Here is a 43,625-nt window from a genome sequence, read left to right as displayed (position 1 = left end):
GTGCGGTGCAGTCCTAGACAGCTCCACCACACCGGAGGTCTTCGCCATGATCAAGCCCGCCAAGTGTCAACAACGCTCGTGATCAATACACCTAGCCTCGCGCTTTCAGCAGAGTGCGACGTCTGTTCGTGATCAAAAAGCAGGAGCGCTCCTCCGACCTGGGAGAGCCGGACGTCGTCCCGGACGATGCGCCGGCCTCGATCGAGGCGACCCGGGCACAGTGCCGCCGCCATGGACCGGCGGTTGTCCCGCGAAGGTCAAGTACAGCCGGGGGCACTTGACGGGTTGCCGTGTGTCTGGTGGTGTTCTTTCTCCGCTCGCCTGGCGGGGCGGACGAGGACTCACCACGCGCGGGGGACGCATGAGTGATCGCGAGTTGTGGGCGAGTATGGGCCTCCTGGCCACATTCCTGGGCTTTGTCGTGTCGATCTTCGTCGGCCCACCCGCCTGGTTCCTGGGCATCCTGTTCGCCGTACTGACCGTGAGCGTACTGATCATCCGGACCGAGCAGAAGAAGCGCGGCCACCGCTGAAGCCGCACTGCCTGTTCAACCTGCTCACCGAACTTAGACCGTGTCCTACGTGGTCCAGTTGCGGATAGGGGCTGGGGCGGCGGACAGGAGCTGGTCGATTGCTTCTATGTAGCGGCTGTAGCGGCCGGGCGCGTGGCTGAGGGTGATGCCGAGGGTCCGCAGTCCGCTCTGGGCTCGGCGGTCGTAGATGGCCATGCGGTCTGGTGCGGCTGCGGTGAGGAAGGCGGAGGCGAGGGCGTCACCGCATGCTCGGCTCCGCGGCGTCGTTTCCTGATTGCCGGGGGGCGGTCCGCACAGCAGAGGTGCTACCTGCTGCTCCGGGGGTGGTTGCTGCTGCCGGCGGTGGCAGCCGGGGGTGGTGCGCGCCAGCGGTGGCGTGAGGGACCTGCCCGGGGTGGTCTTCGGCGACGTCCCTGAACCGCGCTCGCTCGTAGCCTGCGTCGACTGGCGCTGTCTCGAGAATGCGCTGGCAGACGGGGGCGGGCGGTGTGGGAGAACCGACCTACGGAGGATCGGGGCCGGGCATGGCTGTGAGGGCTGCACGCTTGGCTTGAGGAGCCGCTGGCGGATGAGCGTGCCTGGGGGGGCCATGCCGGCCCAGCCGTCGCCCGCGCCTACCTGCTGGCCGGAGAGCTGGCCGCCGCCGGATGGGACCCCGACGCCGGGTTCGCCCGCTACGAGGCAAGGATGCGCTCCTTCGTCGAGGCCAACCAGGAGATCGGCCGGTTGAACGCCCGCAGCCGCGACGTCCCCGGGCCAGACGCCGAGCCGCGCCCCGATTTCACCGGCGAACGGTTCACGGAGCTGGTAGGGCGCGCGATCAACGGCGTCGAGCTGCCCGACTACGCGGGGGTGCCGGACTCCGCAGCCCCGGCCGGATCGCCGATCACCTCGTCGGCCAAGCTGTAGGTTTCACATAACGCGTCTATTGGCGGTGGCGCGGCGGCCTACCGGATCGCCGACGCGCTCGGCACCCCGAACGCGATCGGCGAGAAGGCGAACGTGACGGCCTTCGTGGTGCGCCGGTTCGTCGACCGCGGCCTACTGGTCGACCTGAGCGCGAACCCCGAGGGGACGCTGCATCACCCCGACCAGGTCGCGGAGGTCTGCCGTCGCGAGCGATTCGGCCAGCTGGGACCTCGAACAGATGGTTCCCGGCGAATCTGTCCAACGGCTCACCACCGAGAACACCACCCTCAAGCGCCGCGTCCAGTAACTGTCCCAGGAACACCGAGCCCTGCAGGAACGGCTTGAAGGCGCCCGCTCCAACCTCCGTTTCGCCGACAAGCGCATCGCCGACCTCGAAGCACACGTCCTGGAGCTGCAGCGGTCACACTGAGTACCCGCACAGTGCATGCTCAGTGGCGAGTCGTGGCGTGTGCTCCCCGGACGGCGCACCGTGCCCCGGGAGCGGCTGTCAAGCGGCAGTGTGGGTGAACTCGGTCAGCGCGGTCCGTAGGTTGTCCAGGTACACCAGAAAGAACGAGGTTGTGTCCTCCTCGGATACGTAGTCCTCGATGCAGAACCGGCGCACGTCGTGTGCCTGGGTGACGATCTGGTCGGCCAGATCAGCCAGATCAGGGCGCAGTGCTCGGGTCCGCTCGGCTTCGGCCCGCAGGTGGAACAGGGCGTTGTCCACGTGGATCAAGGCCTGCTCCTCCCAGTCGTAGCCCGGACCCCGTTCCCCGTTGAAATCGGCAGAGGCATGGACTGTCCAGACCGAATCCGCCCGGGACATGAAGTCACGGGCGGCGTTGGAGAGGCGGACCACCGGATCCGTCTCTCCGGCATGGACGATGACATCCCGCCCGGCCGCGAGGTGCCCGCCGTACACCTGGGTGACGACGGCTTTCCGGCGGCGCCAGGGCCAGCGGATCACTGGTACCGGTCCAGGCTGAAGCCGATGATGTCCCGTCCGGCCGCGATGCCGTCGGGGCCCGATCGGACGTCCACGTCCGCGTCCACGTCGGCAACGCCGTTCGACGGCGAAGATTGCGCCGCCCCGGGGGCGACGACATCCCCGACGGCGGAAGCCCGGCCGCCGTAAATCTGGATACGTCGACGCTGGGGGGTGCTGGCGGTGAGGGAGGCAACGGACCAGACGAGTGCGGCCGCGCTCAGGAAAGCGCCGACAAGAGAGGCCACCCAGCTGGCCGTCTCTAGGTCCGCGAGGGCGACAGCGAGTCCCAGAGCAACCACGCCGACGGCAGAAAGCCCGGCCGTCGCCCACAAGGCAGGGCGGATGATCGGGGGTGCGGGCCCAGTGGCAGGGCTCAGGACGTTGGGGTCCATCGGGTTCCTCCCGTGAGTCGTTGCGCCCGCTCGGGCACAGCAGTCACTCTGAGGGAGGGGCACACCCTCGCGCAAACCTAGTTTTTGCAGGTCAGAACCCTTGGAGGGCCGTCCGGCGAACGCACTTATGTGCAAGGCATCACACTCTGTCGACTTTGCGGCCTGGGGGGCAGTGCTCCGGGAGCGAATGGACCCCGCCTGGCCTTCTCTTCTGCCCTGGTCCCGTTCTAACACCGTCCCTGACACGCCCGGACGCATCTTCCCACTTCACGGCGACGCGATCAGAGCAGCGATCGGTAAACGCGAGTTCGACTGGATGGTGCGGCTCGGTTGGGTCCGCTCGCCGCAGTCGATCGAGGTCCGCTTCGGCACCAGCCGGGCCGGGACCGTCGACGTCGCGCTCTATACCACGGCATCCGTCGACGCGGTCATCCCCGCCCACCCCGAGGTCGACTGGGAGCTGGTACGCGCGGTGGAGAAGGGCCGGCGCTCCCCTCTCGCCGCGCTGGGGAAGCAGACCGCCCCGGCCTGACCCGGGCCACCCATCGTCGATGCCGCCTCTCCCCCGTATCCGGCGGGGAGGGGCGGCGTCGCCGTGTGGTGTCAGCCGCGGCGGCGGAACAGCCCGCGGAGCTTGCCCGGCTCCCGGTCGTGCTCCGGCTCCGGTTCTGATGGCGTGGCGGCCTGGAGTCGGGCTGCTTGGGCGGCGGCTTCCTTGCGGGCGACGTCGTCGGCGTGGCAGTCGCCGCACACCGACAGGTCCCCGGCCTTCCAGGCAGTTCTCGCGGTGGTCTCCTCCCAGCGCTCGTCGGTGAACTTCCGCCCGCACCGCCTGCACACCGGCCGCCGTGCCTCCCGCTCAGCGGCACGGCGCCGTTCGTCTGCCGCTTCGGTGCGGGCGTACTGGCAGCGGTAGAGGGCATCGCCGTCGGGGTTGTCGAGCGCGTCGGTCAGGGTCTGTTCGTCCTTGCACCCCAGGCTCCGCCACACCGCCGCGTCCGCGCCGTGCTCCGTCAGCTGCTCCAGAGTGGTGACGACGACCGGCACGGCCTGGCTGTAGTCCTCCGCCGTGATCGCCTCGCGGTAGTAGGTCTCGTACCGGCGCGGCGCCCAGAAGCGGCGGCCGGGTCGTGTGGTGCGCGCGCCGCGCGGTGGCGGTGCACACCACCACCGCGCGGCGCGCGCACCACCGCACCGCGCTGTCCATCGCGGTGCGCGCCATCGGTGCCGGCGCACCGCACCAGGCACGCCACGGGCGGCGGGCTCCTATATCACGCACCCCCTTGACCGCGGTCTGATCGGCGGCCGGAGGGCGCTGTGGCAAGGAGAAATGGGCCGGGTAGCAGAGGTGGACAAGGGGGCGCACGTGCGGGTAGCAGACCTGGGCAAGGGGTCACGCGCGAACCCGGCCCCACCTGGAGGAGGGGTGCTGGTGCGCGCGCCAATGCAGTGCGCGCACCGGGTGCGGTGGACATCGCGGTGCGCACCTCGGTGGCGTCCATCGTCATCCGGTGCGCACCGGAGTGGAGTCCACTCGGTGGAGCCCATCGGGTGGACTCCACCGAGTGGAACCCATCGGATGGGCTCCACTCGGTGGACGGTGTCCGGCTCGTCACCACAGCCAGGCGTTGGAGTGCCGCACTCGGGACAGGGCACGCGCGTCGCGGCGCGCGGCCGCGTTGCCGATCCGGTTCTGCCGGGAGCGGGGCCGGCGCGACTGCGCGGCGGCGAGGCGGCGCTTCCCGGCTTCCTGGAGTCGCTTCCGCTGCTTGCGCAGTTCCGCCTTCTTCGTCGCCTTCGACTTCGGCTTCCGGGGCCGCTTCCAGATCGGCTGCCACCCCAGGGGGTCGTCGGGCTCGGGCTCCTGGTCCTCGTTGAGCGCGGCGGCCATCTTCGCGCGGTCGGCGCGGGCGCGGGCGAGGGCTTCGTCGGGGTTGGGGCGTTCTTCCGGGGTGCTCACGCAACTCCTCCTGTGGTTCGGCCCGGCGTGTGCTGGGTGCCGGGCTGCTGGGTGTGCGGCGGCGGGGACGTCGCCGGGGCGGGCTGCGGGCGGGGGCCGTGGGCGACTTCGCGCGCCCCCCGACTGTCCTGGAGCGTGGCGGCCACCTGCGCAGCGGCGGCTTCCAAGGTCTGGCGCGTCTGTTCCGCCGTGTCAACGCCGGTCTCCTGCTTCAGGAGGCGGCAGTCCTTCGGGCCGGTACGGAACGGCCGGGGGTGCGGCCTCGAGGCGGCGGGCACCGCGACGGCGTACGGGCGGGGGCGGGAGCCCAGTCGCTCCGCACGGCGCACCGCATGGACCCGGGCGGCCAGGGCACCGGCGGCGAGGCGGGCCCGCTCGTACGGCGGGGCGGTCCGCTTGCGGGCCAGCGGGCGCAGCACGGCCTGGTCCTCGGTGTCGCGCGGGTACAGGGCGCGCAGGTCGGCGGTCATCATCCGTCGGCTGGCCGGGCGGGCGTAGTCGTCGACGACCGTCTGCACGATCTGGTTGTCCAGGCCCGGCTGGTGTGGCCGGCCGCGCAGGACGTAGGAGAGGTAGCGGCGGGCTTCGGCGAGCAGGTGGTGGCGCGCGAAGGCGCCGCGCATCACGTACACCACGGCGACGACGTCGACGGCCGCCAGCGCGATGTCGACCACCGGCCGCACCCGCGCCCACACCGCCACGGCCGCCGCCCGCGCCCGCTCGGCGAGCCGGTCGACGACGTCGGCGCCGCAGGCCCGGATCGCTAAGGTGCGCCATCGCTTGCGCAGCTCGGTCAGCGACAGCAGCTCCGTGCGCTTGGGCGGGCGGGTCTGGTCGGCGGCCTGGCAGGCCAGCGCGTAGGAGGCCCGCTCCCCCGGCGCGTGCCCCTGCCGTTCCTCGTACCTGACGGTCAGCACGGGCAGCGCGTCCTCGATCTGCTGGCGGCGGGTCGACTGCCAGCCGAGGAGCCGCCGGTCGATGCCCGCGATCTCCATGACCGGCCGGCGGCCGGGCGTCACCTCGCGCGGCTCCCACGCCCACCCGAGCCGGGCGGACACCTCCTCCATGAAGTACAGGATGTAGAGGGTGTCGGCCGAGACGATGTGGGCCATCAGCGAGTCCGCCGACAGGTTGCCCCACTTCCCGTCGTGCGGCCGCCGGGCCCGGACCGACACCACCGCGTGCGCGTGGAGCAGCGGCCTCGATTCCGTGGCCCTGGACTCGTAGTGCCTAAAGAGTCCCTGACAGAAGCTGTTGATCATGTGCCTTTCGGCTCGGGTGATCGTTGGTCTGGTCGTGGGGAAACGACAGTCGCGGCCGTGGATCGTCTCGGACGAACTGTGGTCGCTCATCGAGCCGTTGCTGCCCGTGCCGGGTCCGAAGCCGGTCGAGGGCAGACCGCGGATTCCGGACCGGCAGGCGTTGTGCGGGTTCCTGTTCGTGCTACACACCGGCATCCAGTGGGAGTACCTGCCGCAGGAGCTGGGATTCGGTTCGGGGATGACCTGCTGGCGGCGGCTGGCCGCGTGGAATGAGGCCGGCGTGTGGAACGAACTGCATCTGGTGCTGCTGAGGAAGCTGCGCGTCGCGAAGAAGCTGGACTGGTCGTAGCCGGCGTCGAAGACGATGAGGATGTCGCGGTCGCCGACGTGCCAGCGGCCCCTCTCGATCAGGTCCGTGACGACCCGGCGGAGTTGGGTGGCGGTGGCCTCGTCGGTGTCGTCCTCGGGTCCGAGGCGGACGGCGTCCAAGAAGCTGGCACCAGGACGTGGCGGCCCGATTCGAGGGTGGCGACGAAGGAGTAGGGCCAGCCGGGGATGAACCGGTCCGAGGACCGTCCGCTGCGGCCGTAGACGGGGCAGAACAAGCGGTCCGCGCTGGTCGGCGCGTCGGGGCGGAGCCAGTTGCTGATGTCGACCGCGAGGACCAGGCGCCCGTCGGCGGCCTGCGACATCGGGAGACCGGCCGGTACCTGCCGCAGCCGGGGCACGTCCACGTTCCCGTGGTTCAACGCCTCGTACATCGCGCCGTGCCCACGCCGGTGTTCGGCCGTCAACGTCAGATCCACCGGCGTGGTCACCGGCCCGTCCGCGCACAGCACCGCGCGTCGGTCAGCTCGAGTAGCGTGTCCCCGCGCACGGTCAGACGGTCGAAGAAGTCGTTCCGGAAGTGTGATGCCACCGCGAACACTGCGCGCCGGACATCGTGATGCAGCAGACTCATTCCCCCACGGCCTTCGTACCGGTCAAGTGCCTCTTTGATCGAAGCGCATGATCAGACGGAGGCCGTTTCCACGTCCCTAAAGGCTGTCCCGTAACCGTTAGCTGGCGCAGGCATTGAGCCGCTCCCTGTGCTGGCCGCCGTGGGTGCCGAGGGTGTTGTCAGTGGGCGAGGGCACACTGCCTGCACGAGCGACTCTTCATCCATCGCAGCTGATGCGTCCCACGCCTCCCCTGTCTGGGTGGAGTCGATGGGCGGCCCTTTGATCGTCGTCCCCGTCTCCGCCCTGGGTGCATGGCGCGGCTGCACTGAGAGCGGGGTCTTGGCGGGGGACGCCACCGCTCCAGACGACTACGACCGGGCCTGTGCGGAGGACGATTTGGCCGGTGTGATCACCGTTGGCGACAACGGTGCGCAGGCACTGGTGCTGGCGGACGAGCCGGCCACTAGCTGCTACCTGCCCGAGCGCCGAGCGTTCCTGCGGTGGCTTGCCGCCGACTGCGAGGCCGGGCTGAGGACCGCGGCCAGCGCTGTTCTCGCCGACCCGGCCACAGCGTGGGAGGAGTGCGGCACCTGGGTGTCGGACGGTCCGGCGGTGCTCATGGACTCCGCCGAAGCGGGTTCCGAACTGGGCATCGGGTATTCCCAGCGGCGGAATGTCCGACCAGGCATCGGTCCCGTTGCCCGCCGGCTGCTGGAAGGTCCGCGCCACCCACACCAAGGTGGACGAGGAGAACTGGGTCGGCCTGGTTCAGCTCCTGCCCACCGAATCCTGAACAGGCAGTGCCTCGGTCGGGTCCGGTTCAGGCGCGCCGCGTAAGGTTGTGCAGATGGGCGATGCCGAGCATCGCGTGGTGGACGCCTTCGCCTTTCAGCCGACAGTCGCGAAGGATCTTCCAAGTCTTCATCCGCGCGAAGGCGTGCACGACGCGAGCACGGACTCGGCGGTGCGAGGCGTTGTGCTGCTGCTTCCATGCCGCAAGCTCCTCGCCTGGAGCACGTCGGTGCGGGATGACCAGCCCGGTGCCGCGGTAGCCGCCGTCAGCGGTGGTGGTGACCCGGCCGACCATGGCCTTTGCACCCGATTCTTCCCAAGCCTTGCAGTCGTTGCGGTTACCGGGCACTGGCCGGCCCACGGCGACAACCAAGCTGCTTTCCGCGTCCAGCACGATCTGGTGATTGGTGGAGTAACGGTAGTTCTTGGACTGTTGGGCGATGGTGCGGTCGCGGGTGGGTACCAAAGTGCCGTCCACGATCAGAACGGTGCCCCTGCGAAACCGTTGGCGAGCCTTGAGCGCGAGCAGCGGACCGGGGCAGCGGACGATCCGAGCGGCTGCAGACCTCGACACCCCGAACAGCGGGGCTAACTGCCGCAGCGTGAGGTTTGTGCGCCAGTACGCGACCACCAGCAGCACCCGGTCCTGGCCGCCCAGGACGGGACACACCCGCCTCCTCCCGACGCAGCACGTTGACCAACGCACCGAAGGACCGAGGGGACAGCCCCGTGAACGGAGCTATCCAAGACGGATCAGACGCTGTGATCACACCAGCCACACCAAGATCGTCTCACTCGTGACCAGCGGTTACGGGACAGCCTTCAGGACGGCTCGCGCCCGGGGTCCGTTTTAGAGATAAGCCAGCCCGCCTCCGCTGTCGAGGAAAGTGGTGAGTTCCTGCGTGGCAGAGTCGCCTTCTCGTACTGCGGAGTGCTCGGCCAGCGCTTCTGCCGCCGTGGAGTACGAACTGCTGCGGCAGAAGAGCACGTGGCCGCCGGCCGGGTGCCTGTTGAGGGGGATCAGCGGCATCAAATCCATCTCGATGGCCGTCGACACGTACAGTGCCACCAGTTTCCTGCGCAGAGATTCCATTTCGACGGTGTTCTCGAAGTCGAAGGAAAGCGAGAAATGTCCTTCGAGTAGCTGGGCTGCCCCCGTCCACCGTTCCGAGGGGCAGTCGGCGGCTCCGATTCCCAGGGCGTAACCCGAGTTCCGGCGCGGGAGCGGCTCGATCTCGCTGTGGTCATCGGCCTTGAAGCGCGGGTGGCGCAGATAGGTGGATTCCACGAACGGCAGCATCGAGAACTTTGCCAGTCCCGCACGCCTCCCGAATCTCCTGAGGTACACCCGGGAGTCTTCCGACGGTGCGGGCTGCTCCTCCGCCAAGATTTTGGTCGACCAAGTGAACAGCTGATGGCCTGTGAATGCCGCAAGCGTCTCCTGCAGGCATGTCAGTTCGTCGATGGGGTCGCACATGATCCAGAACGCGGAAACCCCGGGCAGACTGCCCTCGAGTGCGGAGATGCGAGAGTCGATTCCCGGACAATCCCATGCGGGCTGACCGAAGATGGTTTTTTGCACCGCATTCTGCGAGTGATTATTCAGCACCTCTGGGCCTTCCTTGCAGACCATATCCGGAATCCATGCTCCCATAGTAGACATGTTCGCCATTGGGACCGTGGTAGTGAGGTAGCGCCCACTCGTCCTTGTCCTTGAAGAAGTGCCCATTGGCGTGATGGTGGATTTCCACGATGTTCCCCTTGGAGTCGATAGCGTTGATCGTTTCCCAAGGTTCACCGTTGGGACCTGTCAGATTCGGGTTCTTACCCCACTGCGGAGTTCGTTCGATGAGAGAGGGGTCGGTCACGCCGTGCCGCCGCAGTGCTTCGTTCAACGCCTCCTCCTGAGTGGGGTAGACGACGTCCCCGCGGGCGGCGTTGAGAGGGACGTGGTTCTCCTCCCCGCCGATGGGACACGGTCCAAGGCCCAGTGGGTCGCCCCACAGGTGTGGGTTGTGGATGTAGGCGACGGGATTGGGTGCGGGGGTGAGCCCGAGTGGGTCGGGGCTGAGGTAGCGGGCGGTGTCCGGGTCGTAGTGGCGGAAGCAGTTGTAGTGGAGTTCGCTCTCGGGGTCGTAGTACTGCCCGGGAAAGCGCAGAGGCGTGTAGGTGGTGCTGCTGGTGGCCCACGCCGTCGTACCCCACAGAGTGCTGCGGGTGCGCCAGGCGATCTCTCCGTGTTCGTCAACGAGCTCGCTGGGTGTGCCGATCAGGTCGGTGATGATGGCGAAGAAGCGGGAGTCGATCTCGCCTTGGGGAGCGTCGGGCGAGATGATGCGTTCCGTCTGACTCAGGGGGCACAGGCCCTGATGGTCCCAGGTGAGGGTGACCGGGTTGGGCAGGTCAGGGGAGCGCGTCGTCTGTTCGCAGAGCGTTGTGCCGTCCCACGTGAAGTCGACGCGTTCGATCACCGTTTCGCCGTCTTCCGCCAGGCGCAGTTTTGCCGTGCGGCGGCCCAGCGGATCGTAGGTGTAGCGCCAGCGAGTTCCATCCGGGGTCGTCACCGAGATGAGGCGGTCCTCGGCGTCCCATGCGTAGCACCAGGTGTCCGGCTTGCGTGAGAGTCGCGTCTTCTGCCGGAGGGTGATGCGCCCGAGTGCGTCGTGTTCGTAGCGAATGTTTCCGGCGCGGGTAATGCGGGTGCCCGTGTACTGGCGGGTTCCGGTCGCGTCCTGGCCCGGGTGGCCGGCCGGCCAGCTTGCCTGTGTCTGGTTGCCCGCCTCGTCGTACGCGTACCGTTCCGTCCAGCCCTCTGCGTGTACTGCCGTTACGCGACCTGTCGCGTCCAGATCGAAGCGGCGGGATCCGGAGAGCTGGTCGTCGATGCCGACGAGGTTGCCGTCGGCGCGGTAGGTGTACGCCCGGTGTTGCAACCTGCGGTCTGTGGCGCTGGTCACCGACTGGGTCGTCAGGCGGCCCAGTGCGTCGAAGGTGTGCTCCAGTGCGATCGTTCCGCCGATGCTGCGGTTCAGTTCTCGTCCCGCCGCGTCGTAGGTGAAGTCGACGCGCCGCCCGGAAGCCACCATGTCGGCACGGCGCCCCGCGGCGTCGTACGACCAGGTGGTGGTGGCACCCGTGGGAGTCGTACGGCCTGTGACGCGGCCCAGCACATCGTGGGTGTACGTCAGTGTGCGGCCGTTGACCGTTTCCGAGTGCAGGCGGCCGTACTGGTCACGGAGGCGGCTGAGGGTGGATCCTTCGGGGCCGGTGGCCTGGGCCAGTTGGTCGGTCAGGTCGTAGGCGTATTCGGTGACCTGTCCCGCCGCATCCTTGCGGGTCAGCTGCCCCAGCTCGTTGCGTCCGAAGGTCACCACTTCGCCCAGAGCATTGACGCGCGAGACGAGGCGGCCCGCAGGATCGTAGGCGTAGGTCAGTCTGCGGTCGTCGAAATCCGTCTCCGCCACCGTGCGCCCGGCAGCGTCGTACTCGTAACTCCACTCAAGTCCGTGTGGGTTGGTGACCTTCGTCAGACGCAACTCTGTGTCGTAGCCGAATTCATAGCGAACACCGTTCGGGGCCGTGCGGGCCGCCAGCAGGTCGAAGTGGGTGTACTCGAAGCGGGAGACGCCGCCGATCGGGTCGGTGTAGCTGGTGCAGTTGCCCTCGCCGTCGTACGCCCATGTCTCGGTGGTGCCGTCAGGCGCCGTACGGCGGGTTAGGCGGCCCTCGACCGACCACTCCAGCATTGTTGGCACGCCGGTGGGGTCCGTAACGGCGACCGGTCGGCCGTAGGCGTCCCGTTCGTAGCGGATGGTCCCGCCCAGGGGATCCGTGATCTGCGAGGGGAGGCCGGCCCGGTCACAAACGACACGGGTGGTGTGGCCAAGCGGGTCCGTCACGGACGTCAGGTTGCCGGCCTCGTCGTACGTGAAGCGGATGACGCGGCCCGCCGGGTCCGTCACCGAGGTGCGGTTGCCGCGCGCATCGTAGGTCTGGCGGATCACAGTGCCGTCAGGGTTCACCACCTTCACCGGTTCACCGAGGCCGTTGTACTCCGCTCGCGCTTCGCGCCCGTCCCGGCGAACGAGCCTGGTCAGGTTGCCCGCCTCGTCGTACTCGAACGCCGTCGTGTGGCCCAGCGGATCCGTCTCGGACAGCAGGCGGTTGTAGCGGTCGCGTACGTAACGGGTGGTGGCACCGAGGGCGTCAGTCTCGGCGATCACCTGGCAGCGGCGGTTGATCAGGTATCGGGTGGCGTGGCCGTGCGAGTCGGTGATGGTCGTGGCGTGCTCGCCGGTGTCCGGGTCGACCGGTCCGTAGGTGAAGGTAGAGCGCAGGTGGCCGGCGGCGCCGGCCTGGTGGGTGCAGCGGTCCTCGTCGTCGTAGACGTACGTGAAGTGGCTGTCGTTGGTGTCGGTCCAGGAGGTGATGCGGCCCTGGTCGTCGTAGCCGAAGCGGGTCGGACGGCCAGAGGAGTTGGTCGTCTCGGTGAGGTCGCCGTCGGTGTAGCCGTAGCGGACCAGTTCCTGGTCGCCGCCGTCCGCAGCCGCACCGGCCAGGTGCAGGGCGGTGACCCGGCCCTGCGACGTCGAGACGTGCAGACGGTAGCCGCCGCTGTGGATCACCGAACGAGGTGTGCCGTCGGTGTCGTACTCGAAAGTGATCCAGTTGCCGTTGCGGTCGTCGAGCTGTTCCAGCAACGCCAGCGTGTCGGTGCGGTCGGCGAAGTGCCGTACCCGACCCGATTCTGGGTCGGTGACGGTGTACCCGTCGTCCACCCTGTCCAGCGGCCAGCGCGGACCGTGGCTGGGCAGCGTCGGTACGCCCGGTGCCGGGTGCGGGTAGGCGAGGGTCAGGCCGTCCTCGCCGACGAGAACCACGCCCTCGGCGTCGATCTCCAGGCGCTGGTCGAGCGTGGAGGACCAGGCCGGTCCGAACCAGCCGCCCAGGCGGTACGAGGACTCGAACTGCCGCTTGAGCAGTAGCGGCAGCTGGGCGGGGAGCGAGACGTCGGTCACCGGCAGCACCATACGGCCGGTCGCGACGTCGACGGGGTCCTTCTCGCAGACCTTCTCCAGCGGCCGGCGCGAGACATCCTCCGCGCCCTCTTCCACGGCGTTCCGGGCGGTCTTGCGCACTCCCTGTTCCGCGACTCCCTCCGCTCCTTCCTTCAGTGCGAGTCGCAGTCCGCCGCGGGCGAGTCCCGCGCCCTTGGTGCCGACCAGCTCGGGGATGAGGCGGCCGACGAACTCCGAGGGGTCCTTCTTGAAGCCGTCGACGGCCGCCTGGACGACCCGCTCGGGGTGGGAGGCGGTGGAGACCAGGCCGGCCAGCGTCATGTTGACGTTCTGCACATAGGCGGCCGGGTGGGTCAGGTTGTACGGGTCGGTCGGATTGAGGCCGCGGACGAAGTTGAGCAGTCCGGCCGTGCCCTTCAGCGCGCCGCCGACCACGTGGGTGAGTTCGGTGTTGACGGCCTGGTAGCCGTCCGTGAGGTCGTTACCCAGGCGCTGAAGCGGCGGCGGCTCGGCGGGTGCGTGCGCGAGCGCCGCCTTCACCTTGCCCTGCGCCTGGGAGGCGGCGGTGTTGCGCTGCTTGCGGGCCTCGGCGAGCTTGTGGACGGCGGCCTTGACGTCGGCCTTGCCCGCCTCCATGTCCTGCTTCGGCTCCGGTCCCGGGTCGTCGCCCGCACGGGCCTTGGCGTCGTAGGCCTGGGCCTTGGTCCGGTAGTCCTCGGCCGCGGCCTTGGCCGCCTTCACGCCCTTCTTGTAGAGCTCGACGGCCTCCTTGGCCTGGGCTTGCGCCCACTTGACGGTGTCCGCGTACGCCTCCAGCGCCCCGGCGGCCGTGTCACAGGCCTCGGCGGCCTGCGCCCATTTGGTGGGGTGCACGCCGAACTTCTCCCGGAACGCGTCGCCGCCCTGGCCCTGCCAGCCGGAGGAGTCGACCTTCTTCAGCCCCGTGCTCACCTTGTCGAAGGCGCCGTGGAAGTCCCGCAGGTGCTTGGCACTCTCACGGATCTTGTCCGGGTGGCCGTGGACGAGTTCGTTCGGCTCCTCGGTCTGGCCGAGCTGCTGCTCGCCCGGGGTGGCGCCCAGGTCGGAGGCGACCTCGTCGCCCCAGTCCTCCACGCTGTCGGCCCAGTCGTGCGCACCGACGTAGTCCAGCGTGCCGCCCAGTTTGTCCGTGCCGTAGTCGACAGCCTCGCCGAGTTTCTTCTTGCCCTCGTCATAGAGGTGTTCGCCGTAGCCGAGGGCGTTGTTGAGGCCGTCGCCTACGTCTCCCAAAACGCCCATCAGCCTTCACTCCCCTGCTGCTCGGCGGCCTTGGCGCGGGCCTCGGGCGAGGGTCCGAAGGTGTCGTCGAGGTACTGGTCGTACTCCTGGTCCGAGACACCGAACGCGCTGTGCAGGTTCTCGGGGTTGACGCCCATGGGGCCGAGGGTGTGCGAGGTCATCACGTCCCGGCCCGCGTCCTTCCACGCCTGCCCGCTGTTGGCCATCGCCTGGTCGAAGGACTCCTTGCTGTAGTCCACGTTCCCGCCGGACGTGGCGATGTCGCCCCAGCCCATCTTCTCCACGTCCTCCTCCGAAGCGTACGGATTGCCGATGGCCGAGTTGGCGACCACCTTGAAGGAGCCCTCGACGTAGTGCTCCGTCTCGTAGTACGTGCCCGCCGACAGACCCGTCTTCAGGGCGAACCCGTTGCCCTCGTTGATCAGCGACCGCACGCCCCACTCCCAGCGCTCGCAGAACGACTTGAAGTCGCCCGTCAGCCCCTCGTGGCCCAGCTCCAGACCGGACAGCGCGATGTCGGAGAAACCGCGCCCGGCCCCGGCCCCGCCCACCATGCCCAACTCCTTCAGCTCGCCCAGCGCCTCGGTCAGACCCTTCGCGACCAGCGCCAGCCCGTCCGCCTTCAGGTCCTTCCCACCGTCGCTCATGCCTCGTCCCCCGTCTCGAAGTCCAGCGCCGCCTCGTCGGGCACGATGCCCCGCACCGGCGGGAACACCATCCCGTCCGGCCCGTCCGCGCAGTCAAGAGCCACCCCGCAGGGCACCCCGGCCGCGGGCACCGCCACATCCAGCAGCCGCGCGCCGAGCACCGTCTGGTACGTCCACTCCCGCGCGAAGGCGCCCCGCTCCCGGGCGTAACGGGCGAGCGCCTGCTCGTCCGAGAACGCGAGGATGAACCGCACCCCGTTCCAGTCGGCAGTCAGCAGACCGCGTTCGTCGTCCGGTCCGGGGCCGTCACCAAGCGGCACGAGGACGGGGGCACGACGGAACTCGCCGAGCAGCGCCGCGAAATCCCGCTTGCGCGCCGCTGCTTCGGGGTCGTCGTGTGCAGCGGTGTGCACTCGCTCTCGAGCGATTGGCTGTTCTCCCAGCTGCGCACCCTGATCTCGCTGCTCATGCGAAGACGCCATCGGCTCGGCAGTGGCCGGCGCGTCCGTCATATCCGCGTAGTCCGCAAGTCGCGACCGTGGAACCCTCTGCGGCCCATCGACCGCACCCCCGTGCTCAGACATGCAGCACATCATCACAACTGCACACCACACCCCGCAAACGCCTGGCGGAAACAAGCGTCGCTTTGGTGCCAGCCGTGCAAGCAGGTGACCAGGCCAAGCACCGGTCGGCCAAGTAAGGCGCCAAGCGCCCTCGCCCCTCAGGCTCCTGCTCCTGCTCCTGCTCCGCGGAAGCGCCATGTCCAGATCGGAAGCCCGGTTCGAAACTGGGGCGCGGAAGCGCCGTCGCGCTGCGAAACTGTCCTGATGATCACCGTCCCTGCGGCTGTGCTGGATTCGTTGTGCGGGCTCGCGTTCGGCGACGCCTTACGACGCCCGCCCGGGTGCGGGTCAAGGGCGGCCGACGCGGGGGGGGGATGATCCGGTCCGGAAAGCCGTACTCGGAGGCGTCCCGGGCGAACGCCCTGTCAGCGGCCTCGTCCTTCTTCACCTACCTGGCGAAGGTCAGTGAGGACGCGGTGAAGAATCCCTTCGCCGCGGTGCAGCGCCCGTACATCGATCTGGACTACTCGCCCCCGGCTACACCAAGCAGGAGTGGGTCAGGCTGCTGGTTACCGGCCGGGACGGCCACCGGGTCGCCGCGTACCGCAAGCGCGCCTACGCCTTGCTGCTCATGCTCTACACCTGCTGCCTGCGCATCGACTCGCTGCTCAAGCTCGGATCGAGGATCTCGGTTATGACACGGGCCACCGGGTCCTGCTATTGGAGAAGATGAAGGTGGCGGGCGGAAGAAGAAGCCGATGCCGCCGGTGGCATGGGAAGCGCTGCAGGACTCCCTCGCTGGCCGCACCGAAGGTTGGCTGTTCTGCACGGCCAGCGGCGGCACGAACCCGCGGTGTGGCGGCTGTGTGCCTCGCTGACCAAGCGTGCCGGGCTGCCTGTGCGCGGTCCGCACGGTACAAAGGGCGACGCCGTCACCCACGCCCTGGCCAGGAAGGGCGCCCGCCCGGGCAAGGCTCAGCGCTGGGCCGACCACAAGGACTCCCGCACCACCCAGCGCTATAACCCACGTATGGAACTCCTGGACGACAGGCCCTGATACAGCCTCGCCGCCGACCTCGCTGGCGTACTGCAGCACGACGGCGCCTGAAGCGGCCGTCCGTGGTACTCGCCCTGCTGAAGAACGGGCATTCGCCCGCCGCACCACAATCTGGGCGTCCTCCCGTGGAGCGCCCGGGGGCACGTGTTCACCCGCGGCGTGCGCTTCTTCTGTGAGCTTCAGCACGCCGGTGTGGGGAACTGGCACGGCGTACCGGACGTACCGTCACGCACTCTGTCGTTCGCGTCCTTGAGGTAAATCGATGTCACTGTGGGTCCCGCTTCCTATGATCCAAGGCCCAGCACGTGCCGCGTAGCCCAAGCGGCTGAGCGCCAGAGTACGGAGAGGGACCGACAGCCGAGTGTTCGCCTACTCCGGGCCAGGATCGCGCAGCGGGTTACGGTGCCCGCAGTCCCAGCACTTCGCAGTCTCCGGAAGGTGCTCGAATCGCGTGCCGGAGACGCCGAAGGAGCCGTCGATACGGAAGCCGCCGCATCCCTGGCACGGCGTGGCCTGGAAAGGCTTGTCGCAACGGAAGCAGTCACCTTCCGCGCTGTTTTCGTCAAGTCGGGTAACTCGGGTGTCGGCACTGCCACATCGCACGCAGAACGCTTCTTGGGTCTTCATGGTCCTGGTGTACATCAGATCCGCGGCAACGTTCCCCCCGCTCTGATCCGGCGGCGTCGCTGACGGTCGCCGGCCGCGTGACGCGGAGGCAGTAGGGTCGTTGAGTCGGGTGACTCCATACAGCGGGCCCTGGGGATGCCTTCACTCCCCGGGGCCCGTGGTGTGTCCGGACGCGGGTCAGATCTCCCCAGCCGCCGTGGTGGTGAGCCAGTCGGCGGCTTGGGCGTCGGTCATCAGCGGCACCTGAGCGGGGTGGGCGTCGCCGTCCTGGACAACGTGAACGCGGCCCGGGAGCGGGCTGCTCTTGGAGGCGGGGTCGACTATCGAGGCGAGCCGCTGCCACATGCCGGCGCTGACCTGGGCGAGGATGACGGTGGAGAACTGCTCGCAGGCGCCGGGGATGAGGCGACCGCCGACGGTGGCGGGTCCGGCGTAGATGACGTGGATGCGGGCCGCGCGCCCCTCGTACGGAACGGCCTCGAGGGCGGCGATGGCCGGGGATCGCTACGGGTCGTCCTCCTGTCGGAACGTCTCCCAGTAGCGGGCGAGGTGCCGCAGCATGTCGTCGGCCCGGTCGATCACGACCATCAGCCGCGGCACACCGTCGAGATCGTCGAGGTCGGTGCGGCGCTCCAGCTCGGAGCCGAGGCCGACCAGGGGGTCATGGATGCCGGCGACGTTGTCGCGGTGCGTGACCGTCGGCAGGTCCTTTGATGGGCGCGGACTCCGGGAACTTGGCCACCAGCTCGAGGACTTTGGGCCCCTTGAAGAGGGCCTTCGCCGGGGGCTTGCGGGTCTTCTGGGTGATGCGGTCGGCGACGACGCCGCGGGAGAAGTCCCGGGTGCTTGGGCAGGTCGATCCGTATCTCCGCGTCGTCGTCGGAGAGGTCCTTCGGGATGAGGAGGTGGCGGCGCGGATCGTCTGCTCGGCCGGCCCGAGCGGCCGGTGGAGGGCTTCGTGCAGCGGGACGACCCACTCACGCCTCAGCTCCCGGCGCTCACGGGTCAGCACCATGTACGCCGCGGTGCCCACGGTCAGCACGCAGGCCCCGCCGATCCCGCCGCTGCGGGGCTCGGGGTCCGGCTGTCTGCCGTGGGGCCGTGACCACGTCTTTCTGGTCGGTGTCCTTGCCGTCGTTGTTCTTGTATGGCTTTGTTCACCTTCAGTGACAGCGTTTGTGGACCAGTTTGAGCGGCGGTTAGCGATCTCTGGGGCGATAGGTCTTCACGAGTTTTGACGGCGCTTCGTGTCAGTGATCTTGGCCTGCGGTCCGTGCGGAGCAGTCGTGTCCGTCGCCGGGCAGGCCCATGACGTTCAGCACAGGTTCCTCGCCCTCGGGGATCTCGAAGGTGAAGTTCGCTCCTGACGCGATCGCCGTGAGCGAGCACTGGTTGCCGAAGGTCAGCGGAGCATACGGCTCCCAGGAACAGCTGGCCCTGTCCAACGCGGAAACGACGTCCGCGTGCTTGAGCCCCGCCAGGAAGGTGCCCGTCCCCCCGACAACCGACGGAGGGAGTTCGACGACGTCACGCCAGGTCTGGACGCAGATAAGGGAAACCTTGCGGCAGCGGCAGACACTCAGCTCAAGGTCTCCGTAGGCGAAGAGCCGCGGCCACTTTCTGTTCCGGCTCATTGTTCCGATGTCCCACGGCTCGCCGAGTGCTGCGGTCACATCGTTCCAGTCGGCCCCGCTGAACACCGGGCCCAGCCGACCTGTCTTCGCCACGCTGGTCAGGACATCGAGAATCTCCACAGGCGGAGCCTGACAGGTGCCCTGACCAGCAGTCCAGCGATTCAGGGAGTCAGCCCGCTGCGGGTTGTTCGGTTCGTGCCCGGGTGCTGGCGAGGCGGTAGGAGTCGGTACCGGTCTCGATGATGGTGCCGTTGAAGGTGAGCCGGTCGACGATGGCCGCGCAGAGGCGAGGGTCGATGAAGGTCTTCGTCCAGCCACCGAACGACTCGTTCGAGGCGATCGCAACGCTGTTCTTCTCTTCGCCGTTCGGTCAGGACCTGGAAGAGGAGTTCGGCGCCTTGGCGGTCGAGTTCCGTGTAGCCGGGTTCGTCGATGCAGAGCTGGTCGGCGCGGCCGTAGCGGGCGATGGTCTTGTTCAGCTGCTTCTCGTCGGCTGCCTCGACCAGCTCGTTGACCAGCCTGCTCCTGCCCACCACCGGCGAGGTGGGCTGGGACCACACCACCACCGCCCAGATGGAGCCCTGGGCGGCGTGGAAGCACGTCGCCCTGGCCCCGCAGCGGTACACCTACCTGCCGCTGCCCCTGCGGGACAACATCACCTTCGGGCAGGGCGACAGCAGTGACGCCGCCGTCCTGATGGCCTGTGAGGCGTCCGGAGCCGCCGACATGCTGCCCGTTCTCCGGTCCGGCCTCGACACCCTGTTGACCTCCGAGTGGTTCGGTGGCCAGCAGCTGTCCGGCGGGCAGTGGCAGCGTGCGTGGTGCTCACTCGGGCCTTCCATCGCGACGCGGCTCTGCTGGTGATGGACGAGCCCACGGCCGCCCTGGACGCACGAGCTGAGCATCACGTCTGCACGGGACTGCGGGAGCTGGCTATGGACCGGGCCATCCTGTTGATCACGCACCGGCTCGCCAACGTCGCCGTGGCCGACCGGATCGTTGTGCTGGATCAGGGACGCCTGGTGCAGGAGGGGACCTACGCGCAGCTCACCCGCAAGCCGGGCCTCTTCCGGTCCCTCTGGGAACTTCAGCAGCGCGCCGGTGGTCGTGAGGGCGACACCGCGTGATCTCCAGCCCGCACAGGAATCGTCCGGGCCACCCTCGCTATCGGCGCGATCCTCCCCGTCGTCCCCGTCGTCCTGCTGCTGGCTTCCCCCATCCGCACGCTGCGGACGATCCCCGCCCGCGCGGCCGTGCCTCCCGCCGGTGAAGGAGCCCCGTCATGACCACCGCGTCCACCGCAGCCGCGACCTACTGCGAGCCGCTCTGGTCCCAGGGCCGCCGCTACCGACAGCTCCACGACACCGAAACCCGGCTGCTCATGCACCATCTCGGCACCGGCCGCGACCGCCCGGCGCTCGACATCGGCTGCGGCGACGGCTCGCTCGCCCGACGCCTCGCCGAACTCGGCTACCGCACGACCGGCATCGACTGCTCCCCCGACCGCCATCGCGCTCGCCGCAGCCCAGGACCCCGGGCCCGGCCGCGCGCCGGTGTGGCAGTGCATGGACATCACCACCGACGACCTCAGTTCCCTGCCGGAGCCGGCGTACGCGGTCATCACCTGCCGCCTCGTCTACCGGTGGATCGACGACAAGGCGGCCTTCCTCAACCGCGTCCGCCACCTCCTCGCCCCCGGGCGGGACCTTCTGGGTCGTCACCGAGATCCCCGGCCGCCGCCCCGCCACCGCCCACGTGCAGGGCCTCGGGATCACCCCGGCCCAGGCCGAACTCCTCATCGCCGGCTGGTCCGCCGTCCACACCGCCGACCTCGACGTCCTGCGCTGCTACGCCCTGCGCCCCTGACTCCCGCCCCGCGATCTGATGGAGGGACCGGTGACCACCGAGCAGGACACCGTCGCGATCTGGAACACCTACGCAAACCACCAACTCGCGCGAGGACTAAAGCTGCCCGAGCTGGTCCGGTGGGACTGGGGCATCCTCGGCTGGCCATCGGCTCCTGGCGGTTCTGGCCCCTGGACGGCCTGCCCGCCCCGCTGTTCGTACCAAGCGCCCAGTACCTGGCCTTCTGGAGGCCGGAGCTGCCGCTCGACCACCCGCCCGCCCACTCCCAGCGGTACGAGACCCCCGCCCGCGCGTAGCCCGGCGGCCACGCCCACCCGCGTTCGACCGGAAGGCTCCACCACCGTGACCCCTCCTCTCCCGGATGCGCCTGCTCCTTCGCTTCTTACCGTTCTGGCCCCCCCGGACGACGAAGCCCTGCTCGCTGGCGGAGTCCTCGCCCAGCACGCTGCCGCGGGCGCCCGCACTGCGGTCGTCACCGCCACCTGGACGGCCGACACCCACCGCATCCCCGAACTCGCCGATGCGCTCGACACCTTGGGGGCCGGCGCCCCGCGGCTGCTCGGCCACGCCGATGCCCGCAACCCCGCCTCCGCCCCTGGCGGCGCCGCACGCCTCGTCGACGCGCCCCTGGACGAGGCCGTCGGCCGCCTGGTCGCTCACATCCGCGCATTCCAGCCCGACATCGTGGTCGGCCACGACGCCCTGGGCCAGCTCACCGGGCACCCGGACCACCGGCGCGCCCACCAGATCACGCTCCTCGCCATCGAAGCCGCCGGCCTGCCGCGCCTGTATCCCGACGCCGGTCAGCCCTGGCAGCCGGCGGCCCTGTACGCGGCCACGCACCCGCAGTCCGGTGTGGACCTGCTCGGCCCGCTCCTTCAGAGCGTGGACAAGACGGTCCTCGCCGTGCCGGACGCGTACGTGACCCGCGACCGTCGATGTCTCCCCGTGGGCCGCGCTGAAGTGGCGCGCGATCCTCGCCCACCGCAGCGAGGTTGCCCGCGTAGGGCCTTCGCCCGGCCTCCTCGCCTGCCTGCCCGAAGTCGAACGCAACAAGATCATCCACACCGAGTTCTTCACCCGGCTCTCCCCGGCCCCCGCGCCGGGCGACCCTCACCGGCTCATCGCCTGACTGGCCCGCGCCCCACCCCTATCGAATCCGCGGGCACGGCGCTGCTTCGGGTCAAGAATTGGATCCCTTGTGGGTCCCTTTCGGCAAGGAGGGTGGACGAGGGGTCGGGCCCGGGACGATCGTGAACGACATGAGCGACCAACGCGTTGTACCTGTCGCGGCCCATGAGCCGCCCTACTACGCCGTCGTCTTCACCTCCCTGCGCACCGAGGCGGACGGCGGATACGGCGAGACCGCCCAGCGCATGGGCGAGCTGGTGAAGGAGGTTCCCGGGTTCCTCGGCGAGGACTCCGCCCGCACGCCCGGCGGGCTCTCCGTCACCGTCGCCTACTTCCGGGATCTGGCCGGGATAGAGGAATGGCGCAACCACACCGAGCACCAGGCCGCCAAGGCGTACGGGCGCGAGCACTGGTACGAGCGGTACTCCCTGCACATCGCCAAGGTCGAGCACAGCCACGGCTTCGAGCGGGGCGGCGCATGACCGCAGGGAGCGAAGCGGACGAGATCCGCGGGTTCTGGAAGCGGCTCCTGCATCGAAACCATGCTCGGCGACGAAAACACACAGGTTCATCAATTACATCGAAGTGGCCTACATCGCGCCGGTGAACGAGGCTCAGTCGACCTGGCAGGAGCTGCTCGTCCGAACCGTTGGTGGCCGTCCCACTCCTTCGAGGCCACCATCGCACGCCACCACAGAGGAGGCGCACGAAGTGAACACATGGACTTGACAGGGAACTGTGTTCTTGTGTCCGTGAGACGCGGATTTCCGGCGGGCCCGCGGTGCTGTGGGTGGGATTCCCCCTGGACTCTCTGATCTGGACCCGGCCCGGCGGCGAGCCGAAGTGGTACCGGACCTACCCCACCCTCCGCCGCGGCTTCTGTCCCGGCTGCGGCACGCATCTGGTGTCCGTGGCCGACGGCTCCAGCACGGTCATGGTGACCGGCTTCAGCCTCAACGACCAGAGCGGCATCGAACCGCTTGGCCACTCCTACCGCGAGAACGCCGCGCCCTGGATGCGCATCACCCTCGCGCCGGCCCCGGCACCCGACAGCAACGAGACCTCGGCGCCGGACGCGCGCCGGAGCGGAACCTGCTGACACCCCAAGGAGCCTGATGAAGACGGACACCACTGGCGCGCCCACACCTCCGGCCAACCTGTTCCCACAGCAGGTGCGCTGCCAGATACCCGTCTGTGGCGTCCCGGACCGCACCATCCCGACTCCGCCCGTACCCCCGACCCGGAAGACGTCGCTGCGCTGTACCCGCAGCTGCGCAAAGCGTTCGAGGACGGCAAGAACGAACCCGGCGCCGCCGACTTCTACTACGGTGAATGCGACATGCGCCGCCACGACCTGGCCGGTACCACGCATGGTGAACGCCGCCTGCTGTGGGGGTACTGGCTGCTGTCCGGCTACGGCCTGCGCGCCTCCCGCGCCTTCACCTGGCTCCTCGCCGCCATGTCCCTGACCGTGCTGCTCCTGATGGGCTTTGGACTGCGACCCCGATCCCGCCACCACCGGCACCCTCACCGGCAGCAAGATCAGCCTTCACACCGGTACGCCCGACCCCACCCTGCCCAGCGGCGGCAGGACACAGCGCATGACCCTGGCGCGAGTGTCCCGTGCCACTGGATCTTGACCGTTTGCCATCGGACTTTGAGGACGCGAGTTTGTGTCATCGGAGTGTGATCACCGCAGGTCAGCGACTCAGCGCACCTTCGGTGCGCGCCGGGGGCGTGGTAAAACCCGTGGCGCGCTGGAGGTGTTTCTGTCTGCCCTGACGGCCATCTGCACGGGTGCAGCCTGTCGTCACCGTTCCGTCACAATAGTCGTCGCACGGAACCCTGCCGCTCTCCCGCCCTGTCTGCACTCACGTACCACGACCACGCGTACCGCGGGGCAACAACCGACGACCGAAACCCGCGGACGAGACGACTCAGGGGGACGACAGCATGCGTCACAGCAACGGCATTCGCAGGGCGGCTCTGGCGACGACGGCGGTCACGGCCGTCGCGGCGGCGGTGACCGGTATCCTGCCCGGCACCGCCATGGCGGCGAGCACCACCACCTCCACCCCGCCGCCCGCCTGCCCGGCCTCCGCCCTCCAGGTCAGCGCCTGGCAGGCCGTCCACCGGCCCGTCGGGACCGGGACCGGGGCGGCGGTCGTGCAGTTCACCAACGTCTCCCGGAGGACGTGCGTCCTGAAGGGGCATCCGACGGTCGCGGGCGCCGGCAACGGCTCCCCCGCCCACAACACCCCGCTCAAGGTCACCCCCACCGGCAGGGCGGCCACCGTGACGGTCCGGCCGCACGGCAAGGCGTGGGTGAAGCTGACCTTCGTCCAGGTCCAGGGGGAGGCCGACGGCTACTGCGTGTCGGGCAAGGACCCGGTGACCTATCCGACGATGGTCATCGGGCTGCCGCACTCCGGGAAGCACCAGGTCGCCCTGAACGACGGGGTGTGGGCCGAGTGCGACAACAAGGTGACCGCCACCCCGGTCTCGGCGGTCAAGCCTTCCTGACCCCACCGTCCCCACAGATCGAGCAGCCTGCACGACGATCGCAAGGCTCTGACCTGAACGTTTACGAGGAACTGCACATAAGTGCAGGTCAGCGACTCGGCGCACCTTCGGTGCGCCGAGTCGCTGACCTGCGGTGTTCAAACTCCGATGACACAACTCGCGTCCGTCGAAATCCGAGGGCAAACGGTCAAGATCCAGTGGCACGGGACACGACCCACCTGCTGCTCCCGGTTGCCGTATCCCCTGTCCCGGCTCAGGCGATCTGGTCCGTTGGTGCTGCTGTCGGTGAGGGGTGGCAGGCTGCGCCCATGAGGTATGACCTTGCCGTGGGAGGGCGAGCGGCCGGCGGATGACGCCGCTGCGGCCCGGTGCTTCACCGATCTGTACGACCGGTACATCGACACGCAGGAGCCTGCGGTTCCCCCGGTGGAGCGAATAGCGGCCTTCGTCTCTGCGCTCATGGAACGGTGGCCGGATCTCACCGAGGACGAGGACGACATCTCGCCGTGGTCGACCGGTCCGTTGATCAGGGAGGCCCGCGGCCCGCTGATCTACTTCCCCATGCGCTGGAGCATGGCGGTGGAGGCATCTGCCTGCGCGGCGGGGGTTGCTTCGTCAATGGGCCTCAACTGCTTCGACACGCAGGCAAGGCAACTCCGGCCCTGACGATGGCCCGGGAGCGGTCAGGACTCCCCTGGCCTGCGTCGACCAGATAGTTTGAGACGGGTTGCCACCCTTTCGCGTGACGGTATCCGGCTCTCGGCAACAGGGGTCCGCAGGGTGCTCCACCCTCGCAGTGACGGGGACGATCCCGGCAGGGCGGAGGTGTTCGTGGACGGGTCCGCAGTGGTGGCCTCGGCCCGGGAGTACGCCTCGGGCCGGACAGCCCCTCACCAAGATCTTCATGAGCCTTCTAGTCGGCGTTCTTCTGCCGGGCCTGCTTGTGACGAAGCTCTTCGGCGTGACGGGACTTGTTCGATCGCTTGTTGTGAGGGTGCGCTTTCTTCTTGCCACGCGATGCCGTGTCGGGCGTTGCGGCGACTCCACTGCCTGGTGTGCCTTGTCCGGTGTTGTGTACGGGTGGGGCCGTGGTGCCGTGGGCGCCTATGTCGGCAGCGGGCTCCTGGTTCGAGACAGCGGGGGCAGAGCCGGAGGCCTGATCGGTACCGGGGTCGCGCAGTTGTCCGGAGGGGAGGTCGCGGCTGGAGGGTTTGGCAGGGGCAGAGCCCTCCTCGTCGCTGAGAGCGGAGGCGCCTGGTGTGTCGGCTTTCGCGGAGGGGCTGCTCACCGCCCGTGCCGCCATGTGATGCGAAGTGCCGTCGGATACGGCAAGAGTGGAGGCCACGGCAGCCGCCAGCACGGCGGCCGTACCGGCGACCAGGCGACGTCCGCGCGCGGGCGCGGCCTTTGATGCGGCCGTGCTGGTGGCGTACGACGCGTGCGGGTGCGTGAAGTCAGCCCGCACCGGAGCCTGTCGGGGCACCTGGCTGGTGATGTTGGCCGGGGGTGGGACGGGCCTGGGACCGATCGCGCCGGCCAGGGCGGCCAGCGTCCGGGCGCAGTCGGGGGCTGATGGTCGGGCCTGCGCGTCCAGGGCGGTCATGTTCACCAGCAGGGCAGCGAACTCCTCCGGTAGGGAGTCGGGCATTCCGGGCTGCCGGTGGAGCCGCGCGATTGCGGCCTCCAAGGGAGCACCGTCGTATTCGAGTCGGCTCGTGACGCATTCGAGGAGCACCAGCCCGAGGGCGTAGACATCGGCGGACGGGCCGACGGACTGGCCGAGCACCTGCTCGGGAGACAGATAGGCGGCCGTGCCGACGAGTGTGCCGGTAGTGGTACAGGTGGTGGCGTCCAGGAGCCGGGAGATACCGAAGTCGGTCAGGTGGGGGCGGCCGGACGCGTCCAGAATGATGTTCGAGGGTTTCACGTCGCGGTGAACGATCCCTGCTTCGTGAGCGTGGGCCAGGGCACGTGCGAGGTCGGCTCCGAGGGCAGCGGTTTCCCTGGACGTCAGGGGGCCCGCGGCGATGCGCGCCTTCAACGTAGGGCCTTCGATCAGCTCCATCACCAGATGGGCACGCCCGTCATGCCGGCCGGCATCGTAGACGGTGACCAGCCCGGGGTGCCGCAACCGGGCAAGGATCACGGCCTCGTTGTGGAAGCCGTCCTCCGTGTCACCACCGGTACCGGCACGAAAGACCTTGACGGCCACCGGTCGTTTCAGACGCAGGTCGAAGCCACGGTGGACGTCGCCGGCGCCACCCGAGCCGATGACCGCGTCCAGGCGGTACCGTCCGCCCAGCACTGGTGCGGAACACCGGAACGGCGTCAAAGCCGACTGGTGCAGCCTCATGTCATCTCCTACTGCTTCCCCAGGTACTGCCCACAGGTGCGCCTCCAAGGTGGTGCCGCACCCGCGTACCCAGGTGGTGCCGGAGTACCCCTGCATCACTTTCCGCGGCCCCACCGCTGAGTCTGTCGGTGCGCTCGTAGGTCACGCACGTCCGATGCCTGCACCGCATCAGCAAGGGTCCGCGAACAGGGCCATCGAGCTCGTGCACGGTCGGCGGTGAGACGTGGCCTGCTGCCCAGCCAGTTGTTGACCGGCCTGCCCTGGGCACTCTGGTGGCTGGTGGTGTGCACGCCCTGACGGTGCACCGGGCGGTGACCGGGTCGCTGGTCAACTCTGCCCGCCAGATCTCGGCCACGGGCGGCGTCGTGGTTCTGGTCACGGTGGTCGGCGGCTCTTAGGTCGGTGTGACCGCACATCACGACTTCCGGATCGCATGAGCGCAGGCGCCGTACTGAGCCTGGCGACGTCAGCGCTCGGTGTGCACCTCGGCCGTGGCGGCGGCCCGGACCAGGCGGCGTCCGCCGCGTCGAAGGAGCACGAGGTGACCCTTGCTACTCGCTTTCGGGTGAGTACTTCCCCCGCGGTGGGGCGGCGTGTGCCGGCGGTTCGCTGCCTCGGGCCAGCGCTCCCAAGGGTCCGGTAGCCGGTGGGCCGTCAACATGGTGCATCTCGCCCTCCTTGTTTCTCAGTGGAGTTCACCCGGTGAAGCCGCCGTGTGCCGAAGGGGCGGGCATCAAGGCCCGCCCCCTCTTCAGTACCTGTGGATCACCAGCCGATGCCGAGCGTCAGCCCGGTCGGCGGGTTCGCGTTGCCCAGGATCTGCACCGACGACTGGTCGTTGATGTCGTCGTAGGGGAAGGCATAGGCACGCTTGTCGAGACCGACGGTGTGCAGGAAGGCGGCGTAGTCGTTCTTGATGCCTGCGGTGTAGTAGGCGGACGGGGTGTACCAGACCGAGGTGTCGAGGGCCACGCCCCGGTTGAACGCGGCGCAGAACTCCGCGCCGAGTTGCTTCTCCGGGTCGCTGCCCGAGGCCAGCGCGCCCGCGCAGGCCACGACGTCCGGGGAGGACGGCTTGGCCAGTGTGTAGGGACCGGCGCCGTTCTTGGTGAAGGTGAGGGTGTTCCCGGAGACCTGTCCCGAGAAGGTCTCACCGAGCCGGGTGAGCTTGAAGGGGTGGGCGGCGTAGTAGGACCAGGTCTGATCGACGTACGCCTGGAGGTAGTTCGCCTGGGAGCCGCCCGCGAGGAAGAGGCTGGAGGAGCGCGGGGCGACGATACGGTACGTGTTCTGCAGCGGTCTGAAGGCCGCGCCCACCGAGGCGGCGTACTGCGACATGACCTGGGCGCGGGTCAGCGTGATGCCCCGCGTGGTGTCGTAGCCGCTGGAGATCTGCGTCAGCCGCGAGGTCATCGGGAAGCCGAACTGGTCGACCTGCGTGGTGTTGCCGCCGAAGGACACCTGTCCGAAGACGTACGTGTACTCGTACCAGTCGTAGTAGACGTCCGTGTTGGGGTCGTTCGGATTGCGCAGGTCGGGGCCGCCCCAGCCCTGGTCGTCCGGGGACACCGGGATGTACAGCGGGGAGCCGAGGGACACGTAGATCCGTCCGCCGCGGATCGATGTGGGTGAAGGCACCGAGCCGCCCGACTGGGCCAGCGTGAACGACATGTTCGGGTAGTTCACGCCGTTCTTGGTCAGGTGGCCGGGCGCGGTGGCGTCCAGGTGATTGATGTGCGTCATCGTCCCGTCGGACTTCATGTACGACCACTGACCGGGCGTCACCTGGCCGAGCACGGTGACGTAGATCTGTGAGTTCCCGTACGTGCCACGGGTGTTGTTCTGGAACGAGATCGGGAAGCTGCCGGTACCGCCGCCACCGCCGTCACCTCCGCCTCCGCTGCCGACGGTGTAGGCGAAGTGCGGGGTGTCGTAGAGCGGGCCGCTCTTCTCGTACGTGAACCAGTACTCCAGTGTGAAGCCGCCCGGCAGGCCGCTGACGCTCTGCTGCCAGGTGCCCGCGTTGTTCGTCATCCGGAAGTTCTGCTGTCCGGCGGTCGGCGACAGGTAGTGCACATCGACAAGGGATGCGGGTGCGGCCGGCTTGAACCAGATCTGGACCGAGCCGGTGCCTGCCGGGGTGACCCCTTGGGTGTAGTCGGCGGCGGCCCTCGCGGGCGCCGCCCCGGCCAGGCCGAGTGCCAGCACCGTGAGGAGGGCGGTCAGGACGGCCGTCACCAGCCGCCCGGCCCCGGGGCCGAGCGCTCCGGACCTGGCCGCGGAGTGTGTGGTCATCGGTCGACTCCCTTGTCAGTGGCTGAAGTCGAACCAGTTGACGTTCACGAAGTCGGCCGGCTGCCCGCTGGTGAAGGTCAGATAGACGTCGTGCGTTCCAGTGACGGAGCTGATGTTCGCGGGCACCGTCCGCCAGGCCTGCCAGCCGCCGGTGTCGGCCACCGCGAAGCTGCCGATCGGCGCGCTCGTACGGCTGTCGAGGCGCACCTCGACCAGTCCGCTGACACCGCCCGCCGCGCCGCTCGCGACCCGGCCGTAGAACTGCCTGGCCGCCGTGGAACCGAAGTCGACGCCCTTGTACAGCGCGTAGTCGCCGTTCGCGAGCGTGCTGATGTTCTGGCCGCCGCCCGTGTCGGTGGTGGTCTCGGTGCCGACGCCGGCCTGGCCGTCGTACGACTCGGCCTGGATCGCGCTGTACGCGTCACGGTTGCCGGACGGCGGTGGGGTCGTGGGCGGCGGGGTGGTGCCGCCGCCGGCCGACCGGAGCACCTGGACGTAGTCGACCACGAGCGGGTGACCAGGGTCGGTGCCGCCGTCGGGCCCGCCACCGAAGGCCGCCGGGAACTCGCCGCCCATCGCGACGTTCAGGATGATGAAGTAGCCGTGGTTCGTGGCGTTGGCCCAGGTCGTCGCGTCGACCTGATTCTGCCTGACCGTGTGGAAGTTGACGCCGTCGAGGTAGAAGCGCATCTCCTCGGGGCTGGTCGACCTGTCCCACTCGACGGCGTAGGTGTGGAAGCCGCCCTGGCAGGTCGTGCCCGCGCAGGCCTTCTGGCCGCCGATGCCGGACTTCTCGTTGCAGGGGCCGCCCGGGCTGGTGCCGCAGTGCATCGTGGCCCACTCGTTGTTGATGCCCTGGACGTTCTCCATGATGTCCAGTTCGCCCACGCCGGGCCAGTTCCACCAGTTGCCGCGGTAGGGGGCGCCCAGCATCCAGAAGGCCGGCCAGTAACCCTTGGCGGCGGCGCCGGTCACGTTCGGCATCTGGAGGCGGGCCTCGACGCGCAGCTTGCCGCCGGCGGGCGGCTGGAAGTCGGAGCGGTTCGTCTCGACACGGCCGGACGTCCAGTTGCCCGCGGTGTCGCGCCGTGGGGTGATCCTGAGGTTTCCGGCACCGTCGAGCGAGACGTTGCTGGTGCTGGAGGTCATCGTCTCGACCTCCCCGGTGCCGAAGCCGGCGGGCCCGCCGGGGTAGCTCGTGCCCGTCGTGTACTGCCAGTTGGCCGTGTTGATGCCCGATCCGGCGGGCCCGTCGAAGTCGTCGAGGAAGACCTGGGACCAGCCGGACGGTGGGGTGGGGGCGGACGCGTCCGCGGGGAGGGCGGCGGCCGTGGCGACGGCTGCGGCCAGGCCGAGTGTGCCGAGCACGGCGACGAGCGCCCGCCCGAGGGGGCGCCGTGTGGGTATGCCGGAGGTTGCGCTCATGGGGAGGCCTCTCGGGTACGGAGGGATGTGCGCGGGTGCTCTTGAGAGCGCTCTCAAGGCGCGATCACTGTGCTCTCGCACCCTCCGACCGTCAAGAGTTAAAACAAAGAAAGTCTTTCCGGCGCAGGGGAGTTCACCCGGTGAAGGCGCAAACGGGCTGGAGCGCGCTGCCGTCCTTCCAGTCCGCCCAGGACAGGTTCCGGCCGTTCAGGCCGTTCGACGGGTCCACGGTCCTCTCGCCCGAGTTCTTCACGATCACCACGTCGCCGAGCATCGAGCTTTCGTAGAACCTGTAGCCCGCCACGGAGCTGTCGTTCGCGCCCTTGGCGTCGTGCAGGCCGACGCAGCCGTGGCTGGTGTTCTCGTGTCCGACACCGTGGTGGCCGCAGACTCGCTGCTCCACCCGCAGGTGCGCCAGCCCGACGGTGCCCGCATCTACGACCTCCTCACCCAAGGAAGGCAGCCGGGCTCCTCGGGTTCGCGCCATTTCGGCCGGTCCTGGGCGTCGAGGACGTAATTCTGCACGAAGATCTGCCGCAGGGCCTGGACCTGCTCGCCGTCGCGGAGGGCGGGTAGGTAGCGGTGGACGTAGCGCGGGAGCAGGCGTGCGTCCTCGCCGGTCTCCTTGATCCGGGTCTTCGGCTTGGACGGGTTCTTCCCGAGCCGGGCCGCGCGTCCCTAGCGCTTGGCCCACTCTTCGTTCACCAGCGCGACCAGCTCGTGCGGCGCCCGGCGGGCGAGTTCCTCCAGGGCGGCTCGCATGGCCTCGGTCACCAGCTCCAGGCGGTTCAGGTCGCGGACCGCGGCCAGGACGTGGGTGGAGTCGGTGCGCCGCCGGCCGCGCTCGCGGACCAGGCCGACGGCCCGGATCTTCTCTGGCGCGAGGTCCAGCAGCTTGTCGGTTCGGCCCTCCACGGCCAGGCGCGCGCGGAAGTCGGTGAGAACGCTGTGGTGGAACCCGGGGTCCTCCAGCTCCACGCCCAAGGCGTACTTGAAGTCGATGCGGTTGCGTACGGACTCGGCAGCCTGCCGGTCGGACAGTCCCAGCAGGAACTGCAACACGGACACCGTCGCCAACTGAGCAGGTGACAGGCCCGACTTGCCGTCCCTGGGATACCACTCCTCGAAGTCCTCATCACTCCACAGGCCGTTGAGGTGGTCACGGATGGCCATGGCCGTGGTGCCGCGCGGGTTGCGCGCCCGCGCCACCCGCACCGTCAGCTCGGGAACCACACAGCCGGTACGGGAGCGAACGCACATCTCGGACCTCCGAAGTCGCGGGGCCCAACCGTGCCTTCGCACCGGCAGCCGAGTCCGCTGATCTCGGGGCGCTCTCCACAAACGAGTGAACCGCCAACACCCCACCCGGCACCGCAGCAACACGGGCATCACCAACCACGAACGTTCCGTTCGCCCAACGGTCACCATGCCCACAAGGGACTATCCGGCGGTCGGCCGACGGGTCGATCAGGCATCTGACCAGGACGAACACATCGCTCGGGTAGAGCGCTCACCCTGCTCAGACATACCGGATTCCAAGATCCCCGACAGCGTCAGGCAGTCAGCGCCCGGCGGACAGCACCAGGTTCCGGCGACTTCCGTCCCGGCCCGGCCGCCGGGCCGAAGGCGGGTGCGGCGCGGCGGGCCCGGCCGCCGCGCAACCGGCTGAGTGCGCCCGGCCCCCGGCCGCGGCCGTGCCGCCCATCCCGCCCCGGCGGCGGCCAGGAGCGGGCCCCGGCCGTGGAGGGCCTGCGCGATCGGCGTCATCATCACCAGGCTGACCGGCAGCTGGACGGCGGCCAGGTGGTGCTGTCCGCCGGCGGCTTCGGCGGCCAGGGCGAGCAGCTCCCCCACCGTGAACGCCTCCTCCTCCAGACCCGCCCACGTCGCGACGCCGTACCCCGCCACATGCCCAGCCGCGACCTCATCCTCCCGGACGGCGAAGGCGTCCCGGATCACGCGGTGCAGGGCGGGGCGGTCGCCAGGGTAGGCGCGCTCGGGGTTGTACGGCAGGACCAGGTCCAGGCGGTCGCACCCGAGCTGCTCGCGGTTGCGGCCGGTCTGCCAGCGCACGTAGTCGGGGGCCAGGCTGTGCCCGGCGGCGGCCTGGTCCTGGTCGAGGACACCGTCGTTCACGGCGTCGGTGCCGGTGGCCGCGGTGAAGTACCCCGTCTTGGTGGAGACGTTCAGCGACGGAACAGACAAGGGAGGCACCACGTGAGCACCGATCAGCCGGGCGCCGACGCGTACGGCCAGGAGCCGGCCCGCATCAGCCACCACCAGCACGAGGCCACCGACGCTCGGTTCACGGTCTTCCAGGCCATGGACGCCGCCGGAATCGGACACGAGCAGGCCGACGACATCGTGTCGAAGCTGGAGGCCGGGGCGGTGGTCGGCGCCCGCACCTGGATCTCCGAGAGCAGCCCCCTGGGCGCGGGGCGGAGCAGCAGTTCGAGGACGGCTGGTTCGCCGGCGTCCGCGACGTCGCCGGCTACCTGCTACGCATCGCCGACACCACCGCCACCACCGCCACCACCCAGCGGGGACGCGCCGCCTCCCACGCCCTGCTGCCCGCCCACCTCCGGCAACCGACTGTCCCGCCCCGGCGAGCAGAGGCACCGGTCGAGGAACCGAGCCGTCGGCCGCGGCGGCCGCGGCTCTCGACGGGGAGGGAGCCCGGGCAGCAGCACTGCGTTGCACCTGGGCCTTGAGCGACCCGGGCCACTGATTCCTGCCCGACGCGTCGGACGAGGTCCTGGCCGTGGCTCCTCGAATCGGTGCCGGCCGCGCTACGGGGGAGGTGGTGAGGCAGGTGCTCTACTGATCGTTCAGCATGGAGAGCGACCCGGTGCAGCCGTGCCAGGTACCGTCCGCCGAGTCGTAAACGCATGCTGCGTAGTCGACTGAGCTGCCCCTGCCTCCGTAGGCATTGGCAGAGGAGTTCTCATAGAAGTCCTTGTTGCAGTGACCCCATTGACCGGAACCCAGCTTGTTCACGCATGAGCCCTGGCGATAAAGTTTCCAGTTACCGCTCGAATCGGCCAGGTAATTGTCCCAGGAGTTGGTGGCCGAGTGGCCGTCGGCGCTGGTGTCCTTTACCCACAGAACGTCGCCGTAACGCGCGAAGCAGGCCTCAGAGCCCGTCCTGGAAATGGCGTTGGCGAGACAGTCCTGAGGTGGGGTGCCGCCCGACACCGCTGTGTCCCACTCGTAGGCCTGCACAGCGGGTGTCGCAGTCGCCGGTACTGCGGCCGAGGCGGGCCCCGGCATCAGGAGCAGTCCTCCCAGTGCCGTCAGACCGGCCGCGGATGCCAAAACGGGAAGGCGTAATCCCATCGATTTCATTCCCTCCTGCAAGCTCATTGGCGCCGCACTATAGTGGCGCGGCAACATTCGGGGTGCGAGGCGAGAACCGGTCAATTAGACGTCAAGGAATTCGACGACCCGCCGCGATGATCGGGCTATGACGGATCGCAGCCCGCTGGGCGCCGGAGAGCACCGGTCTGAACACCCTCAACCCCGCCGGGACCTCACCCCACGCGCCCGACTCCCCCGCCCCGCCCCCTTCCGCCCGCGCAAGACCGACACGGACCACCGTGCCGCCGCGCAGCCCTCGGAAGGATCAGAAGTGCCGTTCTCAAGGCAGTGGAACGGAGCGGGGCGGCCGCCCCCTGACAGCCACGCCGCAACAGATACCGCCCCACGGCAGTGGCCCCACCCTTCCTCGACACCTGACCATCGAAAACACCCAGCTCTGATGTGCCGTCACTGACACCACCCACCGACACCAGACCGGCACATCGCACGTAGGAGACTCCGGATGTCTCGGGACCCGCACACGCCCTCCCATACCCGCCCGACCCGACCCGGCCCGGCCCGGCCCGGCCAGCGCAGGGATGCCGTCGGAGACCCCGCTGCTGTCGGTGCACGCCGCCGTGGTGTTCCTGACGGCTGTCATCATCGGCCTTGTCATGGGCGGCCTCATGTTCTCCACGACAGGTCCGTGCCAGCGGCCGTCGCGACGGGCCTGGTGGCCGCTGGAGGCAGCGTTTCCGTCCTGTCGGCTTCGGAGATCAGGGTCGTGTCGGTGCAGGACGACGGCGAGCGACGTGATCCGGATCGGTGTCAGATCCCGGACGACCAAGGCTTGCTGCCCGGGCCACGAAAGCTGGTCGGTGCGGGTGCACGGCTCCTATCTGCGGTTTCCCGCCGATCTTCCCGTGGCAGGACGGCGGGTGGTGCTGCGGCTGCTGGTCCGGCGGTTCACGTGCGAGGACGCCTCATGCGGGCGGCGGACGTTCGTCGAGCAGGTCACGGGCCTGACCCGCCGACACAGCCAGCGGACCGAACGAATGCGGTCGGCGCTGGCCGAGGTCGGCCTCGCGGTGGCCGGCCGAGCCGGCGCCCGGCTGGCCGACGTCTTCGGGGCTAGGTCGTGTCTCCCAACTCCGTTGAGGAATCGGGGCTTCGACGATGCTCGTAGAATCATGACGTGGCATTCATGAGCACCCCGCACTGCTGCTTCCTGTGATCGGAAGGCGCTGAGGACGATGCCGGACGGCGTCGCCCTCCTTGGTGTGCCTGCTTCGTGAACCACGCTCCCGACGCTGCCCGTTCCTTTCTGAGGCAGTGAGCGCGCGTGCAGGCACGGTCTCTTTCCGTCACCCTTGCCAGGAGTGCCTCGTGTCTGTGTCGCTTCCCCCTGCCCTCGCACTGTCCCTCGACCTGCTGTGCTGCCCAACGTGCCGCACGCGCCACCTGCAGCCCGACCGCGGTGCACTGCGCTGCCTGGTAGGCCATACCTTCGACATCGCCCGCCACGGGTACGCCAGCCTGCTGACGGGCACCCGCGCCACCAGCGGCGACGATTCAGCCATGGTCCAGGCCCGGGACCGATTCCTGTCCACCGGCGCCTACGCGCCCATCCGCAAAGTCGGGGCCCGCCTGACGGCCGGCGCCGTGTCTGAGCCGGCCACGGTTGTGGACGTGGGATGCTGGCCGTCGTGGTCACTCCGGGCCAGGTCCACGACGCGCAGGTCCTCCCCGTCTTGCTGAGCGACATCCGGGTGCCGCGACTCGGCCGCGGCAGGCCGCGCACCACACCGGACGCTCTACTCGCAGATAAGGCGTACTCCTCCAAGCATGTGCGCGCAGACCTCGCGGCCCGTGGCATCCGCACCGTGATTCCCGAGCGCGCCGATCAGCAGGCCAACCGAAAGAGAAAGGGCCGCAGCGGCGGACGACCCCGCGTCCTGGACACCGACACCTACAAGCGCAGGAATGTCGTGGAACGATCATTCAGCCTGCTCAAGCAGTGGCGGGGCCTGGCAACCCGCTACGACAAACTCGCGAGCGTCTATCGCTCCGCAGCACTGCTGGCGGCGGTCATCGCCTGGCTACGAGGTTGAGAGACACGGCCCAGGCGCCGTCGTGCCCGGGGCGGGCTGAATTCAATGAAGGACACTGACGGCCCGGGCGATGACCAGCAGCGAGGTGAGCAGGGCGGAGACACTTTGGATGCTCATCAGGAGCTTGGCGCGGGTGGACAGCGGCATGGTGTCGGTCGGGCTGAAGGCCGTGGAGTTGGTGACGGACACGTACAGGTAGTCCGTCAACGTGGGCACCCAGTCCGATGCACGGCTGGCGCCGTCGGCAACCTCCTCGACAGCGTCGTCGTTCTCGTCCTGTGAGAAGCGGAAGTCGGCCAGGGGCAGTGCGGCGCGGGGTGCCTGAGTGCGGCTGACGGGACCACCCCGGTCCAGCTCCCAGTAGGCCAGTCCGAAGACGATGATGTTGGTGAGCCAGACCTGCAGTGCGGCGACGAGCAGGCCGCGGCCGTCCTTCACACCCGCGTAGAGGAGCTCGTGGATGAGCAGTCCCAGTGCGACGAGGTTGCTCGCCGCGATGACAGCGACCAGGGTCAATGACAGTGCGCGGAATGTTTTCGTCTGGCGGGTCAGTCGCTTTGGGTTGATCGCGACGAGCGGGACGAGGAGGAGGAACTCCAGCGCTGGCAGCACGTAGCGCGGGGCGAGCAGAAGCCGTTGGGGCAGGGCGAGGTAGAGGGCGATGGCCGCGAGCGTCGCGATCACTGCGGGCAGCCGGGCTTCTCCTCTGCGCTCGTGGCGGGGGTGCCGGGTGCGGGCATCCGCTCGCGTGCGGGTCACGGTCCCTCCTCTCCTGTTCGCCTCTGCCGGCCATCTGGCACACGCGCTGCATCGGCACGGTTGTGGGCCCCTCGGCGCATGTACCGACAGTGTGGAGCAACTGCCCCGATTCGCAGGTTCGAAGCCACGGCCCGACCCCAGTGTTTCCGATTGGGGCGGGATTCTGGACAGAGACGGCTGCGGCGATTGTGAGGTCGTCCCCGGTCCTCAGGTCGACACTGCGGGAGATCGACCGGGAGGTGGGCGGGCTTGAGTGCCCATGGAGGGCAGTGACGCGGTCGATCTCCGAGGCCCGCCTCGGTATCACCGCCTTGCGCCCGCGACCACCTCCCGGCTGAGCCCACACACAGAAGGTGGGCCACCCTCGAACCGAGGCGACCCATCTGGAAGCCCGTCTTCGCTGCAGGGTTGGTTCGCTCTTCTGTTGTCGCGTGCGACTGCGCGGCTGGCCGCGTCCCGCTACCCGGCGGCCTCATGCAGAACACCGGCAGCCGACCAGGTCAGGGCCACCATTCTTGTGAGGAGTCCGAGGCACAGCAGAACGAGGGCGCGGGGTGGGTCTGCAAGAGATCCGCCCCGCGCCGTGCCGTCGGCCGTCTGCTTCGGCGCTCGCGGCGTCACGGTTGCCGCTCTCGTGAAAGGCCGGATGGCCCAGTGGTCAGCCGGCCTGGGATTTCGCCTGCTGAGAAAGAGAGCTTGCCAGTTCGCCGAGGCGAGCCGCGTCTCGTTCAAGACCTCTCGCGCCGAGGAAGCGAAGGAGCTCGAAGAAGGTCTCGTCCGACGAGATTTTCGTGCAGGAGCATGGCGAGCGAGCCGGGCTCGTCGTAGGGCACCTTCCGCGGTTGCTGATCGGCGTGCGCAGTGGTCTCGGTCGAGCCGGGGGCGCAGCAGCTGGGCGCACACGGTCGCTTCGGCGGCGAGGCCGGCCGGACTGCCCAGCACGGGGAAGGCGGCGCGGACGCGGGCGGCAGTGTCCGGCTGGAGCAGCGAGTAGGCGTAGAGCGTGGCGGCGTCGAACCCCTCCGGAGCGCGCCCCCATCCTTCCCAGTCCAGCAGGCGCAGCGGTTCGGTGAGGTTCGCCCCGTGCACATCCGCATGGGCTGCGGTCCAGCAGGAGACGGCCGGGGCCGGGATGCCCGCGAACTCGGGGATGGCCCGCTCCATGCTCTCGACCCCAGCGGACCGTCCGTCGCGGAATGCGCCTTTCAGCCACTCTTCACCCACCTCGTGCTCAACCGCGCAAGTTGAAGGCCGATCGAATCCTCGACGAAGCACACGAGACCGCGGTGCGCGTCTTCGGGATCGCCCCCGAGATAGCAATGAAGTACGTCAAGGCCGCCCACCCTCAGCGCTTTGGCAAGGAGCCGACCCAGGCGTGACCGAGGGAGGCGATCTGAGCAACACTGCCTTAGCAGGGCAGGACGATGGGCGGCTGAAGGTCACTTGGGGGAATATGAAACTGGCCATGAGCAACGATTATGCGGCGATCGTGTCCTCGGCCATCGTCACGATCCTGGTTGTGGGGTTTGTCGAACTTCACGATCTGAAGAAGCGAGCCAGAGAGCAAGTACTCGCTGACGAGTCACAGAACCTCCCGCGATTGCAGGCCTTCTTTGAGCGCCTCCGTGCTGGACACCAGCTCACCGAGGCGGAGCTGCAGACCGCGATCGCTGTGCGCGAGGAACGCAAGGCCATGGGCGCCACCTTCGTGTTGCAGTGGTGGTTGTCGACCGCGTGGACCTTCCTCTGCGGGGTGCTGGTCAGCGCACTGGGATTGACTCTTCTGTGGGCCGCGATCGACGGTCATGGCCCAGCGCGATGGCTTGCCTGGTACACGTTGCTGTGCACCGGCTTGGGCATCCTCGTCGTGCTCATCGGCGCCGTAATGAAGGGTGCAGCAGAGTCTCGCGCCATGAGGCGTGCCTTGCAGTCTCAATGGGACTCTTTCGACAACGAGTTCGAAACGCTCTATCGGCAGATCAACGAGTACGAACAGAGGCGGGATGCGGAGGAAGGGTGAGCACCGGGTGCTGAATACCCCGAGGTCCCACGCGGGGCCGACCAGGAAACATAGCTGCTGATCGCGCAGCTTCATCAACCAAGGACGAACCCATCGGCCACGTTGCTACTGAGCCCTCGGCCCCCTTCCGGTTCCCGTGAATTCCCCTCCAGGAATGCACGAACCCGTCGGCCTGGCGCAGAGTTGAGTTCGATTGGATGGTGCGGCTCGGTTGGGTCCGCTCGCCGCAGTCGATCGAGGTCCGCTTCGGCACAAGCCGGGCCGGGGCCGTCGACGTCGCGCTCTACACCACGGCATCCGTCGACGCCGTCCTCCCCGCGCACCCGGAGGTCGACTGACAGCGCTGCCAGAACGGGAACGTGTTGCCGATCGTGCCGCGGGCGCCTTCCCAGACGCGGTGTCCGGCGTAGCGCTCGTAGCCCCAGACCTCACGTGCGAGGCGGGCCTGGGACATGGTGCCGTTGTCGAGCTCGAAGAGGCGAACCTCGCTGGTCTTCAGCGCGAGGACGGCATCGGTGTTGAAGCTCAGGCCGGTCTCCTTGATGGCGTGGTTGACCCCGAACAGAGCCTCGTACTCGCGAGCGCGATCCTTTGAGCGCTTGTTCCCTGGTTCTCACGAGGGGCCGGGGACGTTGTCGGTGACGGCCGATACCTTGCGATCATGGGTGTCTATCTGGTGAGTGTCGCCGCGCAGGACTGGTCGCGACCGGGGGAGGACGGGTACGGGCACGTCGCCGCCGCGCTGAACACCGAGCTGGAGCGGCGCGGGCTGCCCTCTTACGAGCTGCGGCCGGGCGCACGGGAGGCGCCGGGCTGGTTCGAGGAGAAGGTCAGCCCGTCCATGGACGGCTTCGTGGCGCTGTGCAGGACGCGGCTGACCGACGCGGAGCTGTCGACCCTCCTCGACTGGAGCGTGCTGGTGCCGTTCGCGCTGGAGAAGGAGATCGTGCTCCCCGTCGGCACCGCGTACTCCGGCGAGGAGACAGCGGTCGCCGGGGCCCCGCAGGTGCTCGCCCTGGCCGAGCGGCTGGCCGGCGCCGTCGGACTGCCCGTCGACGCGATACCGGCGGGCGAGAACCTCGCACTGAGCCTGTGGTTCCTGGAGGGCGGGGCGGAGCGGACCGCCCGGGTGCGACCGGGACGGTGGGCCGAGGACCGGGACGCAGCCTTCTACGTGGCGCTCTACCTACGCGCCGCGCAGTACTCCCTGCGGTACGGCTGCCCGATGACCTACTCCTGAGCCACGGCAGCCGCCGAACGGACGCAGAGGCCGTCTACGGGTCCAGGTCCGGGTCTGGGCCGGGGGCGTGTCCGCCGCGCGGGCGGAACACCTCCGCGGCGGCGGGGAGGAAACGGCTGCGCGCTGTTGACGAAGAACGCGCGGCGGAACGCCCCCGCGTCGGCGGGAAGGGCACTTCCTGACTCACTGGTCCACCGACTGAGAGCGCCGCGCAGGTGGTCGGCGGCGGTGGGGATGTGGACGGTGTCGGTGCGGCGGTCCTCGGTGAGGATCTGAGCGCACACGCCGGTGTCGCCCTGGACGATGCGGACCACGTTCACGTAGAGGAAGGGCAGGGAGTCGGCGACGCGCGGCAGCATGGCGAGGGGGGCGGCGAGGCGTTCGCGTGCATCGCCGCCTCTTCGCGGTGCGCTCACGTGGTTCTGGCCGGGGCGAGGCTGAGGAGGCCGACGCCGTAGGCCTTGCCGCGGCAGATACCTGTGACGATGGCTTGGGTGAGGGCATCGGGGTCGGTGATGGTGGCGGTGCCGTCGTAGCGGATCAGGCTGCGCCGCATGGGTCGGGGCGTCGGCGCCTCGTGGCCTTGCGGGGGCAAGGTTGGTGGGGGTGAGGATGTGGAGCTGGAGGCGCGCTGTGTCCACCACTGATCGGCATCCGGCCCGGACGGCGGAAGGACGCGGCCCCTTTGGCCTTTGTCCTCGAGCGGCAGACGCTGCCGTTTGACGGGTTGAGGACGATCCGGTAGTCGACGGCCATGCCTTTGCGCAGGGCGGCGAACAGGGGAGCCAGGTCCTTGATGTCGGCGCGACCCTCTACCGGTTGCCGGGCCAGGTGGCCAGCACAACATCTACTCAGGGGCAGATGTAAACAAGGTTGCCCGGCGGAATGAGGTCGTCCGGGCCGCCGTGGAACCAGCTACTGTTGTCGTAGAGCAGCTTGTAGACGTTGATTCCGAACCTCGCCGCATACTGGGAAAAGGTGTCCCCGGCCCGCGAGGTGATGCGGCTGCAGGCCGCCGGGTGTGCGGTGCTCTGGGGGGCCGATTCCGCAGACGCTTCAGTGGCCGCTCCCGTCAGAGTGCCGAGCACGATTCCTACGGCCACGCCGAAGGACGCAATGACGCGACGTTTGTGCATGGTCTCCCCCGTGGGCCTGATAGGCGACTTGGTCGTGATCACAGTTGCACAGTGCGCAAGGCGTAACAACGGTGATAATGAGCCATCGCTATTTCAGCGTGCCCGAGCACATGTTCCATTCCCACTCCCTCGGGAAAGCACCCGGCGTGAGGGATGATTTCAATGAAGGGCAACAGCCCGGCATTGACACAGGGCTCGCTCAAGGCGCCATGCCGACGTGCAGCTCAACCCAATGGATACCAATAGAGACGCATCGAGCGGCCACGCCGACTGGGCGGTGACGGCTCAGGGGCCCGTCCGGCTGGCGATGGCCGCGGCGAAGTACGGAAGCCGCCTGGTCCATGTGTCCAGCGACGCGGTGTTCTCCGGCGCCCGAGTCCATTACGACGAGTCGTGCCTCCCTGACCCCATCACCCCGTACGGGGCGGCGAAGGCGGCGGCGGAGACCGGGATCCTCCTCGTGCATCCGCAGGCCGTCGTCGCCCGCACGTCGCTGATCATCGGCGATGGGGATTCCGTGCATGAGCGCGTCGTGCATGCACTGGCCGCCGGTACCCGCGACGGTGTCCTGTTCACCGACGACATCCGCTGCCCGGTGCACGTCGCCGACCTGGCCGCCGCCCTCCTGGAACTGGCGTGCGGCGACGCGGCCGGCGTCCACCATCTCGCAGGGCCCGACGCTGTGAGCCGTCACGAGCTCGGCATCCTCATCGCCAGGCGTGACGGCCTGGATGCCTCCCGGCTGCCCACAGGCTTGCGGGCCCACAGCACACTTTCCGGCGCCCTCGACGTACGCCTCGACAGCCGGGCCACCCAGCGGAAACTACGCACCACACTGCGCGGTGCCCACCAGTTCTGCACCACACCAGCGTGACAGCCCAGCCCGACACCGAGCTGCGGGCTCGGGCCGGAGCGCAGGTGGAGGCAGCCGGGCCAGCCGGACGCGTGGACAGGGTGACCCGCCGGCTGACGCGGCGGCGGAGTCAGGTCAGGCGCTGGGCAGCCGGTCCGGGACGGTGAGCTCGAGACGGGTGCCGCGGCGGATCTCCCGGGCGAGGCTGAAGATCTGGTTGGCGCTGGGTGCGCCTTGGGTGACGTACCGGATGATGCGGTAGACCTCGTAGCGCAACTGGGCATCGCTCTGGTCGAAGGCCTCGTGCTGAAGCCGGTCGAGCCGTCGGCGCCCGGCGGCCGCACGCCGCAGTACGGCGTCGGCGAGCGGTCCGGAGGCATGTCCGTCGTGGACGTTGAGGCCGTCCTCGGTGTTCTTCACGGCGCTGTTCCTTTCGGCCCGGATACCGGTGCCTTCGGGGTGAAGACGGTCTGCCGGTTCCGGACGGGCGGGAATGTAGGGCCTCTGCACCCTTACCGTCTCGCGCAGCCCGAAGGCTGGTGAACGGCCGGCAGGCGGTGGCGGTGCGGACGGCGGCGCGGTGGGCGGCTCAGCGGCAGATCTTGCCCGTGGTCGGGGCGCGGCCGGGCAGCGGGCGCGCCCCGCTGGCGGGATCCGCTCAAGCGGCATACGGCTGCGTCCAGGCGGACGGCGGGTGGATCGCCAGCGCTCACAAAGGCGGGGGCCATCGGCTCCGGGCGGGGGCGGCCTTTTGACCGGTTCTGGGGGCTGACCTGTGTTGATGCGTCGAACGTGAAGGGTACGTCGTTTCCGGGTCCTGCGTGATCGGCTCGCACTCGCGGTCCGCGTGCTGCCACCATCGGCTCACCGCGCCGGGCGAAGTCCCGCCGGGCTCGCGGTCGTTCGACGCCCCAGCCCACGCACCAGGAGATACCGGCATGCCCGTGCCCCCGTCCACCGGCGCCACCAGCGCCCAGCCGGCCGCCCCGGCCGCGATCCGGCGTCTGGGAGGCGGTGAGGCCTGTGTCCTCATCGCCTCCATCACCGCGGTGACCGTGCTCGCCATCCTTCAGCGCCCGATTCCTGCCGTCCTGACGGCGCTTGTCGCCGCAGTCTGTCTCCTGCTGCTGCCCGGCCGCGCGAGCCGCCTGCTCGCCACGCTCTCCGCGCTCGCCTCGGGAAGCCAGGAATGAGCGCGGGTCGGATCGGCAGGCGGACGGATGAGCCGGAGGAACTGACCGCGCTGCGCGGATGGATGCGCAACGCCAAGGGCGAATGGACCTTCGACCGCATCGTCCGCCACGGGGCGAAGGCCGGGATGCCCGTCTCCGACAAGACCCTGCGGCGAGCTCTGACCTCGGACAGCGGGCTGCCCAGGCGGCCCACCGTTCCGCCATCGGTGCCGGTGAGAAGGCCACCCGGGCCCTGCTGGACGGTCGCGCGAGGATCCTGTCCGGGCCGCCTGGGCCGGTGTCCTCCTACCCGTGCGCGGTGTACGAGTGGGTCGAGGGGCGGCGCCACCAGGATGAGACCGTCCGGTCGTGGCTCGCGGAGCCCGAACTCGACAGGTACGACCAGCAGCTGCGTGACGAGGAAGAGGCCGAGCACCGGCACATGGTCGCCTGGGTCGACTCGCTCACCGACGACGAGCTCGACGAGATGCAGCAGCAGGCCAGGTCGGCGGCCGGCGCCCTTGGCAACCTGCGCGCCGAGCCGGCCGAGTACATCGCACGCGTCGACGCGGCTGGGGGCACCGACCACTGACACGGGGATGCGGTCAGCGAATCTGGGCGCGCGCTTCGTAGAGCTCCTGCAGCCGGAGCAGCATGATGCGGCAGTACTCGGCCAGCGGCCGGTGCTGATCCTCCTCGAGGACGAAGGCGACGGTGTGGACGCCGTCGTCTCCCGGTATAACCGCGCGGGGCTGGGAGGCGCGCAGGTTGGGCCAGTAGCGACCGTGCGCGAACCCGGAAGCCGCTCGCCAGGCGGCGCCCACCTTCACGGCGGTCAGGC

At 69.0% G+C, this 43,625-nt stretch carries 40 protein-coding genes and 12 pseudogenes; 26 read left to right on the top strand and 26 right to left on the bottom strand.

The annotated features are described in order from the left end of the window. Positions 1 to 361: 361 nt before the first annotated feature. From ACZ7KF_RS34370 to ACZ7KF_RS34360, 3 genes and pseudogenes are all read left to right on the top strand, one after another. The gene (locus ACZ7KF_RS34370) at positions 362 to 532 is read left to right on the top strand and encodes a hypothetical protein (RefSeq protein WP_471084056.1); all 171 of its coding nucleotides are present in this window, start codon (positions 362 to 364) and stop codon (positions 530 to 532) included. 687 nt (positions 533 to 1,219) lie between these two features. Beyond that, positions 1,220 to 1,441, top strand: a complete 222-nt coding sequence (locus tag ACZ7KF_RS34365) for a hypothetical protein (RefSeq protein WP_471084054.1) — start codon at positions 1,220 to 1,222, stop codon at positions 1,439 to 1,441. Between the two features lie 18 nt (positions 1,442 to 1,459). Next, positions 1,460 to 1,666 (top strand): annotated as a pseudogene (locus ACZ7KF_RS34360) (hypothetical protein); the annotation flags it as partial. A 283-nt stretch (positions 1,667 to 1,949) separates the two neighbouring features. Here the strand turns inward: ACZ7KF_RS34360 and ACZ7KF_RS34355 are convergent. Together ACZ7KF_RS34355 and ACZ7KF_RS34350 are read right to left on the bottom strand one after the other, a co-directional pair. Next, positions 1,950 to 2,411, bottom strand: a complete 462-nt coding sequence (locus ACZ7KF_RS34355; RefSeq protein WP_471084052.1) for a hypothetical protein — start codon at positions 2,409 to 2,411, stop codon at positions 1,950 to 1,952. Continuing rightward, positions 2,408 to 2,824 carry a hypothetical protein gene (locus tag ACZ7KF_RS34350; RefSeq protein ID WP_471084050.1) on the bottom strand — a complete coding sequence of 139 codons (417 nt, stop codon included), beginning with the start codon at positions 2,822 to 2,824 and terminating at the stop codon, positions 2,408 to 2,410. Before ACZ7KF_RS34350 ends, ACZ7KF_RS34355 begins: the two co-directional genes overlap by 4 nt. A 316-nt stretch (positions 2,825 to 3,140) precedes the next feature. Between ACZ7KF_RS34350 and ACZ7KF_RS34345 the strand changes: the two genes are divergently transcribed. Further along, a complete protein-coding gene (locus tag ACZ7KF_RS34345; RefSeq protein ID WP_471084048.1) occupies positions 3,141 to 3,356 on the top strand; it encodes a hypothetical protein in 216 nt (71 codons plus the stop codon). 71 nt (positions 3,357 to 3,427) lie between these two features. Here the strand turns inward: ACZ7KF_RS34345 and ACZ7KF_RS34340 are convergent, their stop codons facing one another. The 3 genes and pseudogenes from ACZ7KF_RS34340 to mobF all read right to left on the bottom strand — a co-directional run. Next, positions 3,428 to 3,871 (bottom strand): hypothetical protein, encoded by a 444-nt coding sequence (locus tag ACZ7KF_RS34340; protein WP_471084045.1) that lies wholly within the window; start codon positions 3,869 to 3,871, stop codon positions 3,428 to 3,430. Between the two features lie 565 nt (positions 3,872 to 4,436). After that, positions 4,437 to 4,784, bottom strand: coding sequence for a hypothetical protein (locus ACZ7KF_RS34335; protein ID WP_471084042.1), 348 nt, complete (start codon positions 4,782 to 4,784; stop codon positions 4,437 to 4,439). Then, positions 4,781 to 6,022: pseudogene (gene mobF, locus ACZ7KF_RS34330) on the bottom strand (MobF family relaxase); the annotation flags it as partial. The pseudogene mobF and the gene ACZ7KF_RS34335, both read right to left, overlap by 4 nt. Positions 6,023 to 6,044: 22 nt before the next feature. Here mobF and ACZ7KF_RS34325 point away from each other — a divergent pair. Continuing rightward, positions 6,045 to 6,392, top strand: a pseudogene (locus ACZ7KF_RS34325) (transposase); the annotation flags it as partial. Positions 6,393 to 6,453: 61 nt separating this feature from the next. Here ACZ7KF_RS34325 and ACZ7KF_RS34320 read toward each other — a convergent pair. Beyond that, positions 6,454 to 6,864 (bottom strand): transposase, encoded by a 411-nt coding sequence (locus ACZ7KF_RS34320; RefSeq protein ID WP_471084039.1) that lies wholly within the window; start codon positions 6,862 to 6,864, stop codon positions 6,454 to 6,456. 390 nt (positions 6,865 to 7,254) lie between these two features. Between ACZ7KF_RS34320 and ACZ7KF_RS34315 the strand changes: the two are divergent. Then, positions 7,255 to 7,578, top strand: a pseudogene (locus ACZ7KF_RS34315) (Imm21 family immunity protein); the annotation flags it as partial. Between the two features lie 229 nt (positions 7,579 to 7,807). On the opposite strand, the pseudogene ACZ7KF_RS34310 reads toward ACZ7KF_RS34315, so the two are convergent. The 5 genes and pseudogenes from ACZ7KF_RS34310 to ACZ7KF_RS34290 all read right to left on the bottom strand — a co-directional run bounded on the left by ACZ7KF_RS34310 (position 7,808) and on the right by ACZ7KF_RS34290 (position 15,135). Beyond that, positions 7,808 to 8,558: pseudogene (locus ACZ7KF_RS34310) on the bottom strand (transposase). A gap of 71 nt (positions 8,559 to 8,629) precedes the next feature. Beyond that, positions 8,630 to 9,412: a hypothetical protein gene (locus ACZ7KF_RS34305; protein WP_471084037.1), complete on the bottom strand. Its 783-nt coding sequence runs from the start codon at positions 9,410 to 9,412 to the stop codon at positions 8,630 to 8,632. Continuing rightward, positions 9,378 to 14,075: a putative T7SS-secreted protein gene (locus ACZ7KF_RS34300; protein WP_471084034.1), complete on the bottom strand. Its 4,698-nt coding sequence runs from the start codon at positions 14,073 to 14,075 to the stop codon at positions 9,378 to 9,380. Before ACZ7KF_RS34300 ends, ACZ7KF_RS34305 begins: the two co-directional genes overlap by 35 nt. Next, the gene (locus tag ACZ7KF_RS34295) at positions 14,075 to 14,722 is read right to left on the bottom strand and encodes a hypothetical protein (protein WP_471084031.1); all 648 of its coding nucleotides are present in this window, start codon (positions 14,720 to 14,722) and stop codon (positions 14,075 to 14,077) included. Before ACZ7KF_RS34295 ends, ACZ7KF_RS34300 begins: the two co-directional genes overlap by 1 nt. After that, positions 14,719 to 15,135 carry a hypothetical protein gene (locus ACZ7KF_RS34290; RefSeq protein WP_471084028.1) on the bottom strand — a complete coding sequence of 139 codons (417 nt, stop codon included), beginning with the start codon at positions 15,133 to 15,135 and terminating at the stop codon, positions 14,719 to 14,721. The genes ACZ7KF_RS34295 and ACZ7KF_RS34290 overlap by 4 nt, the downstream gene beginning before the upstream one ends. 964 nt (positions 15,136 to 16,099) lie before the next feature. Between ACZ7KF_RS34290 and ACZ7KF_RS34285 the strand changes: the two genes are divergently transcribed. From ACZ7KF_RS34285 to ACZ7KF_RS34275, 3 genes are all read left to right on the top strand, one after another. Further along, a complete protein-coding gene (locus tag ACZ7KF_RS34285) occupies positions 16,100 to 16,342 on the top strand; it encodes a site-specific integrase (RefSeq protein ID WP_471084025.1) in 243 nt (80 codons plus the stop codon). An 879-nt stretch (positions 16,343 to 17,221) separates the two neighbouring features. Then, positions 17,222 to 17,683, top strand: coding sequence for a hypothetical protein (locus tag ACZ7KF_RS34280; protein WP_471084022.1), 462 nt, complete (start codon positions 17,222 to 17,224; stop codon positions 17,681 to 17,683). Beyond that, positions 17,683 to 18,207, top strand: coding sequence for a hypothetical protein (locus tag ACZ7KF_RS34275; protein ID WP_471084019.1), 525 nt, complete (start codon positions 17,683 to 17,685; stop codon positions 18,205 to 18,207). Before ACZ7KF_RS34280 ends, ACZ7KF_RS34275 begins: the two co-directional genes overlap by 1 nt. 12 nt (positions 18,208 to 18,219) lie before the next feature. Here ACZ7KF_RS34275 and ACZ7KF_RS34270 read toward each other — a convergent pair whose 3' ends face one another. Both ACZ7KF_RS34270 and ACZ7KF_RS34265 read right to left on the bottom strand, forming a co-directional pair. Then, on the bottom strand, positions 18,220 to 18,723 hold the full coding sequence (locus tag ACZ7KF_RS34270) for a hypothetical protein (RefSeq protein ID WP_471084016.1): 504 nt from the start codon (positions 18,721 to 18,723) through the stop codon (positions 18,220 to 18,222). Between the two features lie 49 nt (positions 18,724 to 18,772). Further along, a pseudogene (locus ACZ7KF_RS34265) lies at positions 18,773 to 19,127 on the bottom strand (ATP-binding protein); the annotation flags it as partial. On the opposite strand from ACZ7KF_RS34265, the pseudogene ACZ7KF_RS34260 reads away from it, so the two are divergent. From ACZ7KF_RS34260 to ACZ7KF_RS34230, 7 genes and pseudogenes are all read left to right on the top strand, one after another. Beyond that, positions 19,093 to 19,730, top strand: a pseudogene (locus ACZ7KF_RS34260) (ATP-binding cassette domain-containing protein); the annotation flags it as partial. The pseudogenes ACZ7KF_RS34265 and ACZ7KF_RS34260 sit on opposite strands and share 35 nt — an antisense overlap. A gap of 155 nt (positions 19,731 to 19,885) precedes the next feature. Further along, positions 19,886 to 20,077, top strand: a pseudogene (locus ACZ7KF_RS34255) (class I SAM-dependent methyltransferase); the annotation flags it as partial. 734 nt (positions 20,078 to 20,811) lie between these two features. After that, positions 20,812 to 21,601, top strand: a pseudogene (locus ACZ7KF_RS34250) (PIG-L deacetylase family protein). A gap of 130 nt (positions 21,602 to 21,731) precedes the next feature. Then, the gene (locus tag ACZ7KF_RS34245; protein ID WP_362267588.1) at positions 21,732 to 22,082 is read left to right on the top strand and encodes an antibiotic biosynthesis monooxygenase family protein; all 351 of its coding nucleotides are present in this window, start codon (positions 21,732 to 21,734) and stop codon (positions 22,080 to 22,082) included. A 308-nt stretch (positions 22,083 to 22,390) separates the two neighbouring features. Next, a complete protein-coding gene (locus ACZ7KF_RS34240; protein WP_471084013.1) occupies positions 22,391 to 22,699 on the top strand; it encodes a GFA family protein in 309 nt (102 codons plus the stop codon). 854 nt (positions 22,700 to 23,553) lie between these two features. Continuing rightward, positions 23,554 to 24,123: a DUF4232 domain-containing protein gene (locus ACZ7KF_RS34235; RefSeq protein ID WP_471084010.1), complete on the top strand. Its 570-nt coding sequence runs from the start codon at positions 23,554 to 23,556 to the stop codon at positions 24,121 to 24,123. Between the two features lie 315 nt (positions 24,124 to 24,438). Next, on the top strand, positions 24,439 to 24,789 hold the full coding sequence (locus ACZ7KF_RS34230) for a hypothetical protein (protein ID WP_471084007.1): 351 nt from the start codon (positions 24,439 to 24,441) through the stop codon (positions 24,787 to 24,789). Positions 24,790 to 25,036: 247 nt separating this feature from the next. Here the strand turns inward: ACZ7KF_RS34230 and ACZ7KF_RS34225 are convergent, their stop codons facing one another. The 7 genes and pseudogenes from ACZ7KF_RS34225 to ACZ7KF_RS34195 form a co-directional block, all read right to left on the bottom strand. Continuing rightward, positions 25,037 to 26,476 carry a serine/threonine-protein kinase gene (locus tag ACZ7KF_RS34225; RefSeq protein ID WP_471084005.1) on the bottom strand — a complete coding sequence of 480 codons (1,440 nt, stop codon included), beginning with the start codon at positions 26,474 to 26,476 and terminating at the stop codon, positions 25,037 to 25,039. Positions 26,477 to 27,241: 765 nt separating this feature from the next. Continuing rightward, positions 27,242 to 28,771 (bottom strand): glycoside hydrolase family 64 protein, encoded by a 1,530-nt coding sequence (locus ACZ7KF_RS34220; protein WP_471084002.1) that lies wholly within the window; start codon positions 28,769 to 28,771, stop codon positions 27,242 to 27,244. A 15-nt stretch (positions 28,772 to 28,786) separates the two neighbouring features. After that, entirely contained in the window at positions 28,787 to 30,196 is a 1,410-nt protein-coding gene (locus ACZ7KF_RS34215) for a glycoside hydrolase family 16 protein (protein ID WP_471083999.1), read from the bottom strand. A gap of 133 nt (positions 30,197 to 30,329) precedes the next feature. Further along, positions 30,330 to 30,566 (bottom strand): annotated as a pseudogene (locus ACZ7KF_RS34210) (hypothetical protein); the annotation flags it as partial. A gap of 308 nt (positions 30,567 to 30,874) precedes the next feature. Further along, positions 30,875 to 31,456 (bottom strand): transposase, encoded by a 582-nt coding sequence (locus ACZ7KF_RS34205; protein ID WP_471083997.1) that lies wholly within the window; start codon positions 31,454 to 31,456, stop codon positions 30,875 to 30,877. Between the two features lie 207 nt (positions 31,457 to 31,663). After that, positions 31,664 to 32,401, bottom strand: coding sequence for an aldo-keto reductase family protein (locus tag ACZ7KF_RS34200; RefSeq protein WP_471083995.1), 738 nt, complete (start codon positions 32,399 to 32,401; stop codon positions 31,664 to 31,666). A gap of 612 nt (positions 32,402 to 33,013) precedes the next feature. Next, positions 33,014 to 33,559: a hypothetical protein gene (locus tag ACZ7KF_RS34195; RefSeq protein ID WP_471083993.1), complete on the bottom strand. Its 546-nt coding sequence runs from the start codon at positions 33,557 to 33,559 to the stop codon at positions 33,014 to 33,016. A gap of 533 nt (positions 33,560 to 34,092) precedes the next feature. Here ACZ7KF_RS34195 and ACZ7KF_RS34190 point away from each other — a divergent pair. The 3 genes and pseudogenes from ACZ7KF_RS34190 to ACZ7KF_RS34180 all read left to right on the top strand — a co-directional run. Further along, positions 34,093 to 34,701 (top strand): transposase family protein, encoded by a 609-nt coding sequence (locus ACZ7KF_RS34190; protein ID WP_471083991.1) that lies wholly within the window; start codon positions 34,093 to 34,095, stop codon positions 34,699 to 34,701. Positions 34,702 to 34,879: 178 nt separating this feature from the next. Next, positions 34,880 to 35,209, top strand: a pseudogene (locus ACZ7KF_RS34185) (putative RNA methyltransferase); the annotation flags it as partial. Continuing rightward, positions 35,179 to 35,604: pseudogene (locus ACZ7KF_RS34180) on the top strand (IS5 family transposase); the annotation flags it as partial. The pseudogenes ACZ7KF_RS34185 and ACZ7KF_RS34180, both read left to right, overlap by 31 nt. A gap of 42 nt (positions 35,605 to 35,646) precedes the next feature. On the opposite strand, the gene ACZ7KF_RS34175 reads toward ACZ7KF_RS34180, so the two are convergent. Continuing rightward, positions 35,647 to 36,363 (bottom strand): hypothetical protein, encoded by a 717-nt coding sequence (locus ACZ7KF_RS34175; protein ID WP_471083989.1) that lies wholly within the window; start codon positions 36,361 to 36,363, stop codon positions 35,647 to 35,649. 1,244 nt (positions 36,364 to 37,607) lie between these two features. Between ACZ7KF_RS34175 and ACZ7KF_RS34170 the strand changes: the two genes are divergently transcribed. The 3 genes from ACZ7KF_RS34170 to ACZ7KF_RS34160 all read left to right on the top strand — a co-directional run bounded on the left by ACZ7KF_RS34170 (position 37,608) and on the right by ACZ7KF_RS34160 (position 38,721). Then, the gene (locus tag ACZ7KF_RS34170) at positions 37,608 to 37,742 is read left to right on the top strand and encodes a hypothetical protein (RefSeq protein WP_471083987.1); all 135 of its coding nucleotides are present in this window, start codon (positions 37,608 to 37,610) and stop codon (positions 37,740 to 37,742) included. Continuing rightward, complete coding sequence (locus tag ACZ7KF_RS34165; protein WP_471083984.1) at positions 37,739 to 38,383, top strand: hypothetical protein; 645 nt, start codon at positions 37,739 to 37,741, stop codon at positions 38,381 to 38,383. Before ACZ7KF_RS34170 ends, ACZ7KF_RS34165 begins: the two co-directional genes overlap by 4 nt. A 197-nt stretch (positions 38,384 to 38,580) precedes the next feature. After that, entirely contained in the window at positions 38,581 to 38,721 is a 141-nt protein-coding gene (locus ACZ7KF_RS34160) for a hypothetical protein (protein WP_471083982.1), read from the top strand. Here the strand turns inward: ACZ7KF_RS34160 and ACZ7KF_RS34155 are convergent. Then, positions 38,667 to 38,882 carry a replication-relaxation family protein gene (locus tag ACZ7KF_RS34155; protein ID WP_471084068.1) on the bottom strand — a complete coding sequence of 72 codons (216 nt, stop codon included), beginning with the start codon at positions 38,880 to 38,882 and terminating at the stop codon, positions 38,667 to 38,669. The genes ACZ7KF_RS34160 and ACZ7KF_RS34155 overlap by 55 nt on opposite strands. A 162-nt stretch (positions 38,883 to 39,044) precedes the next feature. Between ACZ7KF_RS34155 and ACZ7KF_RS34150 the strand changes: the two genes are divergently transcribed. Then, on the top strand, positions 39,045 to 39,623 hold the full coding sequence (locus tag ACZ7KF_RS34150) for a hypothetical protein (RefSeq protein ID WP_471083980.1): 579 nt from the start codon (positions 39,045 to 39,047) through the stop codon (positions 39,621 to 39,623). Between the two features lie 412 nt (positions 39,624 to 40,035). Here the strand turns inward: ACZ7KF_RS34150 and ACZ7KF_RS34145 are convergent, their stop codons facing one another. Further along, entirely contained in the window at positions 40,036 to 40,470 is a 435-nt protein-coding gene (locus ACZ7KF_RS34145) for a type I-E CRISPR-associated protein Cas6/Cse3/CasE (RefSeq protein WP_471083978.1), read from the bottom strand. Between the two features lie 4 nt (positions 40,471 to 40,474). Continuing rightward, a complete protein-coding gene (locus ACZ7KF_RS34140) occupies positions 40,475 to 40,801 on the bottom strand; it encodes a hypothetical protein (RefSeq protein ID WP_471083976.1) in 327 nt (108 codons plus the stop codon). A 190-nt stretch (positions 40,802 to 40,991) separates the two neighbouring features. On the opposite strand from ACZ7KF_RS34140, the gene ACZ7KF_RS34135 reads away from it, so the two are divergent. Next, on the top strand, positions 40,992 to 41,633 hold the full coding sequence (locus tag ACZ7KF_RS34135) for a sugar nucleotide-binding protein (protein WP_471084066.1): 642 nt from the start codon (positions 40,992 to 40,994) through the stop codon (positions 41,631 to 41,633). Positions 41,634 to 41,747: 114 nt separating this feature from the next. Here the strand turns inward: ACZ7KF_RS34135 and ACZ7KF_RS34130 are convergent, their stop codons facing one another. Continuing rightward, positions 41,748 to 42,032 (bottom strand): hypothetical protein, encoded by a 285-nt coding sequence (locus tag ACZ7KF_RS34130; RefSeq protein ID WP_471083974.1) that lies wholly within the window; start codon positions 42,030 to 42,032, stop codon positions 41,748 to 41,750. Positions 42,033 to 42,550: 518 nt separating this feature from the next. Between ACZ7KF_RS34130 and ACZ7KF_RS34125 the strand changes: the two genes are divergently transcribed. Continuing rightward, positions 42,551 to 42,805: a hypothetical protein gene (locus tag ACZ7KF_RS34125; RefSeq protein ID WP_471083972.1), complete on the top strand. Its 255-nt coding sequence runs from the start codon at positions 42,551 to 42,553 to the stop codon at positions 42,803 to 42,805. A gap of 277 nt (positions 42,806 to 43,082) precedes the next feature. Continuing rightward, positions 43,083 to 43,376, top strand: a complete 294-nt coding sequence (locus tag ACZ7KF_RS34120) for a hypothetical protein (RefSeq protein WP_471083969.1) — start codon at positions 43,083 to 43,085, stop codon at positions 43,374 to 43,376. A 13-nt stretch (positions 43,377 to 43,389) separates the two neighbouring features. On the opposite strand, the gene ACZ7KF_RS34115 is transcribed toward ACZ7KF_RS34120, so the two are convergent. Further along, positions 43,390 to 43,614: a hypothetical protein gene (locus ACZ7KF_RS34115; RefSeq protein WP_471083966.1), complete on the bottom strand. Its 225-nt coding sequence runs from the start codon at positions 43,612 to 43,614 to the stop codon at positions 43,390 to 43,392. Between the last annotated feature and the right edge of the window lie 11 nt (positions 43,615 to 43,625).

It is taken from the genome of Streptomyces sp. NPDC038200, from assembly GCF_055600785.1.
The sequence above is the reverse complement of the archived record's forward strand: the minus strand, read 5'-3'. Positions and strand labels throughout refer to the sequence as shown.

What these genes read in the sequence shown, in the direction of transcription:
- ACZ7KF_RS34145 (WP_471083978.1), bottom strand. Translation starts at nt 40,470, where the DNA reads ATGTTGTGCTGGCCACCTGGCCCGGCAACCGGTAGAGGGTCGCGCCGA.
- ACZ7KF_RS34220 (WP_471084002.1), bottom strand. Translation starts at nt 28,771, where the DNA reads ATGACCACACACTCCGCGGCCAGGTCCGGAGCGCTCGGCCCCGGGGCC.
- ACZ7KF_RS34135 (WP_471084066.1), top strand. Translation starts at nt 40,992, where the DNA reads ATGGATACCAATAGAGACGCATCGAGCGGCCACGCCGACTGGGCGGTG.
- ACZ7KF_RS34345 (WP_471084048.1), top strand. Translation starts at nt 3,141, where the DNA reads ATGGTGCGGCTCGGTTGGGTCCGCTCGCCGCAGTCGATCGAGGTCCGC.
- ACZ7KF_RS34225 (WP_471084005.1), bottom strand. Translation starts at nt 26,476, where the DNA reads ATGAGGCTGCACCAGTCGGCTTTGACGCCGTTCCGGTGTTCCGCACCA.
- ACZ7KF_RS34305 (WP_471084037.1), bottom strand. Translation starts at nt 9,412, where the DNA reads ATGGTCTGCAAGGAAGGCCCAGAGGTGCTGAATAATCACTCGCAGAAT.
- ACZ7KF_RS34125 (WP_471083972.1), top strand. Translation starts at nt 42,551, where the DNA reads ATGCCCGTGCCCCCGTCCACCGGCGCCACCAGCGCCCAGCCGGCCGCC.
- ACZ7KF_RS34215 (WP_471083999.1), bottom strand. Translation starts at nt 30,196, where the DNA reads ATGAGCGCAACCTCCGGCATACCCACACGGCGCCCCCTCGGGCGGGCG.
- ACZ7KF_RS34205 (WP_471083997.1), bottom strand. Translation starts at nt 31,456, where the DNA reads ATGTGCGTTCGCTCCCGTACCGGCTGTGTGGTTCCCGAGCTGACGGTG.
- ACZ7KF_RS34275 (WP_471084019.1), top strand. Translation starts at nt 17,683, where the DNA reads ATGGGCGCGGACTCCGGGAACTTGGCCACCAGCTCGAGGACTTTGGGC.
- ACZ7KF_RS34150 (WP_471083980.1), top strand. Translation starts at nt 39,045, where the DNA reads ATGGGTGTCTATCTGGTGAGTGTCGCCGCGCAGGACTGGTCGCGACCG.
- ACZ7KF_RS34160 (WP_471083982.1), top strand. Translation starts at nt 38,581, where the DNA reads ATGGTGCGGCTCGGTTGGGTCCGCTCGCCGCAGTCGATCGAGGTCCGC.
- ACZ7KF_RS34370 (WP_471084056.1), top strand. Translation starts at nt 362, where the DNA reads ATGAGTGATCGCGAGTTGTGGGCGAGTATGGGCCTCCTGGCCACATTC.
- ACZ7KF_RS34195 (WP_471083993.1), bottom strand. Translation starts at nt 33,559, where the DNA reads ATGAGCTTGCAGGAGGGAATGAAATCGATGGGATTACGCCTTCCCGTT.
- ACZ7KF_RS34190 (WP_471083991.1), top strand. Translation starts at nt 34,093, where the DNA reads ATGCCGTCGGAGACCCCGCTGCTGTCGGTGCACGCCGCCGTGGTGTTC.
- ACZ7KF_RS34230 (WP_471084007.1), top strand. Translation starts at nt 24,439, where the DNA reads ATGACCTTGCCGTGGGAGGGCGAGCGGCCGGCGGATGACGCCGCTGCG.
- ACZ7KF_RS34350 (WP_471084050.1), bottom strand. Translation starts at nt 2,824, where the DNA reads ATGGACCCCAACGTCCTGAGCCCTGCCACTGGGCCCGCACCCCCGATC.
- ACZ7KF_RS34235 (WP_471084010.1), top strand. Translation starts at nt 23,554, where the DNA reads ATGCGTCACAGCAACGGCATTCGCAGGGCGGCTCTGGCGACGACGGCG.
- ACZ7KF_RS34245 (WP_362267588.1), top strand. Translation starts at nt 21,732, where the DNA reads ATGAGCGACCAACGCGTTGTACCTGTCGCGGCCCATGAGCCGCCCTAC.
- ACZ7KF_RS34365 (WP_471084054.1), top strand. Translation starts at nt 1,220, where the DNA reads ATGCGCTCCTTCGTCGAGGCCAACCAGGAGATCGGCCGGTTGAACGCC.
- ACZ7KF_RS34300 (WP_471084034.1), bottom strand. Translation starts at nt 14,075, where the DNA reads ATGGGCGTTTTGGGAGACGTAGGCGACGGCCTCAACAACGCCCTCGGC.
- ACZ7KF_RS34295 (WP_471084031.1), bottom strand. Translation starts at nt 14,722, where the DNA reads ATGAGCGACGGTGGGAAGGACCTGAAGGCGGACGGGCTGGCGCTGGTC.